At 68.4% G+C, this 56,106-nt stretch carries 50 protein-coding genes and 1 other RNA gene (2 of these 51 cut by a window edge); 30 read left to right on the plus strand and 21 right to left on the minus strand.

What is annotated here, in order from left to right; genetic code table 11:
- The 4 genes in view from AC1DGC_RS10255 to AC1DGC_RS10270 are tightly spaced (at most 49 nt apart) and all read left to right on the plus strand, a layout consistent with a single transcriptional unit that may run on beyond the window.
- Positions 1–822, plus strand: partial view of a TonB-dependent receptor gene (locus AC1DGC_RS10255; protein WP_478047818.1) — the 3' end only. Its footprint begins 1,677 nt before the window's first position; the window shows 822 of its 2,499 coding nt (coding positions 1,678–2,499); the start codon falls outside the window, past its left edge; the stop codon is at positions 820–822.
- Entirely contained in the window at positions 822–1,916 is a 1,095-nt protein-coding gene (locus AC1DGC_RS10260) for a phytase (protein ID WP_478047771.1), read from the plus strand. Before AC1DGC_RS10255 ends, AC1DGC_RS10260 begins: the two co-directional genes overlap by 1 nt.
- A complete protein-coding gene (locus tag AC1DGC_RS10265; protein WP_478047772.1) occupies positions 1,913–3,295 on the plus strand; it encodes a purple acid phosphatase family protein in 1,383 nt (460 codons plus the stop codon). The genes AC1DGC_RS10260 and AC1DGC_RS10265 overlap by 4 nt, the downstream gene beginning before the upstream one ends.
- Before the next feature lie 49 nt (positions 3,296–3,344).
- On the plus strand, positions 3,345–3,980 hold the full coding sequence (locus tag AC1DGC_RS10270) for an inorganic diphosphatase (RefSeq protein ID WP_394164416.1): 636 nt from the start codon (positions 3,345–3,347) through the stop codon (positions 3,978–3,980).
- A gap of 25 nt (positions 3,981–4,005) precedes the next feature.
- On the opposite strand, the gene AC1DGC_RS10275 is transcribed toward AC1DGC_RS10270, so the two are convergent.
- The 3 genes from AC1DGC_RS10275 to AC1DGC_RS10285 are packed head-to-tail and all read right to left on the minus strand — an operon-like array spanning position 4,006 to position 5,491.
- Positions 4,006–4,332, minus strand: coding sequence for a tetratricopeptide repeat protein (locus tag AC1DGC_RS10275; protein WP_259204842.1), 327 nt, complete (start codon positions 4,330–4,332; stop codon positions 4,006–4,008).
- Complete coding sequence (locus AC1DGC_RS10280; RefSeq protein WP_478047773.1) at positions 4,323–4,862, minus strand: flavin reductase family protein; 540 nt, start codon at positions 4,860–4,862, stop codon at positions 4,323–4,325. Before AC1DGC_RS10280 ends, AC1DGC_RS10275 begins: the two co-directional genes overlap by 10 nt.
- A complete protein-coding gene (locus AC1DGC_RS10285; protein ID WP_259204849.1) occupies positions 4,862–5,491 on the minus strand; it encodes a superoxide dismutase in 630 nt (209 codons plus the stop codon). The genes AC1DGC_RS10280 and AC1DGC_RS10285 overlap by 1 nt, the downstream gene beginning before the upstream one ends.
- 205 nt (positions 5,492–5,696) lie before the next feature.
- Here AC1DGC_RS10285 and AC1DGC_RS10290 point away from each other — a divergent pair, with 205 nt between their 5' ends.
- Positions 5,697–10,451 (plus strand): DUF3320 domain-containing protein, encoded by a 4,755-nt coding sequence (locus AC1DGC_RS10290; RefSeq protein WP_478047774.1) that lies wholly within the window; start codon positions 5,697–5,699, stop codon positions 10,449–10,451.
- An 81-nt stretch (positions 10,452–10,532) separates the two neighbouring features.
- Here the strand turns inward: AC1DGC_RS10290 and AC1DGC_RS10295 are convergent, their stop codons facing one another.
- Positions 10,533–11,621 (minus strand): catalase family protein, encoded by a 1,089-nt coding sequence (locus AC1DGC_RS10295; protein WP_478047775.1) that lies wholly within the window; start codon positions 11,619–11,621, stop codon positions 10,533–10,535.
- 162 nt (positions 11,622–11,783) lie between these two features.
- Complete coding sequence (locus AC1DGC_RS10300) at positions 11,784–12,362, minus strand: hypothetical protein (RefSeq protein WP_478047776.1); 579 nt, start codon at positions 12,360–12,362, stop codon at positions 11,784–11,786.
- Between the two features lie 142 nt (positions 12,363–12,504).
- Here AC1DGC_RS10300 and AC1DGC_RS10305 point away from each other — a divergent pair, with 142 nt between their 5' ends.
- Both AC1DGC_RS10305 and AC1DGC_RS10310 read left to right on the plus strand, forming a co-directional pair.
- Positions 12,505–13,920 (plus strand): cryptochrome/photolyase family protein, encoded by a 1,416-nt coding sequence (locus tag AC1DGC_RS10305; protein ID WP_478047777.1) that lies wholly within the window; start codon positions 12,505–12,507, stop codon positions 13,918–13,920.
- 136 nt (positions 13,921–14,056) lie between these two features.
- Positions 14,057–14,752: a YiaD family glycine zipper/OmpA-like lipoprotein gene (locus AC1DGC_RS10310; protein ID WP_259204862.1), complete on the plus strand. Its 696-nt coding sequence runs from the start codon at positions 14,057–14,059 to the stop codon at positions 14,750–14,752.
- Between the two features lie 444 nt (positions 14,753–15,196).
- Here AC1DGC_RS10310 and AC1DGC_RS10315 read toward each other — a convergent pair whose 3' ends face one another.
- Together AC1DGC_RS10315 and AC1DGC_RS10320 are read right to left on the minus strand one after the other, a co-directional pair.
- Positions 15,197–18,241: a TonB-dependent receptor gene (locus AC1DGC_RS10315; protein ID WP_478047778.1), complete on the minus strand. Its 3,045-nt coding sequence runs from the start codon at positions 18,239–18,241 to the stop codon at positions 15,197–15,199.
- Positions 18,242–18,545: 304 nt separating this feature from the next.
- Positions 18,546–19,568, minus strand: a complete 1,023-nt coding sequence (locus AC1DGC_RS10320) for a LysR family transcriptional regulator (RefSeq protein ID WP_259208248.1) — start codon at positions 19,566–19,568, stop codon at positions 18,546–18,548.
- A gap of 365 nt (positions 19,569–19,933) precedes the next feature.
- On the opposite strand from AC1DGC_RS10320, the gene AC1DGC_RS10325 reads away from it, so the two are divergent.
- The 6 genes from AC1DGC_RS10325 to AC1DGC_RS10350 all read left to right on the plus strand — a co-directional run bounded on the left by AC1DGC_RS10325 (position 19,934) and on the right by AC1DGC_RS10350 (position 27,943).
- A complete protein-coding gene (locus AC1DGC_RS10325) occupies positions 19,934–20,707 on the plus strand; it encodes an SDR family NAD(P)-dependent oxidoreductase (protein WP_259208251.1) in 774 nt (257 codons plus the stop codon).
- Positions 20,708–20,798: 91 nt separating this feature from the next.
- Positions 20,799–22,001 (plus strand): efflux RND transporter periplasmic adaptor subunit, encoded by a 1,203-nt coding sequence (locus tag AC1DGC_RS10330; protein WP_394164546.1) that lies wholly within the window; start codon positions 20,799–20,801, stop codon positions 21,999–22,001.
- 161 nt (positions 22,002–22,162) lie between these two features.
- Entirely contained in the window at positions 22,163–25,333 is a 3,171-nt protein-coding gene (locus tag AC1DGC_RS10335) for an efflux RND transporter permease subunit (protein WP_259208254.1), read from the plus strand.
- Between the two features lie 25 nt (positions 25,334–25,358).
- Positions 25,359–26,096 carry an SDR family oxidoreductase gene (locus AC1DGC_RS10340; RefSeq protein WP_449334914.1) on the plus strand — a complete coding sequence of 246 codons (738 nt, stop codon included), beginning with the start codon at positions 25,359–25,361 and terminating at the stop codon, positions 26,094–26,096.
- Positions 26,090–27,520: an efflux transporter outer membrane subunit gene (locus AC1DGC_RS10345; RefSeq protein WP_478047779.1), complete on the plus strand. Its 1,431-nt coding sequence runs from the start codon at positions 26,090–26,092 to the stop codon at positions 27,518–27,520. The genes AC1DGC_RS10340 and AC1DGC_RS10345 overlap by 7 nt, the downstream gene beginning before the upstream one ends.
- Positions 27,521–27,676: 156 nt before the next feature.
- Entirely contained in the window at positions 27,677–27,943 is a 267-nt protein-coding gene (locus AC1DGC_RS10350; RefSeq protein ID WP_259208261.1) for a hypothetical protein, read from the plus strand.
- Between the two features lie 3 nt (positions 27,944–27,946).
- On the opposite strand, the gene AC1DGC_RS10355 is transcribed toward AC1DGC_RS10350, so the two are convergent.
- Entirely contained in the window at positions 27,947–28,330 is a 384-nt protein-coding gene (locus AC1DGC_RS10355; protein ID WP_259208616.1) for a VOC family protein, read from the minus strand.
- Positions 28,331–28,477: 147 nt separating this feature from the next.
- On the opposite strand from AC1DGC_RS10355, the gene AC1DGC_RS10360 reads away from it, so the two are divergent.
- On the plus strand, positions 28,478–29,734 hold the full coding sequence (locus AC1DGC_RS10360; protein WP_478047780.1) for a PQQ-dependent sugar dehydrogenase: 1,257 nt from the start codon (positions 28,478–28,480) through the stop codon (positions 29,732–29,734).
- Between the two features lie 24 nt (positions 29,735–29,758).
- Here the strand turns inward: AC1DGC_RS10360 and AC1DGC_RS10365 are convergent, their stop codons facing one another.
- The 3 genes from AC1DGC_RS10365 to AC1DGC_RS10375 form a co-directional block, all read right to left on the minus strand.
- Positions 29,759–30,634, minus strand: coding sequence for an endonuclease/exonuclease/phosphatase family protein (locus AC1DGC_RS10365; protein WP_478047781.1), 876 nt, complete (start codon positions 30,632–30,634; stop codon positions 29,759–29,761).
- 112 nt (positions 30,635–30,746) lie between these two features.
- Complete coding sequence (locus AC1DGC_RS10370) at positions 30,747–31,415, minus strand: hypothetical protein (RefSeq protein WP_394164540.1); 669 nt, start codon at positions 31,413–31,415, stop codon at positions 30,747–30,749.
- Positions 31,416–31,470: 55 nt separating this feature from the next.
- Positions 31,471–31,881 (minus strand): g-type lysozyme inhibitor, encoded by a 411-nt coding sequence (locus AC1DGC_RS10375; protein ID WP_449334917.1) that lies wholly within the window; start codon positions 31,879–31,881, stop codon positions 31,471–31,473.
- A gap of 182 nt (positions 31,882–32,063) precedes the next feature.
- Here AC1DGC_RS10375 and AC1DGC_RS10380 point away from each other — a divergent pair, with 182 nt between their 5' ends.
- Complete coding sequence (locus tag AC1DGC_RS10380) at positions 32,064–32,375, plus strand: hypothetical protein (protein ID WP_259208270.1); 312 nt, start codon at positions 32,064–32,066, stop codon at positions 32,373–32,375.
- 40 nt (positions 32,376–32,415) lie between these two features.
- Positions 32,416–33,324 carry an ADP-ribosylglycohydrolase family protein gene (locus tag AC1DGC_RS10385; RefSeq protein WP_478047782.1) on the plus strand — a complete coding sequence of 303 codons (909 nt, stop codon included), beginning with the start codon at positions 32,416–32,418 and terminating at the stop codon, positions 33,322–33,324.
- Between the two features lie 18 nt (positions 33,325–33,342).
- Here AC1DGC_RS10385 and AC1DGC_RS10390 read toward each other — a convergent pair whose 3' ends face one another.
- Entirely contained in the window at positions 33,343–34,134 is a 792-nt protein-coding gene (locus AC1DGC_RS10390; protein ID WP_478047783.1) for a metallophosphoesterase family protein, read from the minus strand.
- 440 nt (positions 34,135–34,574) lie between these two features.
- Between AC1DGC_RS10390 and AC1DGC_RS10395 the strand changes: the two genes are divergently transcribed.
- The gene (locus AC1DGC_RS10395; protein WP_478047784.1) at positions 34,575–35,777 is read left to right on the plus strand and encodes a cytochrome P450; all 1,203 of its coding nucleotides are present in this window, start codon (positions 34,575–34,577) and stop codon (positions 35,775–35,777) included.
- Positions 35,778–35,841: 64 nt separating this feature from the next.
- Here the strand turns inward: AC1DGC_RS10395 and ssrA are convergent.
- Positions 35,842–36,241: a transfer-messenger RNA gene (ssrA, locus tag AC1DGC_RS10400) on the minus strand.
- A 181-nt stretch (positions 36,242–36,422) separates the two neighbouring features.
- On the opposite strand from ssrA, the gene AC1DGC_RS10405 reads away from it, so the two are divergent.
- Complete coding sequence (locus AC1DGC_RS10405; protein ID WP_478047785.1) at positions 36,423–36,863, plus strand: hypothetical protein; 441 nt, start codon at positions 36,423–36,425, stop codon at positions 36,861–36,863.
- A 285-nt stretch (positions 36,864–37,148) separates the two neighbouring features.
- On the opposite strand, the gene AC1DGC_RS10410 is transcribed toward AC1DGC_RS10405, so the two are convergent.
- Positions 37,149–37,508, minus strand: coding sequence for a hypothetical protein (locus AC1DGC_RS10410; RefSeq protein WP_259208279.1), 360 nt, complete (start codon positions 37,506–37,508; stop codon positions 37,149–37,151).
- Positions 37,509–37,762: 254 nt separating this feature from the next.
- Here AC1DGC_RS10410 and AC1DGC_RS10415 point away from each other — a divergent pair, with 254 nt between their 5' ends.
- On the plus strand, positions 37,763–39,010 hold the full coding sequence (locus AC1DGC_RS10415; RefSeq protein WP_478047786.1) for a hypothetical protein: 1,248 nt from the start codon (positions 37,763–37,765) through the stop codon (positions 39,008–39,010).
- Positions 39,011–39,089: 79 nt separating this feature from the next.
- Here the strand turns inward: AC1DGC_RS10415 and AC1DGC_RS10420 are convergent, their stop codons facing one another.
- Together AC1DGC_RS10420 and smpB are read right to left on the minus strand one after the other, a co-directional pair.
- Entirely contained in the window at positions 39,090–39,518 is a 429-nt protein-coding gene (locus AC1DGC_RS10420; RefSeq protein ID WP_394164479.1) for a GNAT family N-acetyltransferase, read from the minus strand.
- Positions 39,518–40,021: an SsrA-binding protein SmpB gene (gene smpB, locus AC1DGC_RS10425; RefSeq protein ID WP_259208285.1), complete on the minus strand. Its 504-nt coding sequence runs from the start codon at positions 40,019–40,021 to the stop codon at positions 39,518–39,520. The genes AC1DGC_RS10420 and smpB overlap by 1 nt, the downstream gene beginning before the upstream one ends.
- A 57-nt stretch (positions 40,022–40,078) precedes the next feature.
- Between smpB and AC1DGC_RS10430 the strand changes: the two genes are divergently transcribed.
- Complete coding sequence (locus tag AC1DGC_RS10430; protein ID WP_478047787.1) at positions 40,079–40,507, plus strand: type II toxin-antitoxin system RatA family toxin; 429 nt, start codon at positions 40,079–40,081, stop codon at positions 40,505–40,507.
- Positions 40,508–40,510: 3 nt separating this feature from the next.
- On the plus strand, positions 40,511–40,771 hold the full coding sequence (locus AC1DGC_RS10435; protein WP_259208288.1) for an RnfH family protein: 261 nt from the start codon (positions 40,511–40,513) through the stop codon (positions 40,769–40,771).
- Between the two features lie 14 nt (positions 40,772–40,785).
- Here the strand turns inward: AC1DGC_RS10435 and AC1DGC_RS10440 are convergent, their stop codons facing one another.
- A complete protein-coding gene (locus AC1DGC_RS10440) occupies positions 40,786–41,181 on the minus strand; it encodes an outer membrane protein assembly factor BamE (RefSeq protein WP_259208290.1) in 396 nt (131 codons plus the stop codon).
- Positions 41,182–41,284: 103 nt separating this feature from the next.
- Between AC1DGC_RS10440 and fur the strand changes: the two genes are divergently transcribed.
- Positions 41,285–41,701: a ferric iron uptake transcriptional regulator gene (fur, locus tag AC1DGC_RS10445; protein ID WP_259208293.1), complete on the plus strand. Its 417-nt coding sequence runs from the start codon at positions 41,285–41,287 to the stop codon at positions 41,699–41,701.
- Between the two features lie 84 nt (positions 41,702–41,785).
- Here fur and AC1DGC_RS10450 read toward each other — a convergent pair whose 3' ends face one another.
- Positions 41,786–43,033 (minus strand): SGNH/GDSL hydrolase family protein, encoded by a 1,248-nt coding sequence (locus AC1DGC_RS10450; RefSeq protein WP_478047788.1) that lies wholly within the window; start codon positions 43,031–43,033, stop codon positions 41,786–41,788.
- A gap of 96 nt (positions 43,034–43,129) precedes the next feature.
- Here AC1DGC_RS10450 and AC1DGC_RS10455 point away from each other — a divergent pair, with 96 nt between their 5' ends.
- Positions 43,130–44,047: a LysR family transcriptional regulator gene (locus AC1DGC_RS10455; RefSeq protein ID WP_478047789.1), complete on the plus strand. Its 918-nt coding sequence runs from the start codon at positions 43,130–43,132 to the stop codon at positions 44,045–44,047.
- A gap of 55 nt (positions 44,048–44,102) precedes the next feature.
- Here the strand turns inward: AC1DGC_RS10455 and recN are convergent, their stop codons facing one another.
- The gene (recN, locus tag AC1DGC_RS10460) at positions 44,103–45,764 is read right to left on the minus strand and encodes a DNA repair protein RecN (RefSeq protein WP_259208300.1); all 1,662 of its coding nucleotides are present in this window, start codon (positions 45,762–45,764) and stop codon (positions 44,103–44,105) included.
- Between the two features lie 111 nt (positions 45,765–45,875).
- Here recN and hrcA point away from each other — a divergent pair, with 111 nt between their 5' ends.
- The 7 genes from hrcA (at position 45,876) to AC1DGC_RS10495 (ending at position 54,291) form a co-directional block, all read left to right on the plus strand.
- Entirely contained in the window at positions 45,876–46,943 is a 1,068-nt protein-coding gene (hrcA, locus tag AC1DGC_RS10465) for a heat-inducible transcriptional repressor HrcA (protein WP_259208302.1), read from the plus strand.
- Between the two features lie 84 nt (positions 46,944–47,027).
- Entirely contained in the window at positions 47,028–47,543 is a 516-nt protein-coding gene (grpE, locus tag AC1DGC_RS10470; RefSeq protein ID WP_394164475.1) for a nucleotide exchange factor GrpE, read from the plus strand.
- Between the two features lie 140 nt (positions 47,544–47,683).
- The gene (dnaK, locus tag AC1DGC_RS10475) at positions 47,684–49,612 is read left to right on the plus strand and encodes a molecular chaperone DnaK (protein WP_259208307.1); all 1,929 of its coding nucleotides are present in this window, start codon (positions 47,684–47,686) and stop codon (positions 49,610–49,612) included.
- A gap of 163 nt (positions 49,613–49,775) precedes the next feature.
- Complete coding sequence (gene dnaJ / locus AC1DGC_RS10480) at positions 49,776–50,903, plus strand: molecular chaperone DnaJ (protein WP_259208309.1); 1,128 nt, start codon at positions 49,776–49,778, stop codon at positions 50,901–50,903.
- A gap of 634 nt (positions 50,904–51,537) precedes the next feature.
- Positions 51,538–52,209: a hypothetical protein gene (locus AC1DGC_RS10485; protein WP_478047790.1), complete on the plus strand. Its 672-nt coding sequence runs from the start codon at positions 51,538–51,540 to the stop codon at positions 52,207–52,209.
- Positions 52,210–52,273: 64 nt separating this feature from the next.
- On the plus strand, positions 52,274–53,182 hold the full coding sequence (gene pdxY, locus AC1DGC_RS10490) for a pyridoxal kinase (RefSeq protein WP_259208313.1): 909 nt from the start codon (positions 52,274–52,276) through the stop codon (positions 53,180–53,182).
- Positions 53,179–54,291 carry a prephenate dehydrogenase gene (locus AC1DGC_RS10495; protein ID WP_478047791.1) on the plus strand — a complete coding sequence of 371 codons (1,113 nt, stop codon included), beginning with the start codon at positions 53,179–53,181 and terminating at the stop codon, positions 54,289–54,291. The genes pdxY and AC1DGC_RS10495 overlap by 4 nt, the downstream gene beginning before the upstream one ends.
- A 177-nt stretch (positions 54,292–54,468) precedes the next feature.
- On the opposite strand, the gene AC1DGC_RS10500 is transcribed toward AC1DGC_RS10495, so the two are convergent.
- On the minus strand, positions 54,469–54,663 hold the full coding sequence (locus AC1DGC_RS10500; protein WP_259208318.1) for a hypothetical protein: 195 nt from the start codon (positions 54,661–54,663) through the stop codon (positions 54,469–54,471).
- 68 nt (positions 54,664–54,731) lie between these two features.
- A protein-coding gene (locus AC1DGC_RS10505; RefSeq protein ID WP_394164471.1) for an ABC transporter transmembrane domain-containing protein crosses the window boundary here: on the minus strand, positions 54,732–56,106 show its 3' portion. 392 nt of this gene lie beyond the right edge of the window; 1,375 of the gene's 1,767 nt are visible here — the last part of the coding sequence; its start codon lies off the right edge, out of view — the gene reads right to left on this strand; its stop codon occupies positions 54,732–54,734.

Below are 56,106 nucleotides of genomic sequence, written 5' to 3' on the forward strand. Positions count from 1 at the left end.
CGCAGCTACAGCAACGTGCTGCCGGGCCTGCACCTGCGCTACGACGCCGGCGACACCTGGGTGCTGCGCGCGGCCGCGAACAAGACCGTATCGCGCCCGTCGTTCGGTGACATTGCCCCGCGCATCGGCCTGAGCCGGGGCGACGAGGAGGTGCGGATCGGCAACCCGCAACTGGACCCGTACGAATCGACGAACATCGACCTGTCGATCGAGAAGTACATCTGCAGCACCGGTATCCTTTCGCTGGGCCTGTTCCACAAGCGCATCGACGGCTACATCGTCAACACCGTCAGCAACAACGATCCGGCGTACCCGGGGTATGAGGTCACCCGGGTGATCAATGGCGAGAAGGCCAGGGTCAACGGCGCCGAGTTCAACTGGCAGCAGCAGTTGGCGTTCCTGCCGACCGGCTGGGATGGCGTGCTGGTCGGCGTCAGCGGCACCTGGCTGGATACCGATTTCGACCCCGGCCTGGCCGGCCGCGAGGGGGACGACTTCATGCTGCCGCGTGCATCCAAGCACGTATACAGCGCGCACGTGGGCTATGAGAAGGCCGGTTTCAGCACCCGCCTGGCGGCGGTCTACCGCAGTGAGTACCTGGATACGTTGGGCGACAGCCGCGCGTACGATATCTACGTGGCGCCCAACACCCAGCTCGACTTCAGCCTGGACTACAAGATCACCGCGAACGTGAGCGTGTACCTCGAAGCGCAGAACCTGCTCGACAAGCCACTGGAGCTGTACCAGGGCACCCGTTCGCGCACCCTGCAGATGGAAGAGTACGGCCGCACCTACGCGCTTGGCCTGAAGGTGGCCCTGTGATGCGTACCCGCACTGCGGTCGCCGTCGTGAGCCTGGCCCTGTTGGCGGCCTGCCGCCCCGCCACGCCGGCGCAGGCGGCAGCCGATGCCGAACCGGCGCGCGCGGTTGCCACCGTGGCCGAGGCCTTCCTGACCCCGATGACCCCGGCCGACAACATCGACTCGCCCGCCAGCTGGACCACCGCCGATGGCCGGCAGTGGCTGATCGCCACCGCCAAGGCCACCGACAAGCTGGTGGTCTACGACGGCCAGACCGGCGCGCATCTGCGCGACGTGGGCAGCACCGGTACCGCACCGGGCCAGTTCGTGCGCCCCAACGGCATCGCCGTGGTCGACGACCTGGTGCTGATCGTGGAGCGCGACAACCACCGCGTGCAGGTATTGAAGTTGCCGGACTTCACCCCGCTGGGCGTGTTCGCCGCCGACGACCTGCGCAAACCCTACGGGTTGTGGGTCAACAAGCAGCGCGAGGGGTACGAGGTCTACGTGACCGACTCCTACGACGCCGGCGAGGACGCGCAGGGCAACGACGTGCTGCCGCCGCTGGCCGAACTGGATAAACGCGTGCGCCGCTATACGCTCACCCTGCATGGCGACGCGCTGGATGCCCAATTGGTGGGCAGCATCGGCGACACCAGCGAGGCCGGCGCGCTGCGCGTGGTCGAGTCGATCTGGGGCGACCCGGCCAACGACCGCCTGCTGATCGCCGAGGAAGAAGAAACCTACGCCAGCGAGATCAAGGTCTACACGCTGGAAGGCCGCTTCAGCGGCACCACCTTCGGCCGCGGGGCGTTCAAGGCGCAGGCCGAAGGCGTGATGCTGCGCACCTGTGGCAAGGATGGCTGGTGGATCACCACCGAGCAGGGCAAGCAACGCAGCGTGTTCCACCTGTTCGACCGGCACACGCTCAAGCACGTGGGCGCGTTCCAGGGCAACACGGTGGCCAACACCGATGGCATCTGGCTGGACCAGGCCGCGTCGGCGCGTTTCCCGCATGGCGTGCTGTATGCGGTGCACGATGACCAAGGCGTGGTCGCCTTCGACTGGGCCAGCGTGGCCAAGCAGCTGTCGCTGCCGCTGGAGTGCGCCGCATGAGCCGGGCCCCCGTCGTTACGGCCGGCCTGCTGCTGGCCATCCTGCTGGGCACTGGCCCGGCCGCTGCGAAGCAGCCCGCCGCCGCCGCCGAACCCAACACCCAGGTACCGGCAGGCAACCGCCACTACGCGGCCAGCGGCTTCCCCGACCGCATCGTCGCCTCGCCCGCGCAGGACGCCGCGCGCGGCTTCGGCGTGTCCTGGCGTACGGACGCAGCGGTCAGCGCGCCGGTGCTGGAATGGGTGCTGGCCGGCGACTCGCCGGATGTCGGCACGCCGACCCGCGTCGCCGCCACCACGCAGCCGCTGGATACCGAGAACGGTCGCGCGCATTACCACCGTGCCGACGTCACCGGCCTGCAGCCCGATACGCTGTACCTGTGGCGCGTGCAGGGCAAGGACACGTGGAGTGCCTGGAACCAGTTGCGCACCGCCGGCAGCGCCGCCCAGCCGCTTACCCTGCTGTACTTCGGCGACACCCAGAACAAGAACCTCAGCCATGTCTCGCGCGTCCTGCGTGCCGGCCTCAAGGCCGCCCCGCAGGCGCGCCTGAGCCTGTTCGCCGGCGATCTGGTCAGCGGCGGTGATGGCCAGGACGACAGCGAATGGGGCGAGTGGTTCGCCGCGGCCGGCTGGCTGCCGCAGGAAACCGTGGTGGCCCCGGCGATCGGCAACCACGAATATTTCGAGGAGTTCGAAGACACGCCGCAGGAACGCCGGGTGCTCGGCCGGCATTGGCCGGTGACCTTCGCGCTGCCGCGCAACGGCGTGGACGCGGCCGATACCAGCACCTACTGGTTCGACTACCAGGGCGTGCGCATCGCCGTGCTTGACGGCACGTCGGCGCTGGACATGGGCACCGCCCAGGCGCAGGCCGCGTGGCTGGACAAGGTATTGGCCGACAACCCGCACCCCTGGAGCATCGTGCTGCTGCACCAGCCGTTCTACTCCCCGCGCGAAGGCCGCGAGAACGCCGAGCTGCGCGACGTGCTGCTGCCGGTGGTGCGCCGGCACCAGGTGGACCTGGTGCTGCAGGGCCACGACCACACCTACGGTCGTCGCGGCGAAGGCCAGGCGGCCACGCCGCAGTTCATCGTCACCGTGGCCGGCCCGAAGCAGTACCGGCTGTCCGCGCAGGCCCGCGCCAGCATGGCGCCGGTCGGCGAGGACACCCAGCTGTTCCAGGTCCTCCAACTGGACCCGCAGCACCTGCGCTACGAAGCGCGTACCGTCACCGGACGCCTGTATGACGGCTTCGAATTGACGCGCGACGCCAATGGGCGCAAACAGAAGACCGAGCTGACCGACGGCCGTATCGCCCCCCGCGACTGCACCCGTGCGCAGACCCTCAAGGGCCGTGCCGACCGTTGCTGGGAATGACCCCCGGGCCGGGCTGCCCAGGCGCGCCCGGCCGATGCTGGAGATGACGATGCACACCCGACGCGCTGTACCCCTGGCGGCCCTTGCTGCTGCGCTGCTGATGCTGGCCGGCGCCAGCACGGCCACCAATGCCGTGCTCCACCCGTTCCTGGCCGCGCAGCCCAAGGACGCTCCGGACGAGGCCAACCTGGCCGTGGAGATCCCGGCCGGCAGCTTCACCAAGTACGAAATCAAGGAGGACGGCCTGGTCCATGTCGACCGCTTCCAGTCGATGCCGGTGGCGTACCCGGCCAATTACGGCTCGATGCCGCGCACCCTGGCCGGCGACAACGATCCGCTCGATGCCCTCGTGCTGACGCGGGAGCCGCTGCACCCCGGCGTTATCGTGCGCTTCCGCCCGATCGGCTTCCTGAAAATGGTCGATGACGGCGAACAGGACGAGAAGGTCATCGGCGTGCCCACCGACAAACTCGACCCCACCTACGCCACCATCCGCGATCTTGAGGACCTGCCGTTGATCGAGCGCCAGCGCATCGAAGCCTTCTTCCGCGTCTACAAGGACCTGCCGGCAGGGCGCAACCCGGTGCAGTTGAACGGCTGGGGCAATGCCGCCGAGGCCAAGGCGTTGATCCGTGCCTCGATGCAGCGCTTCGACCTGGAGCAGCAGCGGCGCAAGGGCGACTGAGCTGCGTGGGTCGCCGCCGCCGGGCTCAGGGCACCGGCGGCATCGCCTTGATCGCGCGGCGCAGGAATACGCGCATTTCCTTCTCGGCCTGCGTGTCGCCGTTGGTGTGTGCCACCTCGATCCCCTGCCGCCACGCCTGCGCCGCAGCGGCAGGATCGCCCGCTGCCAACCGCGCCTTGCCCAGCAGTTTCCAACCGGCCGAATAGGCGGGGTCCAGTTCGACGCAGCGCTGCAGGTGTCGGCTCGCCTGGCCCGGCTCGCCAGCATCGAGCAGGGCCTTGCCCAGGCTGAGGCGAAGCAGGGCAGTGTCGCGGCCGCCGTCCAGCAGGCGCTGCAGGGCGGTCACGTCCATGCGCGCTGCCCATCGATGCGGGTGTAGCGACTGCGGTGGTAGGCCAGTGCCTCGCCGGGCTGCACCGCGAAACGCTCTACCTGGCAGATCAGCATCACGTGGTCGCCCACGGCGAGGCTGCGTTCCACCCTGCAGCAGAGCCACCCCACCGCATCGCGCAGGCGCGGCGTGCCGTTGTCCAGGTCGAGCAGGGCGGCGCTGGCCGGTGCACGGCGCAGCAGCGGATCGGCGAAACGACGCGCCTGCGGTTCCTGTGCCGAGGACAGCAGGCTGATGCCCAGGCGCCCGGCATCGCAGAACGCAGCCAGGTCGGTAGAGCGCGCGCCGATGCTCCAGGCGACCAGCGGCGGGTCCAGCGACAGCGTGCTGAACGAGTTGATCGTCATCGCCACCACCTGCCCCTGCGCATCGCGGGCGGCGGCGATGGCCACGCCGGTCGGATACTGGCCGAATACGTGGCGCAATGCGGTCGCCTCCACGCCCGGCGCGCTGGCCAACGGTGCCGACTCGCGCCCCGGGCCCGCCGCCATCAGCGTCCGCCCGCGGCCTGGAAGCGGCGCGCCACTTCGGTCCAGTCGATCAGCGCGAAGAACGCGGTGATGTAGTCGGGGCGGCGGTTCTGGTAATGCAGGTAGTAGGCGTGTTCCCACACGTCCAGGCCCAGCACCGGGGTGCCGCCGGACAGGCCGGCGTAGGCGCCCATCAGCGGGCTGTCCTGGTTGGCGCTGCTCTCCACGCCGAGGGTGCCGTCGCTGGCCACGCTCAACCAGGCCCAGCCACTGCCGAAACGGCTCTGCGCGGCCTTGGTGAAGGCCGTCTTGAACGCGTCGTAGCCGCCGAGGTCGCGCTCGATCGCGGCCGCCAGCGCGCCCTCCGGCTGGCCACCCTGGGCACTGAGCACGGTCCAGAACAGGCTGTGGTTGGCATGCCCGCCGCCATTGTTGCGCACGGCCGTGCGCACGCCTTCCGGGAGTGCGCCGATATCGGCGATCAGTGTCTCGATCGGCAGCGCCTCGATGCCCGCGTCGGCCAGCGCGGCATTGAGGTTGTTGACGTAGGCCTGGTGGTGACGCGCGTGGTGGATTTCCATGGTCAGCGCATCGAAGTGCGGTTCCAGCGCGTCGTAGGCGTAGGGCAGGGCGGGGAGGGTGTAGGGCATCGAAGACAACTCCATCGGGGGGAGCCGTCATCATCGGACCTGAAGCGTGGTTGAGGTCAACAGGGGGAAATGCGACGCGCAGCGGAACGTGCAGCCGTCGGCATCGACGCGGCGCCCAGGCAGCAGCGCCGGCAGGGCACCGTTGCCTGCGTCCACCGGTGCGGTGCATGGCATCATGGCCGGGATGAGCAACGGAGCAATCGCGATGAGTACCAGGGACACGCTGCAGGCGCAGCGCCGGGTTCTGCTCGACCTGACCTACCGCAATCGACTGCTGAACCTGCCGCGCAAGCCGTCCAGCCGCAGCATCGTCATCCACGACGAGCGATGCGTGCCGACCCTGCAGACCCTGCTCGAGAAGAAGGGCATGACCTTCGCTGCGGTGCGCGCGGAGGATGCCGAAGAGCCGCTGCCCGATGGTGCCGTGGAACCGGCCCCGGATGCGCCGCCCCTGCCGCAGCCGGGTGAGGGCGAGCCCGGCGTGCTGGCCGAGCATCACCTCGACGCACGCCTGCAGACCCGGCTGAGCTCGGAGCACCTGCAGAAGCGCCTGCTGGAGATGTACTACGAGTACCGCACCATGCTCGAAGAGCAGGGCGTGAACGTGTTGTACCTGGCCATGGGGCAGTTGCAGTTCCGCGAACCCACTGCCGCCGCGGATGATGAGCGCCGTGCCCCGCTGGTGCTGCTGCCGGTGGTGCTGGAGCGCCGCAGCGCCCGCGAGCGCTTCGTGCTGCGCTGGGCCGATGAGGAGCCGCAGGAAAACCTGTCGCTGCGCGAGAAGCTGCGCGCCGATTTCGGCATCGTACTGCCGCCGTTCCCGGACACCGACGAATTCGACATCGCCGCCTACCTGGCCGCCGTGCGGGAGTGCATCGCCGCCCAACCCGGCTGGAGCGTGCTCGACAACGCGCTGCAGCTTGGCTTCTTCTCATTCTCCAAGCTGCTGATGTTCCTCGACCTGGACCCGGACAAATGGCCGGAAGGAAAGGAGATCGACCGCAACCGGCTGGTCGCGGGCCTGCTCGGCGACGGCTTCGCAGAGGATGACATCGGCCTGCCCAGCAGTGGCGCGGGCTTCCTCGACGCGCTCATCCCCGCCGCCGAACTCAAGCATGTCATGGACTGCGACAGTTCGCAGGCCCTGGCCATCGAGACCGTTCGACGCGGGCAGGATCTGGTCATCCAGGGCCCCCCGGGCACCGGCAAGTCGCAGACCATCGCCAACCTGATCGCCACGGCGGTGGGCGATGGGCGCACGGTGCTGTTCGTCTCGGAGAAGATGGCCGCGCTGGACGTGGTGAAACGGCGCCTGGAGAACGTGGGCCTGGGGCCGCTGTGCCTGGAGTTGCACAGCAACAAGGCCAACAAGCGCGCGGTGCTCGAGGAACTGGGCCGGACGCTGCAACTGGGCCAGCCGGAGGCGGCCGACGTGGCCGCGGGCGTACGCCAGCTGGAGGAGGTGCGCGGCCAGCTCAACGCCCATGCGCAGCGCATGCACCTGCCGGTGGGCAGCGCCGGGCTGACCCCCTTCCGCATCCTCGGCATGTTGGCGCGCTGGTTGCCGCACACGGGGCGCCCGCCGTACCGGCTGGAGGCCGCCGGTGAGTGGTCCGCGCTCGAACTGGACCGCCGCGCCGCGCTGCTCGGCGAGCTGTGCGGCCACCTGCCAGGGATCGGCAACCCGGACACGTACCCGTGGCGTGGCATCGGCCACGCGCCGGTGATGCGCACCCAGGCCGAAGACCTTGTGGCCCGGATCGCGCCACTGGCTGCTGCCGTGGCGCAGGCCAGCGCCGCCGCCGCTGCGCTCGCGGCCGGGCTCGGCGTGGCCCTGGCCGGCAACCTGACCGTGCTGGCACAGCAGTGCCAGGTGGCCGATACCCTGGCCAGCGCGCCGCCGTTTGATCGCGGCACGATTTCCTCCGGGGTCTGGACGGCGGGCCTGGCGTCGCTGCGCGAGGGCCTGCAGCAGGGGCGGGCGCTGGCGACCATCGTTGCGCAACGCGCGCCGGCGCTGGCCGATGTGGCCTGGATGAGCGACTGGCTGCCACAGCGCCTGCTGGTGGCTGCGCATGGCGGGCGCCTGCTGCGGTTCCTCAACGGGCCGTATCGGCAGGCGATCAGTCAGTTGCGCAGTGTCAGCAAGGAGCCGTTGCCCAAGCCCCTGGCGGCGCGGCTGGCGCTGCTGGACGACCTGATCGCCGCGCGCAAGGCCCGCCAGGCGCTGGCGGCGATCGACGCCACCGCGCGCGCTGCATTCGGGGCGGTGTGGCAGGGCGAGCGAACCGACTGGGACGCCGCAGACGCGATCCTGGCCTGGGTCCAGCACGCCGAGCCGGTCGGCGGGATGGATGTGCGCGCGTTGGCGGCAGGGCTCGACAACGCCCCCGCGCTTGCGGCGTCCGCCGGGCAGGCGAGGGCGGCGAGCACGCAGCTGCGCAGCGCGTTCGAGACGGTGGTACAGGCGCTGCAGATCGAGGTGGGCGAGGCATTCGGCAACCCCGCGCTGGAGCAGGTGCCCCTGGCGCTGCTGCAGCAGAAGACCACGGCCTGGGCACACGACGTCGAGGGATTGATGGCGTGGCTGGCTTACGCCGACATTGCCCGCCGTTGCATCGCTGCCGGACTCCAGGGGCCGATGGCGCTCGCCGCCGACACCGGCCAGGGCGCGGAGGCCGCGGTGGCGATGTTCCGCTGCGCCTTCCACCTGCAGATGTTGACGCTGGCCACTCAGGCCTACCCCGAGCTGGCCGCGTTCGATGGCCGGCGACATGAAACGCTGGTCGCCGAGTTCCGCCACTGGGATCGCCAGCGCCTGGCCCTCGCCCAGATCGAAGCCGCCCAGGCCCACCATGCCGGGCTTCCGCGGGGCAACGCCGGCGGCGTCGGTGCCCTGGGCACGCTGCGTGGCGAGATCGCCCGCAAGCGCAACCACATGGCGCTGCGGCGGCTGTTCCGGCTGTGCGCGTCTCCGATCCAGGCCATCAAACCGGTGTTCATGATGAGTCCGTTGTCGGTGGCCCAGTTCCTGGAACCCGGCGCCATCGAATTCGACCTGCTGGTCATCGACGAAGCCAGCCAGGTGGAGCCGGTGGATGCGCTGGGAGCCATCGCGCGCTGCCGCCAGATCGTGGTGGTGGGCGACGACAAGCAGTTGCCGCCGACGGCCTTCTTCGCCCGCCTGTCCGGCGGGGAAGACGTCGACCCGGACGAGGCGGGTGCGCAGGCCAACGATCTGGAAAGCGTGCTTTCGCTGTGTGCGGCCAAGGGGCTCCCGCAACGCATGCTGCAGTGGCACTACCGCAGCCGCCACGAATCGCTGATCGCGGTATCCAACAAGGAATTCTACGAAGGCAAGCTGTTCATCGTGCCCAGCCCGGATCGGCAGCGCACCCACTCCGGCCTGCGCTTCCACCACCTGGCACACGGCCGGTTCGATCGTGGCAACAGCTACAAGAACGTGGTCGAGGCGGTCGCCATCGCCGAGGCCGTGGTCGAGCATGCGCGGCACAGCCCGCACCTGACGCTCGGCGTAGGCGCGATGTCGGTGCGCCAGCGCCAGGCGATCAGCGACGAACTGGAGATGGCTCGCCGCCAGCATCCGGAACTGGAGCAGTACATCGCACGGCATCCGCACGAGCCGTTCTTCGTCAAGAACCTGGAGAACATCCAGGGCGACGAACGCGATGTGATCCTGATTTCCATCGGCTACGGTCGTGCCAAGGGCGATGACAAGCTGTACCAGAACTTCGGCCCGCTCAATGCCGACGGCGGGCATCGCCGCCTCAACGTGTTGATCACGCGGGCACGCCAGCGCTGCGAAGTGTTCTCCAGCATCACCGCCGACGACATCCGCGTGGACGAACGCTCGCGGCTGGGCGTGATCGCATTGAAGACCTTCCTCAAGTACGCCGAGCACGGCGACCTGGGGGTGCCTCGGCTGGCTGGCCGTGCCGCCGATTCTCCGTTCGAGGAGGCCGTGCAGGATGCGTTGGCCCAGCGCGGTCTGCAGGTGGACAACCAGGTGGGCGTGGCGGGCTTCTTCATCGACCTGGCCGTGGTCGATCCAAGCGCGCCCGGCCGTTACCTGCTCGGTATCGAGTGCGATGGCGCCACCTACCACGCCGCGCCGTCGGCGCGTGACCGCGACCGGTTGCGCCAGGAGATTCTGGAGGCGCACGGCTGGGCCATCCATCGCATATGGAGCACCGACTGGTTCCAGCGGCCTGACGCGGAACTGCAGCGGTTGCTGGATGCGGTGGACGCGGCACGTGCGCGACTGGCGGCCGGCGCCGCAGCGGCTGCACAGGCCGTGCCGGCGGCATCGCCCACCGTGCTGGCGCGGCTGGCGGCGGAAGACGCCCAGGATCCGCCCGCGATCGGCGATGGCCCTGCCTACGTGCAAGCTGACTTCACACCCGGCGACGCCGGTCTGGCGCCGCACGAGGTGCCGTTGGGCAGCATGGCCACGACGGTAGGCAGGATCGTGGCGGTCGAAGGCCCCATCCACGAGGAGGAAATCATCGCCCGGGTGCGCGACCTGTGGCAGCTGCAGCGGGCAGGCGCACGGATCCAGTCGGCGGTGCAGGCCGCCCTGCGCCACGCGGGGCGGGAGGGGGCGCTGGCCTGTGAGGACGGCTGTTACACCCTGCCCGGCCAGCCCATCGTGGTTCGCAACCGGTCGTCGGCCGCATCGCGCACGCTGCGCAAGGTGGAACTGCTGCCGCCGCAGGAACTGCGGCAGGCGTTGCTGGCGTTGATCGGCGAGGCGCATGGGGCGCGCGCCGATGAGGTGGCCACCCCGGTGGCCCGCATGTTGGGCTTCCAGGGCAGCAGCCAGATGCTGCGCGAGCGGATCCATGCGCAGCTGCAGGCGTTGCTGGCACAAGGCCAGCTGCAGGACCGCGACGGCGTGCTGCAGCGGGTGGAGACGATGACGACGCCCACGCTGGCCTAGCCGGACCCGCAATCCGTTGGGATCGGCGCGCCGGTACACGGCGCCACCGGACCAGGTGCGTGGCTGGAGCGCAGGCCTCGCTCAGCCCTGCGCCGTACCGGGCTCGTGCAGTGGGCAGCGATTGAACTGCGACCGGAACTGGCGCGATGCCGCCATCACCACGCGGCGCGCGCGGTTGAGGCTGCCCAGCGGGCGATGCGCGGCGAGCGCATGCCAGGGCGCAAACGCTAGGGCGTCTTCGCGTGCCGCCGCCGCTGCGTTCCAGGACGGCTGCGCGCCGACCTGCAGGCGGCCCACCGCGACGAACGGGCTGATCGCCTCAGGCCAGGCCACCGACGCATCTTCGATCGGCATCTTCTCCAGGTCGCGGCACAACTGCACGCGCAGCTCCCATTCCACCGGCGCCGGCAGGTCCGCGAAGAACGCGGCGACGACCTCGCGCTGGGCGTCCGCGCCGGACGGCAGCGGCGCGCCGGTCAGCGCCAGCAGCGCCGGCGATACCGGTACCCAGGAGAACTTGGCCATGTACGGCCCGTACAGGAACGGCACCTGGGTGAAGTAGGTCTCGCCCAGCGGGTGATGCCGGGGTTCGCCACCCAATGCCTTCAAGGTGTCGCTTTGCCCGCCCACCGCTTCCAGCGCCGCTTCGGCGCCGCGCAAGGTGGCCGACAGCGCCTGCTTGGTCCGCGGCATGCGCTCGGTGGTCGCGGCCAGCAGTTTTGCCGAGCGCAGGAACCCGTGCGCGCCCGGCGTGCTGAACGCGGGCCCGTTGACCATCAGGAAGTCCTGGCTGTGCAACTCGTCGCCGCCCTCGACTCGCGGCCCGTCCACGCCCAGGATTTTCACCGCCATGGCGCGCGGCGTGGACACGTTGTCGGGCAGTTGCTCGGCGGGCGGTGAGGACAGGCGCACCAGCGCCTCGTAGCTGCCGGCGGTGGCGAACAGCCCGTGTGCGAGCTCGGCCGGGAGCCCATCGAGCACCTGGAAGCGGCCGTTCAGCAGCGCGTGGCCCTTGGCGTGCACCGCGCGATGCGCATGGCCTTCATGCTCGGCCACGGTGCGGGCCATGCCGGTGAACACCGTCGCCAGCGCGGCGATGGTGTCCTCCTCGTCGGCCTCGCGATGTTCAATCTCGGGCGAATAGACAACAGCGGGTGCGAACACGGCCATGGCAACGGCATCCTTGGGGCAGGGCAGGCGCCGGCGGATGGAACCATGCTTACGCCTTGGCAACAGCCGGCTGGGGCGGGGCAGGGCACCACCTTGGCGGGTGCGGCGTGCAGGATGGGTGCAGGGCGCATGGCGTCCACGCGAAGACGCGGCGCGGCGCATTCACCACTCCAGCGTCTCGAAGAAGCGCTCGGCCGCGGCCTCATCGCCCAGTACCGTGGCCAGCGCGCCCAGCGCCGCGTCCCGGTGTGTCGGGCGCAGCTCGCCATCGTCGTCCTCCAGGTCGTCCCCGGCGTCCAGGTACACCGTGCCGATGGCAGCGAGGGCGGCGAGGAACGTCGCCAGGTCCTGCGTCAGCACCGAAGCCTCCCAGCGGCCCGCGCCATGGAAGGCAAACAGGACCTGGCCGGTGTTGCGCTCGAAGATGAAAGGGTCGGCATTCTGCTCGGCGATCACCAGCCAGGCGTCGGGCCAATCGGCCAGGCGCGCACCGCGGGTGCCTTGCCACCGATAGCCGGCCTGCAGGGACCACAGCCGATGCAGCGGCGGGAAACACACGTTGACGCCCGGGATGTCGATGCCGACCGGTCCCACGTTGGCGTGCACGGTCTCGCCCCACGGGCCGATCTGCGCGTAGAACGCCGCCAGCGGGGTGGGCAGTGGTATCTCGCCACGCCACAGGTCTGCCGACTGCGCATGCAGCGGGCCGAAGCGGGCAAAGGAGGCGTGCAGTGTGTGCATGGCCGAGGTCGTTGCAGGGAAGGAGGCGAAGACTAGCCATCGCGCCGGCAAGGCACAACCGTAGCGGCGCCGCCGCGCCCGGCACCGTCTTTCACGCGTGCTGGCTATCATGCGCCCTGTTTCCTTTCATTGGACGGTCGTCGTGTCGCTAGCGCTGGTGTGGTTCCGCCGTGATCTTCGTCTGCAGGACAACCCGGCGTTGCAGGCTGCGCTGGACGCCGGCCACGTGCCGGTGCCGGTCTATATCCATGCGCCGCATGAGGAAGGCGATTGGGCGCCCGGTGGCGCGTCCAATGCCTGGCTGCACCGTTCGCTGGCCGCGCTCGATGCAGACCTGCGTGCCCGTGGTTCGTCGCTGGTGCTGTGTCGCGGCGACAGCCAGGCCGAGCTGGAGCGGTTGATCGCGGCGTCCGGTGCGGTGGCGGTGTATTGGAACCGCAAGTACGAACCGGCCACCCAGCCGCGCGATGCGCAGATCAAGCGCGACCTGCGCGAGCAGGGCATCGAGGCGCAGAGCCACAACGGCAGCCTGATGCTGGAGCCGTGGGAGATCACCACCCTGCAGGGCGGCCCGTACAAGGTGTTCACCCCGTACTGGCGCAACGCACTGACCCGCCTGCAGCTGCCCGCGCCGGTCCGCGCGCCGGCGTCGCTGCCGGCCCATCCGCTGCAGGGCGAGGCGCTCGATACGCTCGGCCTGGCGGCAACGTTGCCGTGGGATGCCGAATTCTGGACGCACTGGCAGCCGGGCGAGGCCGGCGCGCAGGAGGCGTTGACGGTATTCATCGACGGCGCGCTCAACGGCTATCGGCAGCAGCGCGACCTGCCCGACCGGGTGGGCACCTCGCTGCTGTCCCCGCACCTGCATTTCGGTGAGATCGCACCATGGCAGATCGTGCAGCGGCTGCAGGGCGAGCGCAGTGCCAGCCGCGATGCCGACATCGACGGCTACATCCGCGAACTGGGCTGGCGGGAGTTCTCCTACCACCTGCTGCATCATTTCCCGCAGACCACCGACCACAACCTCAACCCGCGGTTCGACGGGTTCACCTGGGCCGCGCCCAACCCGGCGCAGCTGCAGGCATGGCAGCAGGGCCGGACCGGCATCCCGATCATCGATGCGGGCATGCGCGAGCTGTGGGCCACCGGCTACATGCACAACCGGGTACGCATGCTGGTGGCCAGCTTCCTGTGCAAGCACCTGCGCCAGCATTGGCGCGAAGGCGCGCGCTGGTTCTGGGACACGCTGGTGGATGCCGACCTGGCCAACAACACGATGGGCTGGCAGTGGGTGGCCGGCACCGGCGCCGATGCCGCGCCGTACTTCCGTATCTTCAATCCGGTGACCCAATCGGAGAAGTTCGATCCGCAGGCGCGTTACATCACCCGCTGGGTACCCGAGCTGGCGGCCCTGCCGCTGAAGGCGCGCTTTGCGCCGTGGCAGCACCCGCACCTGTTGGCCGAGCACGCGCCGGGGTATCCCACGCTGCCACTGGTGGACCTGGCGGCGGGGCGTGACGCGGCGCTGGCGGCGTACCGTCGCACCGGCGGAGCGTGACGCCGCGCCTGTACGCACCGCTCAGCAACCTGAACGCGGGGAAGATGGCCGCGCAGGTCGTCATGTCGGCATCGCGTCCGGCTGTTTATCCTCTGGGCGCTCGCAAGCCGGTAGTCCGGTAACCAAGGAGAACACCATGATCCGATCCGCACCCCGTAACGTGGCCCTGGCCCTGATGACCGCCGCTGCCTTGACGGCCTGCGCCACCGGCGGCTCCTACGTGCAGTCCGACCCGTATGGCAATCCGACCCAGCAGCAGAACAAGACCGGCCGCAATGCGCTGATCGGTACTGCCGTGGGCGTGGCCGCCGGCCTGCTGAGCGGCAACAGTGCCACCGAGCGTCGCCAGCACGCGATGATCGGTGCCGGCATCGGCGCGCTCAGCGGCGCGGCGATCGGCCAGTACCAGGACCGCCAGGAACGCGCGCTGCGCGAACGTACCGCCAACACGGGTATCGATGTGTCCCGCGACGGCGACAACCTCACGCTGAACCTGCCGGACGGGATCACCTTCGATTTCGGCAAGTCCACGCTCAAGCCGCAGTTCTACGGTTCGCTCAACGGCGTGGCCAGCACGCTGGCCGAGTACAACCAGACCATGATCGAGGTGGTCGGCCACACCGACAGCATCGGCAGCGATGCGGTGAACAACCGCCTGTCCAAGGAACGCGCCGACTCGGTCGCCGCCTACCTGACCGCACAGGGCGTGCAGAGCGCGCGTATCGAAACCCTGGGCGCCGGCAAGGCGTATCCGATCGCCGACAACAGCACCGACGCCGGCCGTGCGCAGAACCGCCGCGTGGAGATCCGCGTGATTCCGCTGCGTCAGTAACAGTTGGTGTTGGTCACGCTCGGGCCACGCGCCGGAGCAGAATGCCGCCTTTGCAGGCGGCATTTTTTTTGGTTCTTCTCCATCGCTGTCGCAGGCACTAAGTCCGTGGTACGCCCTTTCGCACGCGTAGGTCGATGGGTCGGGCGCTGGAAAAGCCTGGCTTCACCCTGCTTACCGCAAGCCGAGCCCCGTAGCGGCCGGTAGGCCCCTGGGCAAAACAAAGGAGGAGGCCGCCTGCGGCCGGGGGACACTGCACCAGGGGCCTACCGGTCGCTACGGGGCCCCCACGCGCGCGGCGAGCCAAAGCGGAGACAGCACCGATCAACACGGCGCCCAGGCTGCCCAGCCACACGCATATGGCCTTGCGTCATCTGCCACGGCCCTTGCAACAGGACGCTCCCCCATAGCGAGAGGGAGCGTCCTTCCTGTGGGATACCGACGCCCTTACCAGTCGTACTGCACCTGCAGCCGCGCATACCGTGGCGTGGTGTTGTAGCGGGCCTTCCCGTAGTTGAAGTAGTCGGTCACCGTCCCGGCCGAATTGACGTCGTAGCGCGTCTCATACACCTGCACCGGCTTGATCGAGTTGAACAGGTTGATCACCGACAACTGCACGCTCAGTCCCGGCAGCGTCGCCGGCGAGTACACCACGTTCGGGTTGACCGACATCGTCCACGGCGTGCGCCCACTGCTGCCCACCCTGGAAAGATCGTCCTCGCCGACATTGCAGGTATGGAACACACCGCGGTAGCCGAAATCGGTATCGAACGTACCGTTACCGCCGCCCAGGCAGCTGATCGGCGTGCCCGACTGCACCAGCAGATTCGCGCCCACCTGCCACTGCGGGCTCAGCTGGAAACTGCCGTACAGCTTGAAGCTGTGGCGACGGTCGTTGAACAGATAGCCATCGGCGCCGTAGGACAGTTCCTTGAAGTCGAAGTCCGAGGTGGTGCCGGTGTCGTCCTGGCCGTTGGTGCTCTTCACCAGGCCTTCGTAGTTGCCATACAGCTTGGCCCAGGTGTAGTTGACGCTGGCATACCAGCGCTCGGTACGCTTCTCTGCCGACAGGCTCAGCGAACGGTAGCTGCGCTTGGCCTTGGGGCCCAGTTCACTGCCGGGAACGGTGATGGTGTCCGGCGTGCCGTCGCCATCCACGTCGATGTCCAGGGTCAGGTCGCTGCCGGGATTGAAGATCCAGCAGCCGGGGAGACCGCCCGGCACTTCCCATTCGCTGTCCCAGTGCGAGACGTCGTAGCCGGCGGCCTTGGCTGCGTTGTACAGCGAGCGCGAATCGCAGGTGTCGTCGATCACCTGGTTGATCCGGCGCACGGTGAGCTTGGCGCCCAAGGTCCAGCCATCGACCCAGTCGTTGCTCGATCGCAGCAGCCGCTGATAGCCGAGGATCGCTTCGTCCTGGGTGTAGGGCTTCAATCCACGGGAGGCGACCGCGCGCGGATCTGGCGTGCTGCCGTCGGCGCCGTTGACCACGCTGTCGGCGCTGCCGTTGCGATACGAACCGGTGATGTTGGGTTTGCCGGTGACCGGGTCGTAGCCGTCGTAGGTGTAGTAATCCATCGTGTAGTACGAACCGGTGGCCGCGCGCAAGGCCACGTTGGCGGCGATGGGCAGCGAGTAGCGGCCAAGCGATGCGTACAGCTTGCTGTCGCCATCGCCGGTGGGATCCCACGAAAGGCCCAGCCGCGGCTGCCAGATGTTGTCCTGCTTGACGAACGTCGCGCCGCTGCCGTTGCGGTTGTCGAACGAGTCGTTGCGCAGCCCGGCGTACAGCATCAGCCGGTCGTTGACCTGCCAGTGGTCTTCCAGGTACCACGACGCCTGCTTGACGCCGATGCGGCCACCGGTACGGAAGTTGATGCGCTGAGCATAGTTGGCGTAGAGGTTCCAGTACGCGCCGCTGGAATAGGCCGTGCCCTGCACCGAGGTCCAGTCCTCCTTGCTGTAGCCGCCGCCCAGCTGGTGGTTGCCCACCTGCCAGACCAGGTCGGCCTGGGTGTTGCTGCGCTCGTTGCTGCCGGCGCGCAGGCCCAACTCGCTGTTGACGGCGCAGCCGACCTGCTTGCCCAGCATGCGGTCGACCACGTATGGGCAGTCGCCATCGGCGGCATTGATGTCGCCATCGTAGTCACCACGCTGTCCATCCGGACTGATCGTGTACTGGCCATTGGTGTTGCGCATGCGCCCGTGCTGCAGGCTGGCGGTGACGTCGTCGCTGAGCTGGCTGGTCCACTTGAACACGTTGGTGTTGCCGCCCGAGCGGCCTTCCAGGCGCCCTCGGTAGTCGCGCTTGTCCACGGCCGCGCCGGGCCGGTCGCTGGCGTAGTCGGCGTCGTAATAGTCGTACTGGTAGCGGCGGCGGTTGTCGAAACCGGTGTATTCCAGGTGATTGCGGTCGTTGAGGTACCAGTCGAGTTTCAGCAGCCAATAGGGATCGCGCGAGCGGTAGTCCTGCGCGGACGTCGCCAGCGATGTGGGCGGCACGGGCGTGTCCGGATCGCGCGTACTGCGCGGGTTGCTGGCCGAACGTCCGCCGAAGGCGGTGTTGTCCGATCGCGTCATGCTGCCCAGCGCGAACACGAACAGCGTGTCCTCGATCAGCGGGCCGCCGGCCCAGGCGCTGAACACATCGCCGGACTGGCGGTTCTTGTCGTACGAACGCAGGATACTGCCATCGGTGCGCAGCGTGTCGGGCGCGTTCTCGCGCAGCGCATCCGGCGTGGTGGTCCAGCTGGCCCCGCCTTTCCACGTGTTGGTGCCGCGCTTGACGTTGACGCTGGTGACTCCGCCGGTGGAGAACCCGTAACGCGCGCCGTAGCCGCCGGTCTGCACGTCCAGCTGGTCGATGGCCTGGAACGGCACCTCGGCGAATGACAGGCTGTCGAACAGGTTGGTGACGTTGAAGCCGTTGATGTAGTAACTGTTCTCGGCCGCCGACGCACCGCCGAACGAGGCCGGCCCGAAGAAGCTGCTGCTGGCCACCGTGCCCGGGGTGAGCAGCGAGATGCTGGTGACATCACGCGCCACCGGCAGCGTGTTGAGCTGTTCGGCGGTGAAGGTGGTGCGGGTCTCGACGCTGCCGAGGTCGATCGGGGCCACGTTGCTGGCACGCACGTTCACCGCGTCCAGGGTGGCGGCCTTGGCGAAATCGGCCTGGGTGGTCTGCCCGGCCACCACCGTGACCTGGCGTTGGTCGGTACTGCCATCGGCGCGGGTGACACGGATTTCGTACTGGCCGGTAGGCAAGGCCGGCAGACGGAACCTGCCGTCGGCGGTGATGCGGGTTTCGCGCGAGGTGCCGGCCTCCAGGCTGCGGATCTGGACATTGCCGCCGGCGGCATCCGGGACGTGCCCGAGGACGTCGCCGACCGTGCTCTGGGCCAGCGCGGGCAGCGGGGTCAACATGGCCATCAGCAGGAGGGACAGGGTGGTCTTGCGCGGTTGGATCCTGCACGTGCGGAACGGGTGTTGCATGTCTTCGCCTCCAGTGCGTCCGGCCGGGGTGGCCGGGTCGAGTGGGGCGGACGCTAGTCGTCAGGCGTGGAGAAAAAAGCGCGGGGCGTCGCCAGGACCTCGTGTAGCGTGACGCCGCGCAAAAATAGTGCCGCCGCGCGCATCGAGACGTGACGAGGTTCGCTGAAAAACCTTCTGCACCAGTGCGCAGGGTGTAAATCGGGATCGTGCCGTTCGCGACAAACCGCGCGTCGTCGCCGAACGGAAAACGCCGCCCGGAGGCGGCGTTTTCAGGGGGTACGACCGTGTTCGGCTCCGCCGTGGGTCAGCCCGCGGTCACCGTCTCCAGGATCCGCTTGCCGGTGGCCTGCAGCTCTTCTTCCGCCTGCTCGCTCTTCTGCTTGGCGAACTTGGCGTTCGGGCACTGCGCCAGCATGTAGTTGGCGTCGAAGTCGAGCTTGGCCACCAGGAAATCGACAAACGCGCGCACCTTCGGCGAGACCAGGCGACCGCCGGCGAACACGGCGTTGAAGTCCACTTCCGGGCCGGTCCAGCCGGCCAGCACGCGGCGCACCATGCCCGATTCGACGAACGGTTTGGCCATCACATCGCCGGTGAGCAGCAACCCTTCGCCGCACACCAGCGCACCATTCAGCGCGGACGGGTCGTTGGCCACGAGCAGCGGATTGACCGGGAAGTCGCGCAGGTCGCCGCCGTTCTCGCCGAGCTGCCAGAAGAAGCGGTTGTTGTTGATGTTGCGTGCCTTGCGCATCGCCAGGATGCGGTGGAACTGCAACTCGTCCGGGTGCAGCGGCTCGCCGTAGCGCTCGATGTAGGCCGGGCTCGCGAACACCTGCGTGCGCAGGCTGCCGAGCTTGCGCGCCACCAGGTTGGAGTCGGGCAGGGTACCCACGCGCAGGGCCAGGTCGGCTTCGCCGGCGATCAGGTCCAGCTTCTCGTTGCCCAAGTGCATGTCCAGCTGGATTTCCGGGTACTGCGCATGGAACTCGCCGAGCAGCGGCGCGATCCAGGTGATGCCGATCGAGTAGGGCACGGTGAAGCGCAGCCAGCCGCGAGGGCCGGACTGCAGCTGGTTGACCGCGCCTTCGGCTTCTTCCAGTTCGCGCGCGATGCGCTGGCAATGCTCGTGGTACACCGAGCCGGCCTCGGTCAGGCCCAGCCGGCGCGTGGTCCGGTGCAGCAGGCGCGCGCCCAGGCGCGTCTCCAGTTCCTGCACCTTGCGGCTGACCGTGGTCTTGGGCAGGCCGAGCGCGGTGGCGGCGGCGATGAAGCTGCCTTGCTCGACCACCTTGACGAAGATCAGCGTGTCGTTGAGATCGTGTGCCATGACGGGGATCCGAAGTGGGGAGGGCTAGGGTGCCCGAAAGATTGTGCCGGGTACGGGACGATTATTCCCCTTAATCCGGACTAATCAAGGGGGAGTTTGGGGACTAATCTGGCGCCATTCCCGAAATGAAGGACCCCAGCCATGTGGTTGCGGAACATTCTTGGCCGCGTACTCAGCGGCCCCACCTCCCCGCTGGAGCTGGCCATGACCGTAGAGAAGCGCCCTTCGGCGTTCTCGCACAAGGCTTTCCGCGAGTTCACCCCGCCCGCCAAGATGCAGCGCGGCGGTAGCCTGCGACTGGGTTCACGCCATCTCGACCAACTGGGTCGAATTGGGATTATCCCGGGCGCGGGAGTGAAAGTCCCATGAGTGGGACGCTGGCCCCCGAGGTCCTGGTCCTGGGCGGCACCGGCAGTGTCGGCCAGGGCATCGTGGCTGCGCTGCTGGAGGCCGGCAGCCCGGTCCTGGTGGTCGGCCGCGACCCCGGGCGGCTGGCGGCCCTGCAGGACCAGTTCGCCGACGAGCCCGGGCTGGAAACGATGCTCGGTTCGCTGGGGGACGATGGTTCGGCGCGTGCGCTGGTCGAACGCCTGGCGCTGCGGCGGCGCCCGTTGGCGGCCGTGGTCGATGCAATGGGCGGCCCGTACAACCGCGGCCGCGTCACCGACCGCAGTGGCGATGCACTGCTGCAGGCACTGCAGGCCGACGTGATGCCGCACGTGCACGCCGGGCGCCACCTGCTGCCGCTGCTTCGCGGTGGCGCGCAGGTGCGCCGCTACGTGCTGGTCGGTGGCCCGGCCGGCTTCAAGCCGTGGGCCGGCCACGGCGAATCGTCGATCACCATGTCCACCACGCGCATGTACGCCCAGGTGCTGCACCAGGAAGCGCAGGCGCTGGGCGTGCGCGCGCAGATGCTGGAAGTGTGCAACCCGGTGTGTACGACGACCAATGCGGCCAATGCCTGCATCGAGTGGCCGAGCGCGCTGCTGGTCGGGCGGCGGCTGGTGTCCCTGCTCGATACCTGCACCGACAACCGCGCCATCGTGCGCTGCGACACCCGCGACGCCGAACTGCCGCGTGGCCTGCTGCACCTGGACAGGCCTCCCCCGCTGTCGCGCGATACCGCAGGTGCCGCTTGACCTTTACCAAGGTTCAGGTCCCAGGATGTGCCCCCCAGTTGCGCCTTCCCCCCGATTTCGTATCACCACCCCCTCCGTACGGATGCATGCCATGACCACCTCCAACTCCACTTCCCCACGTTTCACCCGACGGCTGGCCATGGTCGGTGTGTCCGTCCTGGCCGCCGCCGTCCTGGCCGCCTGCAGCGGTGGCCACGCCGAAGAAGCCGGCATGCCGCCGCCGCCGTCGGTCAGCGCCGCCCCGGTGCTGGTCAAGCAGGTCAGCCAGTGGGATGACTTCAGCGGCCGCGTCGAGGCGGTGCAGAGCGTCGAGCTGCGCCCGCGCGTGTCCGGCTACATCGACAAGGTCAACTACGTCGAAGGCGACGAGGTGAAGAAGGGCGATGTCCTGTTCACCATCGACGCGCGCAGCTACCAGGCCGAGTACGACCGTGCCCGCGCCGAGCTGGCCCGCGCCCGCACCCAGTCCACGCTGGCCCGCAGCGAGTCCGACCGCGCCAAGAAGCTCTCCGAGCAGCAGGCGATCTCCACCGAAACCTGGGAGCAGCGCCGCGCCGCGGCCGACCAGGCCGGTGCCAGCGTGCAGGCCGCGCAGGCCGCGCTGGATGCCGCCGCGCTCAACCTGGAGTTCACCAAGGTGCGCGCGCCGATCAACGGCCGTGCCGGGCGCGCGATGGTGACCGCCGGCAACCTGGTCACCGCCGGCGACAGCGCCAGCGTGCTGACCACGCTGGTTTCGCTGGATACGGTGTTCGTGTACTTCGATGCCGACGAGAGCACCTTCCTGCGGTACGCGCAGATGGCGCGCAAGGGCGAGCGCCCGAGCGAGCGCGACAGCGACCTGCCGGTCAAGGTGGGCCTGTCGGGCGAGGAGGGCTTCCCGCATGAGGGCAAGGTCGACTTCCTCGACAACCAGGTCACCCGCAGCACCGGCACCATCCGCGTGCGCGCGCTGCTGGACAACGCCGACCGCACCTTCACCCCGGGCCTGTTCGCCCGCGTGCAGCTGCTGGGCAGTGGCCAGTTCCAGGCCATGCTGATCGACGAGAAGGCCGTGCTCACCGACCAGGACCGCAAGTACGTCTACGTGGTCGACAAGGACGGCAAGGCGCAGCGCCAGGACATCACTTTGGGCCGCAACGCCGACGGCCTGCGCATCGTGCAGCAGGGCCTGAAGGCCGGCGACCGGGTGATCATCGACGGCGTGCAGAAGGTCTTCATGCCCGGCATGCCGGTACAGGCCAAGGCCGTGGTCATGCAGCCCGCTGCGGCACCCGCTGTTGCGTTGAATTGAAGGGCAGCCGACTGACCGTCGGCCCTACATAGCAGCCGACCCCACCGTCGGCTCTACCGTGTCTGCCAGCGCCCCGTGCAGGGGAGCCCGCCACCGCTGTCGCCTGCGACAGCGGCCGGGGTCGTGCACGCCGGCGTTGGTGAAACCCCAGGAATCCACCCATGGACTTTTCCCGTTTCTTCATCGACAGGCCGATTTTCGCGGCGGTGTTGTCGATCGTGATCTTCGCCGCCGGCCTGATCTCCATCCCGATGTTGCCCATCGGTGAGTACCCGGAAGTGGTGCCGCCGTCGGTGGTGGTGCGTACCGTGTATCCCGGCGCCAACCCCAAGGTGATCGCCGAAACCGTGGCCACCCCGCTGGAAGAGGCGATCAACGGCGTCGAGGGCATGATGTACCTCAAGTCGGTGGCCGGCTCCGATGGCGTGCTGCAGATGACCATCACCTTCCGCCCGGGCACCGACCCGGACGATGCGGCGGTGAAGGTGCAGAACCGCGTCGCCCAGGCCCAGGCGCGCCTGCCCGAGGACGTGCGCCGGCAAGGCGTCACCACCCAGAAGCAGTCGCCGACCTTCCTGATGGTGGTGCACCTGACCTCACCCAAGGGCAAGTACGACACCCTCTACCTGCGCAACTACGCGCGCCTGCACGTCAAGGACGCGCTCGCGCGCATCCAGGGCGTGGGCGATGCGCAGATCTTCGGCGGTGGCGACTACGCCATGCGCGCCTGGCTGGACCCGGACAAGGTCGCCGCCCGCGGCCTGACCGCCAGCGACGTGGTCGGCGCGATGCGCGAGCAGAACGTGCAGGTCTCGGCCGGCCAGCTCGGTGCCGAGCCGATGCCCAACAGCCAGTTCCTGACCCTGATCAACGCGCAGGGCCGCCTGCGCAGCGAGAAGGAGTTCGGCGACATCGTGCTCAAGAGCGGTGCCGACGGTGAAGTGGTGCGCCTGTCCGATGTGGCCCGCGTGGAGCTGGGCGCCGGCGACTACACCCTGCGCTCGCAGCTGGACGGCAAGAACGCGGTCGGCATCGGCATCTTCCAGGCCCCCGGCGCCAACGCGCTGGACATCCGCGACGCGGTGATGGCCAGCATGGACGAAATGCAGAAGTCCATGCCGGACGACGTCAAGTACGAGGCGGTGTACGACACCACCATCTTCGTGCGCGACTCGATCAAGGCCGTGGTCTCCACCCTGCTCGAAGCCATCGCCCTGGTGGTGCTGGTGGTGATCCTGTTCCTGCAGACCTGGCGCGCCTCGATCATTCCGCTGATCGCCGTGCCGGTGTCCATCGTGGGTACGTTCGCCGCGCTGTACCTGCTGGGCTTCTCGATCAACACGCTGAGCCTGTTCGGCCTGGTGCTGGCGATCGGCATCGTGGTCGATGACGCGATCGTGGTGGTGGAAAACGTCGAACGCAACATCGAGGAAGGTCTCACCCCGCTCGCGGCCGCCCACCAGGCGATGCGCGAAGTGTCCGGTCCGATCATCGCCATCGCGCTGGTGCTGTGCGCGGTGTTCGTGCCGATGGCGTTCCTGTCCGGCGTCACCGGCCAGTTCTACAAGCAGTTCGCGGTCACCATCGCCATCTCCACGGTGATCTCGGCGATCAACTCGCTCACCCTGTCGCCGGCCCTGGCCGCGCGCCTGCTCAAGCCGCACGGTGCGCCGAAGGATGCCCCGACCCGCATCATCGACCGCCTGTTCGGCTGGGTGTTCCGCCCGTTCAACCGTTTCTTCAAGTCCAGCTCGGAGAAGTACGAGCGCGGTGTGTCGAAGATCCTCGGCCGGCGTGGCGCGGTGTTCGTGGTGTACGCGGTGCTGCTGGTCGGTACCGGCTTCATCTTCAAGCTGGTGCCGCCGGGCTTCATTCCGACCCAGGACAAGCTGTACCTGATCGCCGGCGTGAAGCTGCCGGAAGGCTCCTCGATCGCGCGTACCGATGAAATGCTGCGCAAGGTCGCCAAGATCGCCCAGGAAACCGAGGGCGTGGCCCACACGATCTCGTTCCCGGGCCTGAACGCACTGCAGTTCACCAATACGCCCAACACCGGCGTGGCGTTCATCCCGCTCAAGCCGTTCAACGAGCGCCATGGCCGCACCGCCGCGCAGATCAACGCCGAGATCAACCAGAAGATCGCCGGGCTGCAGGAGGGCTTCGCCTTCGCCATGATGCCGCCGCCGATCCTCGGCCTGGGCAACGGCAACGGCTACCAGATGTTCATCGAAGACCGCGGCAACCTCGGCTACGGTGCGCTGCAGAACGCCGTGCAGGCGATGCAGGGCGCGGTGTCGCAGACCCCGGGCATGGCGTTCCCGATCACCAGCTACCAGGCCAACGTGCCGCAGCTGGATGCCGAAGTGGACCGGGTCAAGGCCAAGGCGCAGGGCGTGCAGCTGACCGAGCTGTTCGACACCCTGCAGACCTACCTGGGGTCGTCGTACGTCAACGACTTCAACCAGTTCGGGCGTACCTGGCAGGTGATCGCCCAGGCCGACGGCCAGTTCCGCAACAGCGTGGAAGACATCGGCAAGCTGCGTACCCGCAACGACCGTGGCGAGATGGTGCCGATCGGTTCGATGGTGACCGTCAAGGAAACCTTCGGCCCGGACCCGGTGCTGCGCTTCAACGGCTACCCGGCGGCCGACCTGGCCGGCGAAGCCGACCCGCGCGTGCTGTCCTCGGCCGAGGCGATGAACAACCTCACCGCCATCGCCGCCAAGGTGCTGCCGGTGGGCATGACCACCGAATGGACCGACCTGAGCTACCAGCAGGCCACCCAGGGCAAGGCCGCCTTCATCGTGTTCCCGGTGGCGATCCTGCTGGCGTTCCTGGTGTTGGCTGCGCTGTATGAAAGCTGGTCGCTGCCGCTGGCGGTGATCCTGATCGTGCCGATGACCCTGCTGTCCGCGCTGTTCGGCGTGTGGCTGACCGGCGGCGACAACAACGTGTTCGTGCAGGTCGGCCTGGTGGTGCTGATGGGCCTGGCGTGCAAGAACGCGATCCTGATCGTCGAATTCGCCCGCGAGCTGGAGATGGGCGGCAAGGGCATCGTGGAAGCCGCGCTGGAAGCCTGCCGCCTGCGTCTGCGTCCGATCGTGATGACCTCCATCGCCTTCATCGCCGGCACCGTGCCGCTGGTGCTCTCCCACGGTGCCGGCGCGGAAGTCCGCTCTGTCACCGGCATCACGGTGTTTGCCGGCATGCTGGGCGTGACCCTGTTCGGCCTGTTCCTGACCCCGGTGTTCTACGTGGCCCTGCGCAAGTTCGTCAGCCGTAATGGCGGCGGCCAGCTGGTGACCCACGGCGCACCGACCATCCACCATTGATCCCGTCCCCCGCGAGGTTTTTCACATGAATACCGCTACCCAAACGATTGCCCTGGTCACCGGTGCCACCCGCGGCATCGGCCTGGAAACCGTCCGCCAGCTGGCCCAGGCCGGCGTGCATACGCTGCTGGCCGGGCGCAAGCGCGACGTCGCCGTGGCCGAGGCCCTGAAGCTGCAGGCCGAAGGCCTGCCGGTGGAAGCGATCCAGCTCGACGTCGGCGATGCCGCCAGCATCGCCGCCGCCGTGCAGACCGTCACCGAGCGCCACGGGCGCCTGGACATCCTGGTCAACAACGCCGGCATCCTGCTCGATGACCCCAAGCTGGCGCCGTCGGCGCAGACCCTGGACACCTGGCGCACCACCTTCGACACCAACGTGTTCGCGGTGATCGCCGTCACCCAGGCCTTCCTGCCGCTGATCAACGCCTCGCCCGCCGGCCGCATCGTCAACGTGTCCAGCATCCTCGGCTCGCTGACCCTGCACAGCCAGCCCGGTTCGCCGATCTACGGCTTCGCGGTGCCGGCCTACAACGCCTCCAAGAGTGCGGTGAACGCCTGGACCGTGCAGCTGGCCTACGAGCTGCGCGAGAGCACCACCAAGGTCAACACCGTGCACCCGGGCTACGTGAAGACCGACATGAACGCGGGCGAGGGCGAGATCGAGATCAGCGAAGGCGCGCGCTCCAGCGTGGGCATGGCACTGATCGGTGCCGACGGCCCCAACGGCAGCTTCACCTACCTCGGCGAGGTGCTGCCATGGTGATCCGCCTGTTGACCGTGGCCGTGACCAGCGCGCTGCTGGCCGGCTGCGTCAGCGTCGGCCCCAACTACCAGGCGCCACCGGCACAGCCGGTGACCCTGCAGGGCGCGGCCGCGCCGGTGTTCAGCACCACCTCGCCGGTGGCCAGCTGGTGGGCGCAGTTCGACGATCCGGTGCTGGAGCAACTGGTGCATGACGCACTGGGCGACAACCTGGACCTGCGCATTGCGATGGCCCGCGTGCGTGAAGCGCGCGCGGTGTTCGTCGAGCAGCGCCTGGACCAGTTGCCGCACGTCACCAGTGGTGGCAGTTACGACCGCCGCAAGCAGCCCGACGCCAGCCTTGGCGGCGAGCGCGTCTTCAGCGAGACCTACCAGCTCGGCTTCGACGCCGGCTGGGAACTGGATCTGTTCGGTCGCCAGCGCCGTGCCGCCGAAGCGGCGCGCGCCGACCTCGGTGCAGAGCAGGACAACCTCGCCGATGCGCAGGTCACCGTGGCGGCGGAAGTGGCACGCAACTACTTCGAGCTGCGTGGCACGCAGAAGCGCATCGACGTGGCCAAGCGCACCCTGGTCAACCTGCGCGACACCCAGCGCCTGACCGAAGCGCGCTGGGAACTCGGTGCGGGCAGCGAGCTGGACGTGCAGAGCAGCCGCGCGCGCTTGAAGGCGATCGAAGCGGACATCCCGCTGCTGGAAGTGGCCGAAGTGCAGTCGCGGCATCGCCTGGCGGTGCTGCTGGGGCAGCGCCCGGATGCACTGGATGCCCTGCTGCAACCGCGCGAGGTCCCGGCCTATGCCAGGCAGTTGCCGCTGGGCGACACCACCGACCTGCTGCGCCAGCGCGCCGACGTACGCAGTGCCGAGCGTCGCCTGGCGGCGGCGACGGCACGCGTCGGCGTGGCCACCGCCGACCTGTTCCCGCGGATCAGCCTCACCGGGTTCGTCGGGTTCCTGTCCGGCGACGCCAGCGGCCTGGTCAACGGGGCCAACAAGGCCTGGTCGGTGACGCCGTCGATCAGCTGGGCCGCGTTCGATTTCGGCACCGTGCGCGCGCGGCTGCGCGCCAGCAAGGCACAGGCCGACGGAGTGGCCGCCGAGTACGAAAAGGCGGTGCTGCTGGCACTGGAAGACACCGAGAACGCCTTGACCCGCTATGCCAAGCAACAGGCCCGGCTGGGCATCGTTGCCGAGCAGGCGCAGGCCGCACGACGTGCCGAGCAGCTGGCGCAGATCCGCTATCGCGAGGGCTCGGAGGACTTCCTGACCCTGCTCGATGCGCAGCGCACCCAACTGGCGGCCGATGATGCGTTGGCGGCGGCCGAATCCACGGTCAATGTCAGCGTGGTTGGCGTGTACAAGGCCCTGGGGGGTTGGGGCCAGCAACAGGACGCGGCGCCGCCGGCGGTGGCCGGCACGCTGCGTTGAGGTGACACGGGGGGCGGCATCTGGCCGCCCTCCCGTGTGTCGGCCGTCGGAGTTCGCAAAGACGCCGCGTCGGCAATGCCGCCATTGGCGGCTTTGCCCCTGACGCACGCATCCCTCCGGGTGCTACAAGATTTCTCTTTTCCAGGGAGGGACGCTATGGGCGGACATGACCGATGGCGCACCGGGTCGATCGCCGGCCTGCGCGCGCGGGCGGCGATGTCACCGGCGGTGATCGTGCTGCTGGTGCTGGCCGCATTGGCGGTGGCCCTGGGGTTCGGCCGGCTCCCGGATCAACTGCTGGACATCGGCGTGCTGCTGGTAGGCGTGTTCCTGGCCGTGGTCGCGCGCATCTGCCAGGCGCGCGACCAGCACCTGGTGTTGAGCCGCCTGCTGGGCGAGGGGCACCGGCAACGCCGGTACTGAGCGCTAGTCCCAGTGGTTGGCCGCGGCCCGCCCGTCATCATCGCGCATGCGCACGATGCAGAAACGGTGGCCGGTCGGCGCTTCCATCACCCACCAGCGTTTGACGAACCCGATCCGGCGCGCGCCGAGCGCTTCCAGCCGGTCGGCCTCGGCATCGATGTCGTCGCTCTCGATATCCAGATGTACCCGCGAGGCATGGGGCACCCGCTGCACTTCCACGTTCAATCCCGCCGGCGCGCCCTGCAGATCCGCATACTCGGCGCCTTCTTCGCGATAGGCCGGCGCGGCCCGGTAGCCGAGCGCGGCGGACCAGAACGCGGCGGCCTGGTCGGCGGGCGTGTCCTGGCAATCAATGATGAAACCGGCGAGGCGACTGCGGTGGGCCATGGCGGCGGTCTCCAGGGGGAATCCCGGCTGTATCGCACCCGGCGCATCCACGCCGCGTGAGGTGGCCCGGGCGCCCCTTGCCGCCGCGGTCACGGCGGCTGCGCGATCCTGCCGGCCACCGCTCACAGCCCATGACGAGGACCGCCGATGCGCACGACTTCGCTCGCCGCCGGGTGCCTGCTGGCCTTGGCCGCCGCCGCCAGTGCACGCGCCAACGATCCGCTGGTCGGCCCGGGCGAGGCGATCGCCAAACAGCTGCCCAAGCCCTATGCCACCCGCTCGGCGCAGGTGAATTCCAAGGTGATCGGTTGGCCGCAGGGTCGCACCCCGACGGCGCCGGCGGGATTCCAGGTCAGCGCCTACGCGCGTGATTTCGACAACCCGCGCTGGATGACGCTGCTCGACAATGGCGACGTGCTCGTGTCCGAGGCCAGGACCGGGGCCAACAGCGCCAACCGCATCACCCTGCTGCGCGATGCCGACGGCGATGGCGTGCCGGAACTGCGCACTACCTTCCTGGCCGGTCTCAACCAGCCGTTCGGCATCCTCCAGCGCGGCAACCAGTTCTACGTGGCCAACACCGACGGCGTCTGGGTGTATCCGTACCAGCCGGGCCAGACCAGGATCACCGCGAAGGGCCGCAAGATCCTGTCGCTGCCCGCCGGCGGCTACAACAATCACTGGACCCGCAACATCGTGGCCAGCCCCGATGGCCAGTACCTGTACGTGACCGTGGGTTCGGCCAGCAACAACGGCGAATATGGGCTGGAGAACGAAAAACGCCGCGCCAACATCCTGCGCATCCGGCCCGATGGCAGTGGCGAAACCATCCATGCTGCCGGCCTGCGCAATCCCAACGGCATCGCCTTCAAGAATGGCCGCATGTGGACCGCGGTCAACGAGCGCGACGAACTGGGCGACAACCTGGTGCCGGACTACATCACCCAGGTAGAGCCAGGCGGCTTCTATGGCTGGCCCTATGCGTACTACGGCGCCAACGAAGATCCGCGGTTGGCCGGCAAGGCACCGGCGCTGGTCAAGAAAACCCGCGTGCCCGATTTCGCGGTGGGGCCGCACGTGGCGGCGATGGACATTACCTTCTATGACGGCACGGCGTTCCCGGCCCGCTACCGTGGCGGCGCGCTGGTGGGCCTGCACGGGTCATGGAATCGCGCCACGCTGTCCGGTTACAAGGTGCTGTTCGTGCCCTTCAGCGGCGACACGCCCAGCGGCCAGGCCGAAGAGTTCCTCAGCGGCTTCGTGGCCGAGGGCGGTAGCGCGCAGGTCTACGGCCGGCCGGTGGACAGCCTGGTCCTGAAGGACGGCAGCGTGCTGGTCACCGACGACGCCGGCAACACGGTCTGGCGTGTCAGCTACGCTCCCGAGGCCACCGCCGTACGGTAAGGCGGTGGCCCCCGGCGCGCCGGCTCAACGGCCGGGCGCGGCCGGGAAGCGCAGGTCGGCCTGCACCGGGAAGTGGTCCGATGGCAGCACGCCGCCGGGCCGGTCGTCCAGCGTGCTGAAACGGTCCACGCGGAAACCGCGGACCAGGATCCAGTCCAGCTCCACGGTCGGCTTGCCGCTGAAATCGTGGAAGGTCAGGCGTGGGCCATCCACCTTGCCGGCCAGCCTGCGTGCATCGCCGAGTGCGCGGGTGAAGGCCTGGTAGGTGGTGCTGCCCGGCTCACTGTTGAAGTCGCCGGTGACCACCACCGGGATGTCCTTGGGTAGCGCTGCCAGGCGGTCGACGATCAGCCGTGCGCCCAGCACGCGGCGCGGCTCATCCTCGTCGCGATAGGGCAGGTGGGTGTTGAGCAGGTAGAAGCGCTTGCCGTCGGCCTGGCGCTGGAACAGCGCCCAGGTGACCATGCGCGGCATCAGGTTGCCCCAGGTGATGCTGCCGGCCACGTCCGGCGTATCGGACAGCCAGAAGTTGCCCGACTCGACCACCGTCAACTGCGCGCTGTCGTAGAACACGCCCATGTGCTCGTCGCCCTTGCCGCCCCGCCGGCCTTCGCCGAACCAGCGGTAGCCGGGCAGGTGCTTGACCAGGTAGTCGGCCTGTTTTTCCACCAGCTCCTGGGTGCCGAACACAGCCGGATGCTGGTCGCGAAGCAGCGCCACCATCGCATCGCGACGGTCTTCCCAGCGCCGGCCGGGCTCGGTATCCACCGGCGTGCGCACGTTGAAGGACATCACCCGCAGCGGGGCGTCGGTCTGGGCCAGGGCGTGGCCGGCCGGCAGCGACAGGGCCATCAGCGCCAGCAGCGCCAGCAGCGCGGTACGACGAAAACGAGACAACATTGGAATCCCTCCATCCCATGAAAACGTTTCCCGAAGGGTCGCACGGAAACGGGGCAGGGGGAATTGCACGCATTGGCGGCTGGAGCGCCGGGCGCAGGGTTGCGTCGCCCGCTCAGGTGGCCAGCAATGCCCAGCCGATCAGGCTGTTGATGACGATCCCCAGCAGCAACACCCAGGCCGTCGACAGGACCGTGTTGAGCCACGAGCGCTGCAGCGTCATCTTCAGCCAGCGGGCCTGCACCACCGCATACCAGAGCAGCGACAGTACCGACACGACAATGCCGGCCTGGGTCGAGAGCTCCCCCGGCAGCCGCACGAACACCATGCTGGTGGACAGTGCCACCGCGAACGGCGCGGTCAGGTAGCACTGCACGAAGAACGGGCCGCGCAGGGACTCACGGGTGATCGGCCGCTGCCTGCGCCGCAGCAGGTGCACGCTGCAGATGAGCGGCCATACCGCAAAGGTGATCGAGCGGTACAGCAGCAGGCCTTCCTCGTTGCCGAACAAGGTGCGCGACAACTGCCCGGTGCCGGTCACCTGCTGGTGCATCAACAGCTCCACCCCGTGCGCCACCAGCACCGCCAGCATCAGGAACATCGGCGGGCTGATCGCATCGTCGAACTGGTTTTCCAGCTTCTGGGTAAGCTCGGTATGCACGTACTGCGCCATCTGCCGTGGCCGCACCACCACCCGGTACAGCGTGCGCGGGAAAAACAGGAACCAGGTGCAGAGTTCGTAGAGGAACTCTTCCAGCGATCGGAGCAGTTTGAGGAAGTCCATCCCGAGGTCCCTGCGAGGAAAAAACCGGACGCGCCGGGCCGGCCCGACGCCGGGATCAGCGGATGGCCACCGTCAGCGTGTGCGGGGCCTTTTCACCGCGCCGTGCCTGTGCGCGCATCTGGTACACCTGCACCACATACGTGCCGGAGGCGGGCAGGGCACCGCTCCAGCGCCGCTTCTCATCACTGTTGCCGAGCGCCTCGCCCTCGCCGGGCACCACACCCGGGGCGAACACGTTGAAGCTGGCGTTGGCGCTGCCGCCCAGGGTGACCGTCATGGTCTGCCCGGCGCGTGCGGCCACCGTGTAGCGCACCGTGTCGTAACCGGAAAGCGTGCCACGCAGGGTGGCGCTGCTGGTGCCCTTGGCGAAGTGCACGGGCGTGGTGGTGACCGTATCGGCGGCGCCGGCCAGGGTCGGTGCCATCGCGAGCAGGGCGGTCAACAGGATCGAACGGAACGGGGTCATGGCAATCCTCGCGCGCCCGGGAGGGAGGCGCAGTGCGCCGAGCATGATGGGCAGGGCATCAAGGGGGTGTCGACGCTGCCCGGTCATCGCGCACGCCCCGGGGCCGTCGGCACCGGAGCGGCGCAGCCGGTGCCAAGGAGGGGTAACCTTGGCGGTTCCCTTCTTGAACAACAGGCCCCCCGATGGATTACCAGCTTGTGATCAAGTTCTGGCGAGCGTCGCTGGACGACGAGGCCTTCCTGGCCACCCTGGAAGCCGAGTTGCGTACGGCGCTGGGCAGTGCCGCGACCCTGGACGGCTATGACGTCAGCGCCAAGGAGATCAACCTGTTCATGTTTACCGCCGATCCGCGCCCCACCTTCCGCCGGGCCAAGGACGTGTTCGAACGCCTCGGCGTGCTGCGCAGTGTGTCGGCGGCATACCGACTGGTTGGCGGCGCGCAGTTCACCTCGGTGTGGCCGCTGCGCATGGCGCGCAAGTTCACCCTGCCCTGAGCAGTAGTGAGGCGGTTTCATCCTGCCCGTGAGCAATGACATGGACATACAGAATCGATATCGCGGTGCGCTGCTGGGCCTGGCCTGTGGCGATGCGGTGGGTACCACGCTGGAATTCCAGCCGCGCGGTAGTTTCGAACCGTTGACCGACATGGTCGGCGGGGGCCCGTTCGAGTTGCAGCCGGGGCAATGGACCGACGACACTTCGATGGCGATGTGCTTGGCCGAGAGCCTGGTGCGCTGCGACGGTTTCGACCCGCGCGATCAGATGAACCGCTACGTCAACTGGTACCAGCACGGGTACTGGAGCTCGACCGGCAGCTGCTTCGATATCGGCGTGGCCACGCGCGCGGCCCTGCACAGCTTCCTGGCCACCGGCGAGCCGCTGGCCGGCAACCCGGCCGCCAGCAGCGCCGGCAACGGCTCGATCATGCGCCTGGCCCCGGTGGTGCTGCGCTACGCCGGCACTGCCGAGCTGCAGGACATGGCGGTGCTGAGTTCGCGCACCACCCATGCCGCGCTCGAGTGTCTGGAGGCCTGCCGCCTGCTGGCGGTGGCGATCGAGCGCGCCTTGCAGGGGCAAGGCAAGGCAGCGGTGCTGGACCTGCGCGCGGTGGCGGTCAGCAGCCCACGGCTGGGTGCCATCGCCGCCGGAGGTTACCGCGCGCTGCCGCGTGAGCAGATCCGTGGCAGCGGCTACGTGGTGGACAGCCTGGAGGCGGCGCTGTGGTGTTTCGCCTGCCACGACAGCTTCGCCGACATGGTGCTGGCGGCGGCCAACCTCGGCGATGACGCCGATACCACCGCGGCGATCGTCGGCCAGCTGGCGGGCGCCTTCCATGGCGCCGCGGGCATTCCGGGCCACTGGCTCGAACGGCTGCACGAGCGCGAGGCTATCCAGGCGCTGGCCGACGCGCTGCTGGAGCGGCATGGCGGGATGCTGGACTGACGCCGCTGCGCGGCGTCGCTACGCCCCTACCGCGACCACCTTGTCACTGCACAGCGCATCCTCGCCGCCGAAGCGGTAGGCGACCAGCGGCTCCCCCGGCAGGGCGGCGCTGTAATCCACGCAGCAGGCCGTGGCCGAGATGACGCCCGGCCTGCCGCTGAACCCGTAATGCCCGAAAAAGACCGGCTTGGCCTGGTCGTAACGGGCGATGGCGCTGTCCCACCAGCGCACGCGCGTGCGGTGACGGACGATGCCTTGCTTGTCGGTAAAGGACACCGGCGCGGGCAGCGCTATCTCCAGGCCCTTGCAGCTCGCCTCCACCGCGACGACCGCCACGCTGTCCTTGCGGCTGGCGGCCGGCACCAGTTCCGGGGTAAGGGTGTTGCCCGGGCCCAGCCGGTCGGCGATCGCCGCCATCGAGGCCGGGTGCCGGCAGGCGTGCACCCGGCGCAACTGGTCGGTTTCGATCCACAGCGGCAGGGTCATGAACCACTGCACCCACTCCCGGTGCACTGCGCTGTCCACCACCACCTCGTCGAGGAAAGCGCGGTGCCGGGCATGGTTGCCGGGTCCGCGCGTCCGCAGGTGTTCGCCGGGCCGTTCCGGGTCCTGCGTCGCGTAGGCAATGCCGTTGAACTCGTGGTTGCCCATGATCGCGTCGGCACTGCCGGCATCCACCATGCGCCGCACGATGTCCAGTGTTTCCAGTTGCCCGGGGCCGCGGTCGATCAGGTCGCCCACGAACCGCGCGCTGCGCTCCGGGTGCCGCCACGCGCCCATGCGCTCGCGGTACCCCAACTGCTTGAGCAACGCCTTGAGTTTCCCGCCTGACCGTGGATGTCACCCATGATGTCGTGTCCCATGCCTGCATTCCAGCGGCGGGCGTGGGCGTGCGGATCGCTGCAGTAGAGGGCGCGCGGTGGGGTGCAGTTACCGCGCATCATTAGAAACTGTGATGCATGCAAATTATTGCCGGCATATTGGACACTGCCATATACCTGTGTTATCAAGCGCTGGCCGGGATACTCCCGGTAAACCCGCACAGCCATCAAAGGAGTGAAAGATGAAACGATTCGCACGAGCATTGCGCGTCAGCCTCAATATTCATCCGAACGAGAAAAGCAGTGTGTGGAATACCTGGCCGCTCTGGATCGAGTTCTGATTCCCCGTTGATCCAACGGGTTTGAACGGTAGCAAGACGAAGGGACTCGTCTTCGAGTCCCTTCTTGCCGGAGGCGTGCATGGAAGGGATGTCGCAACAGGTTGGCGGCGTGGCCGCCGAGCGCCTGGCCGCCCGCGTCGAGCGCGAAGGCCCGGTCTTGAAACTGGAGACCGGCGGCATCGGCGTGTTCTGCCCGGAACTGGCCGGCCGGGTCGACAAGGAAAACTCGGAACAGTTGTTCGTCGTGGAATCGCTGGCCGACCTGTTCCGCCGCCACGAGCGCGTGCGCTGGTCGGAAGTGCGAAGCCTGATTGCCACCCGCAGCGCCGAACTGACCGGCGCGGACACCCTGCGCGCCCTGCAGGGCCGGATGCGCGCCGCCCTCGATGCGGTCTGTGGCATCGAGGGCGATGCAATGCCCGCCGTGTGGAATGTCATGTCCTTCCCGCTGATCCCGCTGGTGATCGACGGGCTCACCGAGCGCGAGCAGGCGGCGGTGCAGTGCGCGTTGCGGCTGCGTTTCACCACGCAGGTGGAGCAGGTCATCCATACCCGCCATCTGCTGCGCAACTTTCTCATCGGCCGTGGCGAGTCCAGCGCGATCCGGGCCGAACTCAAGCGCCGGCTGCGCGACGGCCATGCGCATCTTGATTATGCGCAGCCGCTGCTGGGCCTGCGCGACCGGATTGGCCTGGATAAAGTCATCTATCTGGTGACGGTACAGTTGATCGCCATTTCCGGCGTGCCGGGCATGATGGCCGCGTGCCTGTTGCTGGCCCTGCAGATGCACCCGGCGTGGCGGGAGAAAATCGAGGCGGAGTTCAGGCCGCTGACCGATGCGGAGATCCACGCGCTGCCGATGGCGCGCATCCCGTGCACGATGCGCTTCCTCAAGGAAGTCATGCGGCTGTATTCAACGCCGTTCAACAATCGCCGCGTGGCCGTCTGCGACCTGGAGGTCAACGGGCATGCGATTCCCGAAGGCAGCGTCTACGAACTGAGCTCCTACATCCAGCACCGCTCGGCAGCGCACTGGGACCATCCGCAGGTGTTCGATCCGGACCGCTGGTTGCCGGAGCGACGCCGCCGCACCGCCGGCATCTACGTGCCCTACGGGTTCCCCTCGCGCTCGTGCGTGGGCTCGGCGGTGGGCAACGCGCAGTTGATCCTGCTGTGCGCGCTGCTGGCGCGCGAGTACCGCTTGACGCCCTCGGCCAGCTACCGGCCGGAGGTGCGGATGGAGGGCTTTGCGATCCCCGCAGCATTGCATGGGACGTTCTGCAGGCAATAAAAAAGCCGGAAGCCCTGTCACCAGGAACTTCCGGCTTCTTTCCGGTCCCGAAGGACCGGTCGTATGGTGGAGGTGGGCGGAATTGAACCGCCGTCCGAAGGCACTCCATCCCCGGTTCTACATGCTTAGCGCACCGTTGGATCTCATCCTGTGGCAGCACGGCGTGCAAAGCGCACCCCAGGACCAGCCTGCTTTAGTTAAGTCGTGACTGACAGGCAGCCATCACAACCGGTTCCGTGATAATGACCCTACATCTACGAGCACGGGCACAAGTAGGTTCGGGGGTTCGCCTTAGGCGGCTGTAGAACTAAAGCAACTGCTGCTGTTTAGGCGGCGATTGCGAAGTCCGAACCGTAGTTGTCGTCGTTGGCAACTAGAAGTTTGCTGCTGGATTAACGAGGAAAGCTGCCCCCTCGGCATGCACCAAGTAACTTCACAACCCCCGTCGAAACCAATGCACCCCCGGTTTCTTCAAGAACCGCAAGACATCTGGCGACCCAGACGCTACTTGACGGGGCCGATGCTACTCCAAAGACGCTGAACAGTCACGCGCGGCGTTGCCGCGCAGGGGCGTCGTAGCCAATCCGAGGGGCCCTTTGTTAAGGTTTCTGAAATTTCGCCAGGACGCCATGGAGGCGGCTCCGCATGATCAAACCCCTGTACATTGCAGCGCTTGTCGGGCTGTCGCTTACCGGCTGTGCCACGTTCGAATACGGCACGCCTTATGCGCCGGTGCAGGCAGTACCGGACAAAGCCACCGTGGTGGTGTATCGGGCGAAGGCTGGCTTCCTGGCGCCGCTGGGCAAGGCGCCGATGCCCTTCGAAGTGGATGGCGTGGCGCAGGGAGCGTTGAACCCGGACAGTTTCCGCACGCTGCACCTGGCGCCCGGTGATCGCCTCTTCAACGCGCGCAGCGGGGTGATCGATCTTCGCCGGCGCGCCGATCTGGTTGCCGGCACGGTCCAGTTTGTCCGCGGCAGCTGCTATTACGTGTTGACCGAGGCCTTCTGCAAGCTGGAGCCGGTGGAGGCGTCGGTGGGGCAGGCGGAAGTGGCCGGGCTGCGCGAGTCGGTGGGCAGCCGATAGACGGCCCTGCGTGGCAGGGCCGAGGGGTTCGGTCCGCTGCGCCCAGCGCGCCGGCGGCGTGGCCGGCGCCCCGTGACCGTAGTCAGTCCGCGCCACCGGCGGCACCGCCAGGTTGAACCGCAGGCAGCGCTGCACGCGGGCGGCCGGTGCAGCCACGTTCATTAGGGGTGGCAGACGGCGTCGCTCTGGTGCGCGATCAGTGCCGGCAACGTGGCCAGGCAGCTGCTTCCCTGAGAATCTCGATCGGGCTTCCGTGCCCGTCCGCGGACCGCTGCGGGCGGAGCTTCAGCGCTTGCCTTCGCGCTGCCGCTTGCTGTCGGCCTGGTGCTTGGCCTTGAGCTTGCGCTGGTGGTTCTGCTCGTTGCGCAGGCTGATGGCCTGCTTGCGGGCTTCCGGCTGCACCTGCACCGTCAGGGCGTCGATGCGGGCGATCAGGCGGCGGTGTTCCAGGCTGTCGTAGGTCTGGTTTTCCGAGGCGTCGCGCTTGGCGTTGCGGCCCAGGTAGGTGAGCACCTTGAGCAGCGCGGCCGGATCCATCGCGCGGGTCAGTTCGGCGAAGATCGATTCGTATGCGGCGACGTCGGCCTGGAGCTCGGCGGTTGGATCCGCGCTCGGGGCGGTGTCCTGGGGGATTTCCTGTGTCACGCAATGCTCCAGACGGGTAATAGGCGGGGATTCTGACACTTGTGTGTGCACTGCGGGAAATCGCGCTGCCTGGCCGCGTCGTCGCCCCATTCCGCCCGACCGCGACAAACCCCTGCAACCTGGCGCATAACCGCCGCGCCGGTGGCGGTAGAGGCTGGCGGTGTCGTGACTGTTCCCTGCAGCACGGCACGGCAGCGCCGCCAGCCCCCCTTTGCGGGCGGCGCTGCCCCTTCTTTCTTTCATGGAGAGCCAGAATGGGCATCATCGACGGACAGCCGTTGGCAGTGGATCGGACGCACGCGGCGCTGGCGCGCCTGGAATCGGATGTGATCTTCGGGTGCGTGTTCCTCGGTTTCGTCACCCACATGCTCGGCAGCGGCGAGACGCCGCGTTGGGACGTGGACAGTGGCGATGAGGACGCGGGCAGGCAGCAGGCCGACCTGCAGGACGTATTGAACCGGATCGGCGCGCTGACCGGGGTCGAGGGCGCGGTCGTGCAGGCCGGCAAGAGTCCCACCTACGACGGTGGCCAGGCGCTGCAGCTGGCGATCGCCTCGCCGTTGCAGGACGGCAAGGCGCACGCGGGCAGCGTGCAGTGGTCGCGGCATGTGGCCGACCACATCAGCAGGATCGTGACCAGCAAGAAGAGCTGGCTGTTTGGCCTGATCACCCGCAGCGGCCCCTCGGAGCTGCTGGAGTTCACCCTGGACAACGAGCGTGGCGCCTACTACGGCATCGTCGACGATCCGGCCAACACGGTGCCCAAGGTGATCAGCTCGGTGCGCCGGCTGATCCCCTACGGCAGTGAAGGGGGCCGCTGGCGGTACGGCATGGAGTACCACGGCCTGATCGGCTACGACAGCGAGGCCACCCTGCACACGGCACGGACCACGCCCAAGCAGGCGGGCTCGATCGAGCCCACCGGGCTGATCGGCAGCTGGGACGGGCGCGGCAAGGTCTGTGGCTATTGCCACGGCATGGTCTGGGCGCTGGCCGAGGTGCGCTGCAACTACCCGCAGGGCAAGCCGTTCGAGCTGGCGCTGGGCAAGCAGACGCACAAGCTGTCCTCGTGCTTTGGCTGCAGCACCTTCCAGCTGGCCAACGGCCGCGTGGCCAGTTCGATGCACCTGGGTCGCTCGGAGTCCTGGGTGCCGCTGCCCGAGGACGAGAACGCCACCGCGCCCTTCAGCACTGGACTGGCCGTGGAGAGCGTCGACGGGCAGGTGGGCGCCAAGGAGCGCCGCGACCGCGAGGTCTTCGCCGACATGAACAAGGCCTGGGCCGAACACGTGGCGGCCTGGCTGTTGATGGGCGCCGAGCGGGTGCGGCGGGCCGGCCGGGGGACCTTTTCGGCGCAGGTGCTGGAGACGGCGGCGGCGCTGTCCGCCGAGGCAGGGCGGCGCAGCCAGCGCGGGGCGGCCAACCTGTTCCTGGATGCGCTGACAGTGCACGACAAGGACCTGAACCGGCTCAAGCGGTTCCTCGACCCCGCGCCGCACTGAGCGGCGCAGCCGCCGGCAGTCTCTGCCGGCGGTGCTGTCGCGCGCAGGCGCGGCGGGGCAGGGCGCCGGCCGCCGTGGCTCAGAGCCGCTTGCGCAGGTACAGCCGCTGGTGGCCCGGCGGAAAGTCCTCGAGCCGGCCGAAGATCGCGTAGCCCTGCTTGAGGTAGAAGCCCTCGGCCTGCCAGGAAAACGTGTCGAGCATGACCGAGTGCGCCCCGAGGGCGCGTGCCTGTTGTTCGGCATCGGCGAGCAGGGCGTGCCCCAGCCCGAGGCCGCGATGGCGCTCGTCCACCCACAGGGCGTGCACGCTCAGCCAGCCGCCGTAGACATCGGCGACCAGGCCGGCGCAGGGCGTTCCGTGCGCATCGCGGATCACGCGGTTGAGCGCCTGGTCATCCAGCGCCGCCCCGCAGGCGGCACGGTTGAAGGCGCGCAGACCGGCGAACACCGCCGCCGCGTCGTCGGCACCGGCCGGCTCGATACGGGGCGACGCGTGCGGGCCGGGCATCAGGCGTCGCGGTTGTGGCGGCGCATGGTCCGCGACTTTTCGCGGGCCCAGTCGCGGTCCTTCTCGGCGTCGCGCTTGTCGTGGGTCTGCTTGCCCTTGGCCAGCGCGACCTCGAGCTTGATCTTGTTCTTGCTCCAGTACATCGCCGTCGGCACGATCGTGTAACCGTCGCGCTCGACCTTGCCGACCAGCTTGTCGATCTCGCTGCGATGCAGGAGCAGCTTGCGCTCGCGGCGGTCGTTGGCGACCACGTGGGTGGAGGCCTGGATCAACGGGGTGATCTGGGCGCCGATCAGGAAGATCTCGCCCTGCTTGACGTACGCGTAGGCGTCCACGATGTTGCCGCGCCCGGCGCGGATCGACTTGACCTCCCAGCCCTGCAGGGCCAGGCCGGCCTCGAAGCGATCTTCGATGTGGTACTCGTGACGGGCACGCTTGTTGAGCGCGATGGTTTTGTTGGCCGTCGCGCCCTTTGCTTTATCCTTGCCGCTGTTCTTGCTCATTTCCCTATTGTCTCCGATTCGGGCACGCCCGGTCGATTCATCTGACATCTGTATCGCATGCCCACAATCCGCCGTAGTGCCCTGGTCGAACATTCGGCTGCCCGTATGTTCGATCTGGTCAATGATATCGAGGCCTATCCGCGCCGGTTCCGCTGGTGCTCGGCGTCGCAGATCCTGGAATCCGCGCCGGACCGCCTGGTGGCGCGCCTGGACCTGGGGCTGGGGTCGTTCTCGACCTGGTTCATGACTGAAAACACCTTGCAGCGCCCGAGCAGCATCGACATGCAGCTGCGCGATGGTCCGTTCAAGCGCCTGCACGGCCGCTGGGAGTTCCATGCACTGGCCGAGGAGGCCTGCAAGGTGACCCTGACCCTGGAGTTCGAGCCAAACTCGCGCCTGCTCGGGCCGGCGCTGGCACTGGGCTTCCAGGGCCTGGCCGACCGCATGGTCAATGATTTCGTGCGCGTTGCCGACGGGCAGGGCTGAGCCGTGATCAGCGTGGAGGTGGTACTGGCCTGGCCCGACCGCGTGGCGTCGCGCCAGGTGCAGCTCCCCGATGGGGCGACGGTTGCCGACGCCATCGCGGCTGCCGCGCTGGACGGCAGTGACGCCTGCCCGGCGGTGGCCGTGCATGGGTTGCTGGCCCGGCCGCTCCAGCTGCTGCGCGATGGGGACCGGGTGGAACTGCTGCGCCCCCTGCTGGCCGACCCGAAGGACAACCGCCGCCGGCGCGCACGCGCCGGCAGCTGAATGCGCCTGCCGCCTCAGCGGCCGCCGCGCTTCTTCTTGTCCTTGGCCAGGTTGCGACCGAACTGGCGCACCGTGGTCTTGGCCAGGTCGGCGTCGTTGTTGGCGAAGTACTCGCCGTCCCAACGGGTCACCGCGTCATTTTCGAAATACACCGTGAAGTTCTTCACTTCGGTCTGGCCCAGGCGGTTCACGCGCTGGCTGGCGGTGTAGTCCCAACGCTGGGCGTGGAACGGATCCGGGATCGAGGGGGTGCCGAGCAGCGCGTTGACCTGCTGCTTGCTCTGGCCCACCTGCAGCTGACCGACGGCCTGCTCCCGGACCAGGTTGCCCTGATAGATGGGTTGCTTATAGATGATGCCGCAGCCCGTGGTGGACAGGGCAACGGCGGCGACCAGCAGGAGATTGCGCATCGGAAAGGGCGTTTGGGGAAATCCAGTCGATGATACACTCACGACGCGTCGCCGCGACCCAATCCGAGGCAGCTGGCGCTAAATCGCCAATGAACGGAGAACTATGGAAACCCACGACCTGCGTAAAGTCGGCCTGAAGGTGACCCATCCGCGGATGCGGATCCTGGCGTTGCTCGAACAGCGCAATGCCCAGAACCACCAGCACCACATGACCGCCGAGGACATCTACCGCCAGCTCCTGGAGCATGGTGACGAGATCGGCCTGGCCACGGTGTATCGCGTGTTGACCCAGTTCGAGGCCGCCGGCCTGGTGCTGAAGCACAATTTCGAAGGCGGCCAGGCCGTCTACGAGCTGGACCGCGGCGGCCACCACGACCACATGGTGGACGTGGACAGCGGCAAGATCATCGAATTCGAAAGCCACGAGATCGAAGAACTGCAGCGCAAGATCGCGGCCGATCACGGGTACGAGCTGGAAGAGCACTCGCTGGTGCTTTACGTGCGCAAGAAGCGTCGGTAACGACCCGGCGGCCGGTCATCGGACCGCCGCAGGCCAGCAGATCGCGTGACTGGACCCCGGGCCCTGGCCCGGGGTTCCTGCGTTTCAGCGTGCGCACACCGGGACGGCGTCCGGCAACAGGGCCTGCAGGTCCACCGCCGCCGCCATCGCGTGGTTGCCGGCATCGCCGGGGTGCAGGTGATCGCCGGAATCGAAGGCGGCGGCCAGGCGTGCCGGATCGGCGGGATCGCGCAGCACCGCGTCGAGGTCGATCACCGCATCGAAGGGACTGTCGCTGCGCAGCCAGGCGTTGAGTTGCCGGCGCAGGGCGTCCTTGTCTGGCTGGTAATAGTCCTCCAGCGGGGTGCCGGGCAGCGCACCGGCGAACGGCGGCAGGGTGGCGCCGAGGATGCGCACGCCGCGGGCATGGGCGCGCGCGACCAGACTGCGATAGCCGGCCTGCAACTGGGCCAGTGACGGCGCCGGTTCGGTGCGGGCGAAGGCGGTGCCAGGCCAGCCGATGTCGTTGGTTCCGAGCAGTACGATCACGCTGGCGAGGCCGGGTTGGTCGAGCACATCGCGCTGGAAACGGGACAGGGCGGCCTCGCCCATGCCATCGCGCAGCAGGCGGCCCCCGGAGATGCCGGCGTTGACCACGGCAACGCCCTGCGGCGCCACCCGCGCGGCGAGGTGGTCGGTCCAGCGCTGGTCGCGGTCCAGGCTGGCGGTCGCACCATCGGTGATCGAATCGCCGATCACGGCCACGCTGCGTGCGCAGGCGGCCCGCTCCACATCCATCCCCGAGACGAACAGGCGGGCGGTCGTGGTTGCCGCGTCTGTCAGTGCCGGGGCCAGGGTCTGGTCACCGGCGGCGAACGCGGCGGTCTGCCGGCCGTCCCAGTGAAAGGTCTGCAAGGGCGTGCGCCCGGCGACGTAGACGCTCACCTGCACCGCCTGCAGATCGCGGGTTGCCAGTGCCAGCGGGTCGCTCACGCGTTCCTCGCCGGGGCCGATCACCACGTCGGCGCGCCCATCGAAGGCGAGTGCCAGCGGCGTCCGGCCCGGGCCGGCGGCGGCACTGGCAGCATCGATCCGCAGGGGCTGTTGACCATACGTATTGCTCAGGCGGACCCGCAATTGGCGGCCACCCAAGCTGAGGCGCACGGTCTGGCGGAACGTCTGCGCGGCCAACTGATCGGGAATCAGCGTAGGGAACAGGAACCGTGCGTTCCAGACCGGTTGCGGGCTGGCCTGCCAGCTGGCGACCCATGCTGGCGACGGCACGGCGGCCGCCGCCGCGGCGGTCGAGGAGGCGAGCAGGGTGGTGGCGACAAGGCGGGTGAGTGCGTGCATCGGGTGATCCATCGGCGGGGGAACCCCATGGTGATTCGCCAGGCACCTGTGAACTAGACTGCTCACGGACAATCATCTGTGAACTGGATTCATCCCATGGCAGGCACCGACATCAACCGTTCCGGCGAACTGGAAGTCTTCGTCCGGGTCATCGACAGCGGCGGCTTCTCGGCGGCGGCGCGCTCGCTGGAGTTGAGCCCGTCGGCGGTCAGCAAGCTGGTGTCGCGGCTGGAGCAGCGGTTGGGCACGCGCCTGCTGCAGCGCTCGACGCGCCAGGTGCAGCTCACCCCGGAAGGTTGCGCGTTCTACGAGCGCGGGCTGCGGGTGCTGGCCGATCTGGACGAGGCCGAGCGCTGCGCCAGCGCCCATGCCGAACCGCGCGGGCGCCTGCGGGTCAATGCGAACGTGCCGTTCGGGCACCACTTCCTGCTGCCCTTGCTGCCCGAGTTCCTGGTCCGGCATCCACAGGTCGGGGTGGACGTGGTGCTGACCGACGAGGTGATCGACCTGCTCGAACAGCGCACCGACGTGGCGGTGCGGGCCGGGCCGTTGAAGAGTTCCCGCCTGGTCGCGCGACGATTGGGGGCGACGCGGATGATGATCGTGGCGGCGCCGGCCTACGCCGCCCGGCACGGCCTGCCGCAGAGCGCGGAGGCATTGCTGGCGCACAACCGCCTCGACATCGGCCACCCGCGCGCGCTGTCGGGCTGGCCGCTGCTCGTGGACGGTCAGCGCCGGGTGGTGCCCATCGACGGCAGTGCCCGGGCCAGCGATGGCGAAGCACTGCGGCGACTGGCGCTGGGCGGGGTGGGCATGGCGCGGCTGGCGGCGTTCCAGGTGCAGGACGACATCGCGGCCGGGCGCCTGCTGCCGGTGCTGGAACAGGCCAACCCCGGCGACCTTGAGGAGGTGCACGCGGTGTTCCAGGGGCAGGGCGGCTACCTGCCGCTGCGGGTGCGCGCCCTGCTGGATTTCCTGGTGGAACGGGTCGACCTGGGACGGCCGCTGGGGTGAGCGGCGCCTGGCCGGCCGGCACCGCCAAGCGCCGGCCAGCGACCGCTGCCCGCCGTCAGACCTGCAGCAGCTTGCGGGCCGCGGCGCGGGCTTCCTTGCTGACTTCCACGCCGCCGAGCATCCGCGCCAGCTCTTCTTCGCGGGCCTTGGTGTCCAGCTTTTCCACCGCACTCTGGGTCATGCCGTCCACCGGTGCCTTGCTGACCCGGTAATGGGCGTGGCCCTTGGAGGCGACCTGCGGCAGGTGGGTGACGCACAGCACCTGGCGCTTTTCGCCCAGGGCCCGCAGCTTGTGCCCGACGATATCGGCCACGGCACCGCCGATGCCCGAATCGACCTCGTCAAAGACCATGGTGGGCACCGCGTCCAGGTCGAGCGCCGCCACTTCGATCGCCAGCGAGATGCGCGACAGCTCGCCACCGGAGGCGACCTTGCGCAGCGCGCGGGGCGGCTGGCCGGCATTGGCGGCGACCAGGAATTCGACCCGTTCGGCACCGTTCGGGTCCGGTTTGGACACCGCCTGCGGCTCGATCTCGATCAGGAACTGGCCGCCGCCCATGCCGAGCTCGCCGATCAGGGTGGTGGTGGTGTCCGAGAGCGCCTTGGCGGCCTTGCGGCGGCTGCTGCTGAGGACGTCGGCGACCACCTGCCATTGCCCGGCGGCCCGCTCGATTTCGCCGGCCAGCGCCTGCAGGCGCACGTCGGCGCCGCGAAGCTGTTCCACCTCGGCCTGCATCGCGTCGCGGTGTTCGCCCAGGCTTTCCATCGGCACGCGGTGCTTTCGGGACAGGTCGTGCAGCCGGCCCAGGCGGCGCTCGATGTCCTCGAACTGCTCGGGATCGGCGTCCAGGTCGCCCAACACGCGGTCCAGCAGGACCAGCGCTTCATGCAGCTGGATCACGGCGCTGTCGAGCAGGGCATCCACCTCGCCCAGGCGCGGGTCGTGCTCGGCCACGCGGGACAGCTCGTGGCGGGTCTGCTGCAACAGCTGCAGCGCCGAGGTGTCGTCGTCGCCGTTGAGGCGGGCCACGGCCACGTCGCAGGCGGCGATCAGCGCGCTGGCATGCGCCTGGCGACGGTGGCTGCTGCCGAGCTGCTCGATCGACGCCGGTTCCAGGTCTTCGCGTTGCAGTTCGCCCAGCTGGTGCTCCAGGTAGCCGATGCGGTCGCTGACATCGCCCTGGCGCGACAGCGACTCGGCCTCGTCCACCAGCGCCTGCCAGCGCGCGGCGGCCTGGCGGACCTGGCCGCGCTCGGCCTCGTTGCGGGCGAAGGCATCCAGCAGCGCCAGCTGCGAGGGCCGCGCCAGCAGGGCCTGCTGTTCATGCTGGCCGTGGATTTCGACCAGCGTGGCGGCCAGTTCGGTCAGCTGGGTCAGGGTGACCGGGCGCCCGTTGATCCACGCCCGCGAGCCGCCGTCGGCGCGGATGATCCGGCGCAGCTGGCACTGGTCCTCGTCGTCGAGCTCGTTCTCGCGCAGCCAGCGCCGCGCGGCGGCATCCGGTTCCGGGGCGAATTCGGCCGACAGCTCGGCGCGCGCGGCGCCGTGGCGGACCACGCCGCTGTCGGCGCGCAGGCCGGACAGGAAGCCGAGCGCGTCGACCATCAGCGACTTGCCGGCGCCGGTCTCGCCGGAAACCACGGTCATGCCCGGCCCGAATTCGAGTTCGGTAGCGCGGACGACGGCAAAATCCTTGATCGATAGATGTCTGAGCATGGTTGTCTGTTCTCGAGCCGCGCAAAGCTAGCATGGGTGGACGGCAGCACCAATGACTTGCCTTCGCTCCCCGCAGCCATTATCTAAGGTGGCGTCTCACAGGCTGATTCCATGCACCCATCTGCGTCACATCTTGCGCCCCGCGCCCGCCACCTGCTGCGGACGCTGATCGCACGCCACATCCAGGATGGCGAGCCGGTCGGGTCGCAGACGCTGGCGCGACTGGCCGGGTTGGATGTCAGCCCCGCCACCATCCGCAACATCCTGGGTGACCTGGAGGACCTGGGCCTGCTCAGCTCGCCGCATACCTCGGCCGGGCGGGTACCCACCGCGCACGGCTATCGGGTGTTCGTGGACAGCCTGGTCAAGATGCAGCCGCCCGGCGAGGGCGAGCTCAGCCGGCTGCGCACGGAACTGGCCACCGGCAACGGCACCCAGGCGCTGTTGGGCAGTGCCTCCGAGCTGCTCTCGGCCATGAGCCATTTCGTGGGCGTGGTCAGTGCGCCGCGGCGCGAGCAGTTCGCCTTCCGGCATATCGATTTCGTGGCCCTGGATGCGCGCCGGGTACTGGCGATCCTGGTGTTTGCCGACAACGAAGTGCAGAACCGGGTGATCGAGCCGCGCCGCGCCTTCGGCCCGGGGGAACTGGAGCAGGTGGCCAACTACCTCAATGCCAACTGTGCCGGGCGCCCGCTGGCCGAGATCCGCCAGCGGCTGTTGCTGGAACTGCGCGATGCGCAGTCGGAGATGGAGCAGTTGCTGGCCCACGGCATCGAGCTGGCCGAGCAGGCGCTGGTGCCGCCGGCCGATGACATGGTGCTGGCCGGCGCGACCCGGCTGATGGGCGTGCAGGACCTGTCCGACCTGGAGCGGTTGCGCGAGCTGTTCGACGTGTTCGCCAGCAAGCGCGAGATCCTGCAGCTGCTCGAGCGCACCATCCAGGCCCCGGGCGTGCGCATCTTCATCGGCGAAGAGACCGGGGTGATGCCGCTGGAAAGCGTATCGCTGGTGACCGCGCCGTATTCGGCCGGCGGCCAGGTGCTGGGCGTGCTGGGGGTGATCGGCCCCAAGCGGATGGCCTATGACCGCATGATCCCGCTGGTGGAGGCCACCGCCCAGGTGCTGGGGGCGGCGCTGGCGGACCCGGCGGGCGGCGGATTGTCCCGGGATCGGGCATAAAACCCGCCGCCGGGCTCTTGAATCCCGACCCCGCGCCCACATAGGGGTGGGTGGAGGCGGAGAGTCACCGCCAAGGATCCGGAAATGAACCAAGATCAGCCCGATATCGCATCCCAGAATCCCGCCGGTGAGCCGGCTGCCGAGCCGTCCCTGCAGCAGCAGCTGGACAGCCTGCACAACGAGGTGGCCCTGCTGCGCGCCGAGTCGCTGCGCGAGCGCGCCGACCTGGACAACCAGCGCAAGCGCGTGGCCCGCGACGTCGAACAGGCACGCCGCTTCGCCAACGAAAAGCTGCTCGGCGAACTGCTGCCGGTGTTCGACAGCCTGGACGCCGGCCTCAACAGCGCCGGTGCCGAGCCCAGCCCGCTGCGCGAAGGCCTGGAGCTGACCTACAAGCAGCTGCTCAAGGTGGCCGCCGACAACGGGCTGACCCTGCTCGACCCGACCGGCCAGCCGTTCAACCCGGACCACCACCAGGCCATCAGCCAGGTCGACGCGCCCGGCGCGGCCCCGGGCAGCGTGGTCCAGGTGTTCCAGAAGGGTTACCTGCTCAACGATCGCCTGCTGCGCCCGGCCCTGGTCGTGGTCGCCCGCGATTGATCGCCAGCGGACGCTGAACGGGTTTTGCCAGCATCGGACACTGTGTTTGGTGGATGGCTTGAAAGTCCCGGCAGCGTCCCACACATCCCATTCATAACCCGGCAACTGCCGGATTCCCAGAACTTTCAGGAGTCTCCCTCATGGGCAAGATCATTGGTATCGACCTCGGCACCACCAACTCGTGTGTGGCGATCATGGACGGCGGCAAGGCCCGCGTCATCGAAAACGCCGAGGGCGACCGCACCACGCCGTCCATCGTCGCCTACACCAAGGACGGCGAAGTGCTGGTGGGTGCCTCGGCCAAGCGCCAGGCCGTCACCAACCCGAAGAACACCTTCTACGCCGTCAAGCGCCTGATCGGCCGCAAGTTCACCGACGCTGAAGTCCAGAAGGACATCGCGCACGTGCCCTACGGCATCCTGGCCCACGACAACGGCGACGCCTGGGTGCAGACCAGCGATGCCAAGAAGATGGCGCCGCAGGAAATCTCCGCGCGCGTGCTGGAGAAGATGAAGAAGACCGCCGAAGCCTTCCTGGGCGAGACGGTCACCGAGGCGGTGATCACCGTGCCGGCCTACTTCAACGACAGCCAGCGCCAGGCCACCAAGGACGCCGGCCGCATCGCCGGCCTGGACGTCAAGCGCATCATCAACGAGCCGACCGCGGCCGCGCTGGCCTATGGCCTGGACAAGGGCGACAACAAGGATCGCAAGATCGTGGTGTACGACCTGGGCGGCGGCACCTTCGACGTGTCGGTGATCGAGATCGCCAACGTCGACGGTGAGAAGCAGTTCGAAGTGCTGGCCACCAACGGCGACACCTTCCTGGGCGGCGAAGACTTCGACAACCGCGTCATCGAGTACCTCGTCGACGAGTTCAACAAGGACCAGGGCATCGACCTGCGCAAGGATCCGTTGGCCCTGCAGCGCCTGAAGGACGCCGCCGAGCGCGCCAAGATCGAGCTGTCCAGCGCCCAGCAGACCGAAGTGAACCTGCCGTACGTCACCGCCGACGCCTCGGGCCCGAAGCACCTCAACATCAAGCTGACCCGCGCCAAGCTGGAAGCGCTGGTGGAAGAGCTGATCAAGAAGTCGATCGAGCCGTGCCGCGTGGCGTTGAACGACGCCGGCCTGCGCTCGAGCGACATCAGCGAAGTGATCCTGGTCGGTGGCCAGACCCGCATGCCGAAGGTGCAGCAGGCGGTCACCGAGTTCTTCGGCAAGGAACCGCGCAAGGACGTCAACCCGGACGAAGCCGTGGCACTGGGTGCGGCGATCCAGGGTGGCGTGCTGGGCGGCGACGTCAAGGACGTGCTGCTGCTGGACGTGACCCCGCTGTCGCTGGGCATCGAGACCATGGGCGGCGTGTTCACCAAGATCATCGAGAAGAACACCACCATCCCGACCAAGGCCTCGCAGGTGTTCTCCACCGCCGAGGACAACCAGTCGGCCGTGACCGTGCACGTGCTGCAGGGTGAGCGCGAGCAGGCCCGCTTCAACAAGTCGCTGGCCAAGTTCGACCTCTCCGGCATCGAGCCGGCCCCGCGCGGCATGCCGCAGGTGGAAGTGTCCTTCGACATCGACGCCAACGGCATCCTGCACGTGTCGGCCAAGGACAAGAAGACCAACAAGGAACAGAAGGTCGAGATCAAGGCCGGTTCGGGCCTGTCCGAGGACGAGATCGCGCGCATGGTGGCCGATGCGGAAGCCAACCGCGAAGAAGACAAGAAGTTCCACGAGCTGGTCCAGGCCCGCAACCAGGCTGACGCGCTGATCCACGGTACCCGTACCGCGATCACCGAGCACGGCAGCAAGGTCGGCGGCGACGTGATCGGCAAGGTGGAGTCGGCCCTGGCCGACCTGGAAACCGCCATGAAGGGCGACGACAAGGCGCAGATCGAAGCCAAGTCGAAGGTGCTGGAAGAAGCCGGCCAGGCGCTGTTCGCTGCCTCGGCGGCGGCCGAGCAGGGCGGTGCCGCCCCGGGCCCGGATGCCGGTGCCAACAACGGCGCGCACGACGATGTGGTCGACGCCGAGTTCACCGAAGTCAAGGACGACAAGAAGTCCTGATCCGGACCCGACCCGGGACGTTGCGCAGGCAGCGTCCCGTCGTCGTTTCCCCTGGGTCCTGGCAACTGCATCGCAGCTTGTCGGGGCGCCCCGGCGCAAGAGCGGACCTGGTTCCGCTCTTCCGCTTTGACGAATCCCGACTTCCGGAACCCGATTCAACACCATGAGCAAGCGCGATTACTACGAAGTGCTGGGCGTCTCCCGCACGGCGACCGAAGAAGAGCTGAAGAAGTCCTATCGCCGTTGTGCGATGAAGTACCACCCCGACCGCAACCCGGGTGACAGCGCGGCCGAAGCCTCCTTCAAGGAGTGCAAGGAAGCCTACGAAACCCTGTCGGACACCAACAAGCGGCGCATGTACGACGCGCACGGCCATGCCGCGTTCGAGCACGGCATGGGCGGCGGTGGCGGCGGTGGTGGCCCGGACATGGGGGACATCTTCGGTGACATCTTCGGCAACATCTTCGGCGGTGCCGGGGGTGGCCAGCGCCAGGCGCGTCGCGGTGCCGACGTCGGCTACGTGATGGAACTGGACCTGGAAGAAGCGGTGATGGGCGTGGAACGCCGCATCGAGATCCCGACCCTGGCCGAGTGCGACGACTGCGATGGCAGTGGTTCCGAAGACGGCAAGGTGGATACCTGCAGCGTGTGCCATGGCCACGGCCAGGTCCGCATCCAACGCGGCATCTTCGCCATGCAGCAGGCCTGCCACAACTGCAACGGGCGCGGCAAGATCATCCAGAACCCGTGCAAGACCTGCCACGGCAATGGCCGTGTGGAGGAAGACAAGGTGTTGTCGGTGAAGGTGCCTGCGGGCGTCGATACCGGCGACCGCATCCGCCTGTCCGGCGAAGGCGAGGCCGGTCCGGCCGGGACGCCGCCGGGCGATCTGTACGTGGAAGTGCGGGTGCGCGAGCACGCGATCTTCCAGCGCGATGGCGACGACCTGCACTGCGAAGTGCCGATCCGCATTTCGCAGGCCGCGCTGGGCGATACCGTGCGCGTGGCCACCCTGGGCGGGTACGCGGAAATCCGCATCCCGGCCGAAACCCAGACCGGCAAGCTGTTCCGGTTGCGCGGCAAGGGCGTGCGTTCGGTGCGCAGCCGTAGCGAAGGCGACCTGTACTGCCGCGTGGTGGTCGAGACCCCGGTCAACCTCACCCCCGAGCAGCGCAAGCTGCTGGAGCAGTTCGAGACCACCTTCACCGGCGAAGAAGCGCGCAAGCACTCGCCGAAGTCGGCGACGTTCATCGACGGCGTGAAGGGTTTCTGGGACCGGATGACGTCGTAAGCGACATCGGTTGCTGTGTTGTACCGAAGGCCCCCTGGAGACAGGGGGCTTTTTTTTTCGCCCGTATGCGGGGCAAGCAGAAGCGTGCTTCGAGCCCAGGCACGGCGGTCGGTGAGTCGGGCGCTGGGGCTCCATACCTGTTCCGGCGTCGGCCTGCGGCCGGCCCCTCACGCTGCGACGGCCCTTGCAGCACGCCGCTCCCCTCAGACGCGGAGACGAACCTTCTTTCTTTCCCGTCGCCCTGATGGGGAGGTCAATTGCACACGAGGGCATCCCGGCATCTGCGAAGCGCATCGCGTCGCGGTGCCGTGCAGTCTGCCTGCTTGCCGGGCTGATCGCGACCGATGTGGGTGACTGCGCCCGCAGCGATCACTACCCTGCCTGGATGAAAAAACGCACCCGTATCGCCCGCGGCGCCGCTCGACCACTACCTTCGGCGGCACGCCGCGCCTTGTCGGTCGCCGGGGTGGCTGCCGCCCTCAGTGCGGGCGCGGTGTCCGCCACGTCATTGGAGACATGCACGCTGGATGCGCGTGACGGGACGCTCGAGGGTCCTCTGCAGTTGCCGCCTGGCACGCGATGGACATATTCGGTGGGTGCCGACCATCCTGTGTCGTCCCTTCGCCTGGAGGGAATGACGGAGCGTCTGACGCGGCTGACGGTGGGGCACGGGGTGCAGCGCGTTGAACACACCGACACCTATGCGGACGTCAATCCGCTTCGCCGGGGGCGAAAGGAAATACTGCGGTTCCCGCTTGCGGTGGGGGCCGCGTGGGACGATGCGTTCGCCGAACCCGGCGCCGTCGCGCGGGACAACGGGACCTACCGCTACGACTACGAAGAGAAGGGCAGCAGTCGGGTGGTGGCCCTGGAGACAATCAAGCTTGGTATCGGCCGCGTTCGTGCGTACCGCATCGAGCGCAGCGCACTCTGGCGAAAGTCCAACCCCAGGTCGACGGATATGACCGGCCTGCGTTGGCAGGGGCCGGCGGCCGTCGAGGGCCTGGAGCGCAGCATCCGCTGGTACGTGCCCGCGATGGGACGGGTCGTGTTGAAGCGCAGCATCACCGCGCATCCTTCCTATGCCCTCCATCTCTCGGCCGAGAGCACCTCCCGCGATGTCATCGTCACCGAGCTGGTCGCGTTCGCGTCGCCGGGCGGCTGCCGCGTGGAAGGGCAGCCCGTCCACGCGCAACGGTTCGCCGATCGCCCTCCGCTGCATTACCCAATGGTCTTCAACGATACCTGGGAGTTCCTGTTGCAGCGTGACCCCCACGTCCCGTACCGGGAAGATCCGGCAGGGTAGACGGGCAGGATGCGGCGTAGCGGTTGGGGGATAATGGCGCGGTAGCCCCCACAGTGCCGATGCCATGAACGAATCCCTCGAAAGCCACCTGGTCCACGGTCGCCGCCAGCGCCCGGACGGTCCGTCGCCGGTCGACGTCATCTCGGTACAGTCGCAGCTGGTCTATGGCTACGCCGGCAACAGCGCGGCCGTGCCGCCGCTGCGCGCGCTGGGCGTGCGCGTGGCCGAAGTGCCCACTACGCTGCTCAGCAACGCGCCGTTCTACCCGACCACGCGAGGCCGCGTGCTACCGGCCGACTGGTTCGCCGAGCTGCTGCTCGGCGCCAGCGAGCGCGGGTTGCCGCAGCGTGCGCGCATGCTGGTCTCCGGGTATTTCGGCAGCGTCGGTAACGGCGCGGCCTTCGCCGACTGGCTGGACCAGGTGCTGCCGGCCTCGCCGCAGCTGCGCTACTGCCTGGACCCGGTGATCGGCGACACCCACACCGGCCCCTACGTGGAACCGGGGCTGGAAGCCATCTTCGCCGAGCGCCTGCTGCCACACGCCTGGCTGGTGACGCCCAATGCGTTCGAACTGGGCCGCCTGACGGGCATGCCCAGCCTTGCCGAAGACGATGCCATCGCCGCCTCGCAGGCGCTGCTGGCGCGCGGCCCGGAGTGGGTGCTCGCCCACAGCGTGGGCGGCGAACCGGGCCAACTGGTCACGCTGGCGGTGAGCCGCGAGGCGATCTGGCGCTGGTCCTCGCCGCACCTGCCGGTGGACGTGGCCGGCACCGGCGACGTGCTGATGTCGCTGCTGGTGGCCTTCCTGCTGCGGGGCGAATCGTTCGAGCAATCGATCTCGCGTGCGATCGCCGGCGTGCACGTGGCGCTGGAAACCACGCTGGCCAACGGCCACGAAGAGTTCGACGTGCTGGCCGCCGCACCGGCGGCCCTGGCGCTGCCGCAGCGCTTCGTTCCCGAGCGCCTGGCGTGAGCGCAGCGCCGGTCGTTGGCATCGTCGGCAGTGCCGGCGCCTATGGGCGCTGGCTGCGCGGTTTCCTGCAGCAGCGCATGGGCCTGGAGGTGATCGGCCATGATCCGGCCGACCCGCATTCGGATGACCCGGAGGTGCTGCTGCAGCGCGCCGACGTGCTGATTTTCTCCGCCCCGATCCGCCACACCCCGGCGTTGATCGCCGATTACGTGGCGCGCTCGGCCGGGCGCGAGGCCGGACGCCTGTGGCTGGATGTGACGTCGGTGAAAAGCGCGCCGGTCGCGGCGATGCTGGCCTCGCAGGCCGAGGTGGTGGGGTTGCATCCGATGACCGCGCCGCCCAAGGCACCTACGTTGAAGGGCCGGGTGATGGTGGTCTGCGAGGCACGGCTGGCGCGTTGGCAGCCGTGGCTGGCGCAGCTGTGCGCGGCGCTGGAAGCCGAGTGCGTGCGCGCCACGCCCGCGCACCATGACCAGGTGATGGCGCTGGTGCAGGCGATGGTGCACGCCACCCACCTGGCCCAGGCCGGCGTGCTGCGCGAGTACGCGCCGTTGCTGGGCGCGCTGCCGGCGCTGATGCCCTACCGCTCGGCGTCGTTCGAACTGGATACGGCGATCATCGCGCGGATCCTGTCATTGAACCCGGCCATCTACGAAGACATCCAGTTCGGCAATCCACACGTCGCGCCCATGCTGGACCGGCTGCTGGCACAGCTGCAGCAGCTGCGCCAGCAGGTCGGGCAGGGCGACGACGCGGCACGCGCGGCCTTCCGCCAACAGCTGCTGCTGGACAACCGCGACAGCCAGGGCGAGGCGGTGCTGGCCGAGGGCAACTACACCTTCGAACGGGTCGGCTACCTGTTGGCCGATCTGACCGAACGCAACGCGATCAGCGTGCACCTGCCTGAAGACCGGCCGGGGTCGCTGCGCGAACTGCTGCATGTGTTCGAACGCCACGCGGTCAGCCTGGCCTCGATCCACTCCTCCAGGACCCCCGCGGGTGAGGTGCATTTTCGTGTCGGCTTCATCGCCGGCAGCGACCCGACCGCGTTGTTGGCCGCCGCAGGCGAGATCGATGCGTCCGGCATCGGCCGCGTGCTGTCGCGTTGATCTGCTGCAACGCCGCATTCATCCACAGGGGGTGTGGATGAGTTGCGCACAAACATGTGGATAACCGCGCGCAGCCCTTGCCGGGAAAGGCTGTCAAGAAGGCTGGCCAGAAAATGACCAGCCGGATGCAAACTATTTTTCTTGACCTTTGTCGGGTTGTCGGGTTGCCGGGTGGGCTCAGGTGGTCAGGGTCAACTCACCGCCGCGGGTGCGGTACTGACGCCCGTCGCGGACCAGGTGGCGACCGTCGGCAAGTTCGTAGCGGGTCTCGGCGGCAGCCGCGGCGGCATCGCCTGTCTGCTCCTGCTTGAACTCGATGATGACGTAGCTTTCGCCGTTGGCGTCGGTGGCGGGGAACTGTCGGAACGACATGGAACACCTCCTGCAGCGCGGGTCTGGGACCCGCGCACGATGCAACGCACGGCGTTAGCGGTGCGTCATCAATCGATGAACTGCAGCTTGGCCAGCTCCGCGTACAGGCCACCTTCGGCCAGCAGCTCCGCATGGGTGCCCTGGGCGACGATGCGCCCGTGGTCCATCACCACGATGCGGTCGGCCTTGAGTACCGTCGCCAGGCGATGGGCGATGACCAGCGTGGTGCGCCCGGCCATCAACCGCTCCAGCGCCTGCTGCACCGCACGCTCGCTCTGTGCGTCCAGTGCGCTGGTGGCTTCGTCCAGCAGCAGGATCGGTGCATCCTTGAGCAACGCCCGTGCGATCGCGATGCGCTGCTGCTGGCCGCCGGACAGGCGCGCGCCGCGCTCGCCCAGTTCGCTCAGGTAGCCCTCGGGCAGGGCCTGCAGGAATTCATCGGCCTCGGCCGCCTCGGCCGCACGTTGCACCTCTTCGTCAGTGGCTTCCAGCCGGCCGTAGCGGATGTTGTCCAGCGCGGTGCTGGCAAACAGCGTGGGCTGCTGCGGTACCAGCGCCATCTGCGCGCGCAGTGCGGCCGGGTCGACCTGGCGCACGTCCACCTCGTCGACCAGGATGCGACCGCTGGCCGGATCGTGGAAACGCAGCAGCATCGACAGCACCGTGCTCTTGCCGGCACCGGAGGGGCCGACCAGGGCGACGGTCTCACCCGGGCGCACGTGCAGGTCGAAATGTTCCAGCGCGGCGGTATCCGGGCGCTGCGGATAGTGGAACACCACATCCTCGAAACGGATCTCTCCGCGCAACGGCTGCGGCAGTGGCTGGGGATTGGCCGGGCTGGTGATCTCGACCTCTTCCTGCAGCAGTTCGGCGATCCGGCCCATGCCGCCGGAGGCGCGTTGCAGCTCGTTCCATACCTCGGCCAGGGCACCGACCGAGCCGCCGCCGATCAAGGCATACAGCACGAACTGGCCCAGCGTGCCGGCGCTCATGCGGCGATCGATGACATCGTGCGCGCCCAGCCACAGCACCCCGACGATCGCGCCGAACACCAGCACGATGGCGGTGGCGGTGACGATCGACTGCGCACCGATGCGGCGTCGCGCGGCGCGGATCGATTCGCCCAGCGCGGCGTTGAAACGGCCGCGCTCGTACGGTTCGCGCGCATGCGCCTGCACTGTGCGCACCGCGCCCAGGGTCTCGGCGGCCAGGCTGTTGGCATCGGCGATGCGGTCCTGGCTGGCGCGCGAGATGTTGCGCAGCCGGCGGGCGCCGATGATGATCGGCAGCACCGCCAGCGGGATGCCGACCAGCGACCACGCCGCCAGGCGCGGGCTGGTCACGAACAGCATCACCAGGCTGCCGACCACGGTGACGCTGCTGCGCAGGGCCACCGACATGGTCGAGCCGATCACGCTGCGCAGCAGTTCGCTGTCGGCGGTC

It is taken from the genome of Stenotrophomonas sp. 05N37, assembly GCF_056397365.1.

Bases quoted from the DNA above. Each gene is read 5' to 3' on its own strand.
- AC1DGC_RS10270 (WP_394164416.1), top strand. From the start codon at position 3,345: ATGCACACCCGACGCGCTGTACCCCTGGCGGCCCTTGCTGCTGCGCTG.
- AC1DGC_RS10430 (WP_478047787.1), top strand. From the start codon at position 40,079: ATGCCCACAATCCGCCGTAGTGCCCTGGTCGAACATTCGGCTGCCCGT.
- AC1DGC_RS10315 (WP_478047778.1), bottom strand. From the start codon at position 18,241: ATGCAACACCCGTTCCGCACGTGCAGGATCCAACCGCGCAAGACCACC.
- AC1DGC_RS10375 (WP_449334917.1), bottom strand. From the start codon at position 31,881: ATGACCCCGTTCCGTTCGATCCTGTTGACCGCCCTGCTCGCGATGGCA.
- AC1DGC_RS10360 (WP_478047780.1), top strand. From the start codon at position 28,478: ATGCGCACGACTTCGCTCGCCGCCGGGTGCCTGCTGGCCTTGGCCGCC.
- AC1DGC_RS10370 (WP_394164540.1), bottom strand. From the start codon at position 31,415: ATGGACTTCCTCAAACTGCTCCGATCGCTGGAAGAGTTCCTCTACGAA.
- smpB (WP_259208285.1), bottom strand. From the start codon at position 40,021: ATGAGCAAGAACAGCGGCAAGGATAAAGCAAAGGGCGCGACGGCCAAC.
- AC1DGC_RS10485 (WP_478047790.1), top strand. From the start codon at position 51,538: ATGACGGAGCGTCTGACGCGGCTGACGGTGGGGCACGGGGTGCAGCGC.
- AC1DGC_RS10405 (WP_478047785.1), top strand. From the start codon at position 36,423: ATGATCAAACCCCTGTACATTGCAGCGCTTGTCGGGCTGTCGCTTACC.
- AC1DGC_RS10260 (WP_478047771.1), top strand. From the start codon at position 822: ATGCGTACCCGCACTGCGGTCGCCGTCGTGAGCCTGGCCCTGTTGGCG.
- AC1DGC_RS10275 (WP_259204842.1), bottom strand. From the start codon at position 4,332: ATGGACGTGACCGCCCTGCAGCGCCTGCTGGACGGCGGCCGCGACACT.
- AC1DGC_RS10415 (WP_478047786.1), top strand. From the start codon at position 37,763: ATGGGCATCATCGACGGACAGCCGTTGGCAGTGGATCGGACGCACGCG.
- AC1DGC_RS10280 (WP_478047773.1), bottom strand. From the start codon at position 4,862: ATGGCGGCGGGCCCGGGGCGCGAGTCGGCACCGTTGGCCAGCGCGCCG.
- AC1DGC_RS10395 (WP_478047784.1), top strand. From the start codon at position 34,575: ATGTCGCAACAGGTTGGCGGCGTGGCCGCCGAGCGCCTGGCCGCCCGC.
- AC1DGC_RS10345 (WP_478047779.1), top strand. From the start codon at position 26,090: ATGGTGATCCGCCTGTTGACCGTGGCCGTGACCAGCGCGCTGCTGGCC.
- hrcA (WP_259208302.1), top strand. From the start codon at position 45,876: ATGCACCCATCTGCGTCACATCTTGCGCCCCGCGCCCGCCACCTGCTG.
- dnaJ (WP_259208309.1), top strand. From the start codon at position 49,776: ATGAGCAAGCGCGATTACTACGAAGTGCTGGGCGTCTCCCGCACGGCG.
- AC1DGC_RS10285 (WP_259204849.1), bottom strand. From the start codon at position 5,491: ATGCCCTACACCCTCCCCGCCCTGCCCTACGCCTACGACGCGCTGGAA.
- AC1DGC_RS10295 (WP_478047775.1), bottom strand. From the start codon at position 11,621: ATGGCCGTGTTCGCACCCGCTGTTGTCTATTCGCCCGAGATTGAACAT.
- AC1DGC_RS10335 (WP_259208254.1), top strand. From the start codon at position 22,163: ATGGACTTTTCCCGTTTCTTCATCGACAGGCCGATTTTCGCGGCGGTG.
- grpE (WP_394164475.1), top strand. From the start codon at position 47,028: ATGAACCAAGATCAGCCCGATATCGCATCCCAGAATCCCGCCGGTGAG.
- AC1DGC_RS10385 (WP_478047782.1), top strand. From the start codon at position 32,416: ATGGACATACAGAATCGATATCGCGGTGCGCTGCTGGGCCTGGCCTGT.
- pdxY (WP_259208313.1), top strand. From the start codon at position 52,274: ATGAACGAATCCCTCGAAAGCCACCTGGTCCACGGTCGCCGCCAGCGC.
- AC1DGC_RS10310 (WP_259204862.1), top strand. From the start codon at position 14,057: ATGATCCGATCCGCACCCCGTAACGTGGCCCTGGCCCTGATGACCGCC.
- AC1DGC_RS10320 (WP_259208248.1), bottom strand. From the start codon at position 19,568: ATGGCACACGATCTCAACGACACGCTGATCTTCGTCAAGGTGGTCGAG.
- AC1DGC_RS10265 (WP_478047772.1), top strand. From the start codon at position 1,913: ATGAGCCGGGCCCCCGTCGTTACGGCCGGCCTGCTGCTGGCCATCCTG.
- AC1DGC_RS10340 (WP_449334914.1), top strand. From the start codon at position 25,359: ATGAATACCGCTACCCAAACGATTGCCCTGGTCACCGGTGCCACCCGC.
- AC1DGC_RS10330 (WP_394164546.1), top strand. From the start codon at position 20,799: ATGACCACCTCCAACTCCACTTCCCCACGTTTCACCCGACGGCTGGCC.
- AC1DGC_RS10355 (WP_259208616.1), bottom strand. From the start codon at position 28,330: ATGGCCCACCGCAGTCGCCTCGCCGGTTTCATCATTGATTGCCAGGAC.
- fur (WP_259208293.1), top strand. From the start codon at position 41,285: ATGGAAACCCACGACCTGCGTAAAGTCGGCCTGAAGGTGACCCATCCG.
- AC1DGC_RS10350 (WP_259208261.1), top strand. From the start codon at position 27,677: ATGGGCGGACATGACCGATGGCGCACCGGGTCGATCGCCGGCCTGCGC.
- AC1DGC_RS10290 (WP_478047774.1), top strand. From the start codon at position 5,697: ATGAGTACCAGGGACACGCTGCAGGCGCAGCGCCGGGTTCTGCTCGAC.
- AC1DGC_RS10325 (WP_259208251.1), top strand. From the start codon at position 19,934: ATGAGTGGGACGCTGGCCCCCGAGGTCCTGGTCCTGGGCGGCACCGGC.
- dnaK (WP_259208307.1), top strand. From the start codon at position 47,684: ATGGGCAAGATCATTGGTATCGACCTCGGCACCACCAACTCGTGTGTG.
- AC1DGC_RS10440 (WP_259208290.1), bottom strand. From the start codon at position 41,181: ATGCGCAATCTCCTGCTGGTCGCCGCCGTTGCCCTGTCCACCACGGGC.
- AC1DGC_RS10300 (WP_478047776.1), bottom strand. From the start codon at position 12,362: ATGCACACACTGCACGCCTCCTTTGCCCGCTTCGGCCCGCTGCATGCG.
- AC1DGC_RS10450 (WP_478047788.1), bottom strand. From the start codon at position 43,033: ATGCACGCACTCACCCGCCTTGTCGCCACCACCCTGCTCGCCTCCTCG.
- AC1DGC_RS10500 (WP_259208318.1), bottom strand. From the start codon at position 54,663: ATGTCGTTCCGACAGTTCCCCGCCACCGACGCCAACGGCGAAAGCTAC.
- AC1DGC_RS10420 (WP_394164479.1), bottom strand. From the start codon at position 39,518: ATGCCCGGCCCGCACGCGTCGCCCCGTATCGAGCCGGCCGGTGCCGAC.
- AC1DGC_RS10455 (WP_478047789.1), top strand. From the start codon at position 43,130: ATGGCAGGCACCGACATCAACCGTTCCGGCGAACTGGAAGTCTTCGTC.
- AC1DGC_RS10365 (WP_478047781.1), bottom strand. From the start codon at position 30,634: ATGTTGTCTCGTTTTCGTCGTACCGCGCTGCTGGCGCTGCTGGCGCTG.
- AC1DGC_RS10380 (WP_259208270.1), top strand. From the start codon at position 32,064: ATGGATTACCAGCTTGTGATCAAGTTCTGGCGAGCGTCGCTGGACGAC.
- recN (WP_259208300.1), bottom strand. From the start codon at position 45,764: ATGCTCAGACATCTATCGATCAAGGATTTTGCCGTCGTCCGCGCTACC.